Genomic DNA, 55,152 nt, shown 5'->3' with positions numbered 1-55,152 from the left:
CTCCGCATCGCCGCTTAAATTCTGAAATGGCAACACCGCTACCGACGGTCGATCGTGATGTTTCGTCGGGACCGGCAAGACTTGCGGCTGCGGTACCACATCAGATCTAGGTGCGGTCCGCTGATATTCGGCTCCCTTCCGTGATTGCAGCGAAGCCGCCAAGGAGACCGTCTGTGCCTCAGGTTCCGCGCCCAGATGCTTCTTCAAGAGAGCCCGACAGGACTCGAACTGTCGCAAAGCCGCGTTTTCGTGGCCCGTGAGGGTATGGATCCGCATCAACGCCCGATGGGCCGCCTCCACGGTCGGATCCGAAGCGAGCAGCCTCTCCGCGAGCCCTTCGCAGGCCGATTCTTCTGCGGAGCCGGGCTCGGAGAGAGCGAGGCTCAGCCGCTCCACCAGCTGCTGTGCCTTCCGTTGATACTGGCTCTGATAAGGTCCAAACCACTCGTCCAGTTCGTCAGGAATGGCTTGCCCGGCAAGCAGCTCACCGCGGTAGAGATCGGCGGCGACGGCGAGATCGGCGGTTCGGCCCTGCTCTAATTTCCGGTCGAAGATCGAGATGTCCGCCTCATCCGGACCGGCAAAAAGCGCGACGGTTTCCTGATCACCATCGATATAGACGGTTGCATCCGAGCTGGCGGGGAACGTGCGCCTGATGTCGACCAGCGCTTGCCGCAGACTATTGCGGGCCTGCCCGTTGCTTCGCCCCGGCCAAAAAGTTTCGGAAAGCTGCTCGCGACGATGGCCGCGGCGGCCTGCGAGAACCAGAGCAGCAAAAAGAAGCGAAGTCTTGCGTGTGGCGAACCGGACAGGCCGGTGCTCCGGGGAAGTAACCTCCAGGCCACCAAGCAACCGGATGCGCACAAATCCTCTCCAGACTTCGACCGCAGCGACAGAATAGCATCTCGGTGGATCGATTTAACACCGATTTAACGGCCGATCGCCGGACTTCTCCCAGTTGTTCACGCCCAGCCGAACAGCCCGAAAACGCCTGCGTGGCACGCTCCCATCCGCAAACTCGAAATGGGAGACCAAAACAATGGCTCACACGGAACCTCGCGCCGCCCGCAGCATGGCCAAACGCTTGCTTGGGTCTAGCCTTAAAGACGCAGCAATGATGATCGCTGCCTTCAGCGGTTGGCGGCGGACCGTCGCAAGACGCAGGGCACTGGCAGATTTGACGACCGATCAGCTGAAGGACATCGGTCATTCGGAGGTCCATCAGCCCGCACTCGACGCCGTCACAGCTGTTCTGATCACGAACTTGATGTCGATGAGGTAAGATCGGCGTTCAGTTTGGTCTGGGCCCTAAAGGTTCTTGAGCTCCAGGCGGGATGCCAGCAGGTCCAGAAAAGCGCGGACTTTGGCCGAGGATGATCTGCCTTCCGGCCACACGGCGTGTATCGGCACCGGCACTGGCTCGAATTCGGTCAGAACCAGTTCCAAACGGCCATCGTCCACCAAGTGCCTTACCTGCCAAAGCGGCGAGTAGCCCAGACCCAATCCGTGAACCGCGGCTGCATAGATCGATATCATCAAATTCGACCGGAAGGTGCCCGCGACCTTCACCGGCCGGGGCTTGCCTTCAATCTGAAACATCCATTCCCCTGGGCGGCCGTCGACAGTTCGTACGATGCATTCTTGCTCACGCAATTCAAGCGGATGGGCCGGTCGGCCGTGTTGCTGGAAGTAGGCAGGTGCGCCGAACACCACGCGCCGCAGCGCCCCCAGGCGCTTCGCACGTAAATTGGAATCCGGCAAATTGCCGATCCTTACCGCCAGATCGAGACCCTCGGCATCAAGATCGACAAATTCATCGGAAAGCTGGAGGTCAACCCCGACCCGGGGATATGTCCGCATATAGTCGGCGATAACCGGCACGAGGAAGTCCGGGCCGAACAGAACCGGGGCACTCATGCGCAGGATGCCGGACGGCTCGGATCGTCGATTGGCCGCTTGAAGCCTGGCTTCGTTAATTTCCTCGACGGCGGGTTTGATGCGCTGGAAAAAGGCCGCTCCGGCTTCGCTCGGCGTCGAGCGGCGCGTCGTCCTGTGCAGAAGCTCGACCCCGATTGATTCCTCCAATGTCGCCAGAGACCGACTGACCGACTGCAGCGAGCGGTTCAGCCGGCGTGCGGCAGCCGTCAGGCTGCCATGCTCGACAATGGCAATGAAGGCTTCGAAATCCTCTATCCGGCTCATTGCCTATTTCTCCCGAAAACCGGGAGAAACTATCGCAAAATCGGTGAATTGTAACGCAGTTCGCTAGATTTTATCTTCCCTGCACAGGCCGAAAGGCAGACTCGAGGGAAGGAGATCGTCATGCGAACACCCAGTCCAACCGTCCTGGTCGTAGGCGCCGCAGGCCGCGTTGCCGGTTTGGTGGTGCCTGAACTCGTCCGCCGCAACGCCAGGGTTCGGGCGCTTGTTCGTGACGCCGCGAGTGCCGAAAAAGCCCGGAAAGCCGGCGCATCAGAGATCGCGATCGGAGATCTGCGCAACCATCAGAGCCTTGAGCAGGCCGTGAAAGGTGTCGACGGTGTCTTTCACATCGGACCGGCCTTTGCTCCCGATGAAGCCGCCATGGGGGTTGCCATGGTTGAGGCGGCGGCGCGAGCGGGCGTTCGGAAATTCGTCTTTTCGTCGGTGATCCAGCCCACAAATACGAGGCTGGAAAACCATGCAAGCAAGATACCCGTCGAAGCTGCCCTCTATTCGACGAACATGGAATACACCATTCTGCACCCGGCCAATTTCATGCAAAATATCGCGGCCGCCTGGCCGTCCGTCGTCGAGCATGGCGTTTTCTCGGAGCCGTTTCCAAAGACGGCGAAGCTTGCCCGCGTCGACTACCGCGATGTGGCTGAAGTGGCGGCGATCGCACTGACCGAAGCGCGTTTGTCCTATGCGACCCTCGAACTGTGCGCCGACGGTATGCACAGCCGCGAAGAGGTCGTTGCCATGATGAGCCAAGCGCTTGGCCGGCCGGTTTCGGCGGGCGAGCCGACATTTCAGGACTGGGCGGCGAAAGCCCGCCTTCCCTATACCGACCGCCAGTTGCAGATGCTGGCCAAAGTACACAGCCACTACGCCAAATACGGCCTCGGCGGGAACAGCCTGGCGTTGCGCGCCGCGCTTGGCCGCGAGCCGCGTTCGCTGCGAAGCTTCATTCGGGAATTGGCGCTGCAGGCGGCATATGCCGCCTGATCGTCCTCACAATAATACTTACGCACATTTTCTGATGGGGAGATTTCGATGCAAGCATCACCGGACCGAGCCTTCAAGTTGAGAAAGCTGCCGCCCTCCTACGGCGCGGTGGTGATGCCGTTGGTTCTTTCGATTCTGATGTCCTCGATTGTCTCGGCGGTTTCGACGGCAATCGGCGCAGGCTGGACGAACGGGTTTATTGCGGCCTGGAGCTATGCATGGGGTGCTTCATGGCTTGTCGCGTTTCCCAGTCTGCTGATTGTGCTTCCGATCGTACGCCGGATCGTTGCCGCGATTGTCGATCAGCCGGCCCGGTCCTGACATCACGAACAAAGGGCGCCGGCGGCCGGCGGTCCGGCATAACCATTAGAGCGGCCCCGTGGGGGGCCGCGCCCCGTTGATTGGCTTGCCTCAGGTGAGCGGCGACAGCTGGATCTCGACGCGGCGGTTCTGTGCCCGGCCGGCAGCGGTCGCATTGGAGACGATCGGACGCGTCTTGCCGAAGCCGGTGACGGCGAAGCGGCGGGAATCGACGCCCTGTCCGGACAGGTAGTTGGCGACCGCCAAAGCGCGGCGCTGCGACAGGTCGAAATTGTGCTCGTCGCTGCCGGTCGAGTCGGTGTGGCCGAACACGTCGACCGTGGTCTGGCGGAATTTTTTCAGCACAAGGGCCACTGAATTCAGCACCGGATAGAAACCGGCCTTCACCGCATCCTGGTCGACGTTGAAGGTTATGTCGGACGGCATGTTGAGGATGATCTGGTCGCCGGTGCGCGTAACGCTGACGCCGGTGCCCTGAAGCTGCCGGCGCAGTTCGGCCTCGTTCTGGTCCATGGTGGCGCCGATGGCACCACCGGCAAGCGCACCGATGCCCGCGCCGATCAGCGCGTTGCGGCGGTCGTTGCCGCCGGCAAGCATACCGAGCCCGGCACCCGCCAAAGCACCGAGACCGGCGCCGGCAGCGGTGTTGGAAACCTTCTGCTCCCCGGTGTAGGGATCGGTGGTGCATGCGCTCACGAGCACAGCCGTCGCCACGACGGCGAGCACAATCTTTTTCATTTGGTGGTCCCTCTCCATTCCACGGCCGCGCAACGGCGCACCGCATCAGCCCTTCCAGCGACTTGTAACATGAAATGCGGCGAAAAGCGGACCAGCAAAAGCCGCCGCCGCGGCTTTCCCCGGCTCAATTCCACACGCCTGCAGCGGCTCGCGCGACCACCGCAATTCGACCCGGCTACCAGAGATTCTTGCCGTCGATGACCACCACTTCGACCTTGTCGAGATCGAAATCGTCGAACAGCCGCGAGTTCACGCTGATTTTCGGATTGTCGAAATTCGGCTCGCCCGTCGACCAGTCCGGCGTCTCGGTGAAGGTGCCGCAGCCGCAGGTGGCGCAAAAACCATGTTTTATGGTTTTCGATCCCCACTGGTAGAACGAAACATTCTCCGGCGGGCTGGTGAGTCTGAATTGCGATGGGGTGTAATAGGCCCACAACGACCCGCGTTTCGAACAGAAGGAACAGGTGCACCGGGTCACTGTCTGCGGCGCTTGCGAAACCTCGAACGTCGTCGCCTTGCAGTGGCAGCTTGCCTTGATGGTCATGAACCAGTCCCTCATAATGCCCGCCGCCCCTACGGCAAGGCACCATAAAGTAACGCTCCTGACAACTCCCCGTCAGCAGACCTGTGGGCCTGCGATGGAGCGCGTCAATCCAAAACCGCTGCACTCCCTGGGGTCAAGCCGTGGGCAAAACTTTGGGTGACATGCACTAATAGGACGAAGGTGGCACGAACAGGCAGATGGTCTTTCCGTCATTGGCGCCGGCGACGGAGCACCAATGATATTCGCCGTCGGGCGAATTCTTGATCCGCTTGTCGCTATAGGCCACGACTTCCCCGGTTCCTTTGATGACATAGCCCTCGGGACGTTCGCTGATCGACGTCTGAGAGACCTCGCGGCAATCATAGCCCGAGCAGCAGGAGAACGGGTAGCTCCAGCCTTGAGGCATGGCCGCGGTCGGCGTGGCATCATGCGCCAGAGCAGGCGCCGCGAATGGAATGGCGGCAGCTATCAAAACCACTGCCGCGACAAGTGAATTCAGGAGTCGGCGCGCCGTGCGGGCGATTGGGGCCGGTCTGGGTGCGAGAGCAGGCATGAGCGCAGTTCCTATCAACGGTTGTCAAGCATTTCGCTTGCCCGTTCCCGGAACGTGTCTTCCCAGTGGCCGGATCGTCAGGTCGCAGATACGCCGCGTCCGGCCATAAATGCTTTTTCCTCCCCAGCGCATGAATGCTGAGCTGATTCGTTGGTTGGCGCAAGGAATTGCTGTTGCAACCGAACGCCGACCTCTGCAGTCGGAACCAACCTGCCGCCCTGATTGACGAAATTTGGTCAACCCCGGCAGCGGGATCGCCAATAACGGGATTTGGCTCGCGCTGGTTCCAGGCTTGGCACCGGCAGGCCCCAGGCATCCACGTCAAAAGCGGAATTCGATTTTGAAAAACTCTACGAAAAACAAAGTTGTAGAACGACAGGTAAGTGCAAATTGAGAGCTCGTCACTCTCGCGCGATGGCCGTAACTCTCGCGTGATGAACTCACATTCCCGGCAGCCTCAGTCGATATCGGCCACCGTTTCACCGGCGCCACCCTCGATCCGCTGCGACAGCGAGGCTTCCATGAAATCGTCGAGGTCGCCGTCGAGCACGCTCGACGGGCTGGTGCTCTCGACACCGGTGCGCAGATCTTTCACCAGCTGATAGGGCTGCAGCACGTAGGACCGTATCTGGTGGCCCCAGCCGATATCGCTCTTCGACGCTTCCGTGGCGTTCGCCACCGCTTCGCGCTTCTTCAGCTCTTCCTCGTAAAGCCGCGAGCGCAGCATTTCCCAAGCCTTGGCCTTGTTCTTGTGCTGGGAGCGCTCCGCCTGGCAGGCGACCGCGATGCCGGTGGCGAGATGGGTTATGCGCACCGCCGAATCGGTGGTGTTGACGTGCTGGCCGCCCGATCCCGAAGAACGGTAAGTGTCGATACGGACGTCGGATTCGGAAACGTCGATGTCGATCGTATCGTCGATGACGGGATAGACCCAGACGCTGGCGAAGGAGGTGTGGCGGCGCGCATTGCTGTCATAGGGCGAAATCCGCACGAGACGATGCACACCGGATTCCGTCTTCAGCCAGCCATAGGCGTTGTGGCCCTTGATCAGCAGCGTGGCGGACTTGATGCCGGCTTCTTCGCCGTCATGCACTTCCAGCACCTCGACCTTGAAGCGGCGGCGCTCGGCCCAGCGCGTATACATGCGCAGAAGCATCGAGGCCCAGTCCTGGCTTTCGGTGCCGCCGGCGCCGGCATGGACTTCCAGATAGCTATCGTTGGCGTCAGCCTCGCCCGACAGCAGCGTTTCGATCTGGCGCGCCTTGGCCTCGCCGCGCATCGAGCGGATCGCCGCTTCGGCCTCCGCGATGACGCCCTCGTCGCCCTCTTCCTCGCCAAGCTCGATCAGGCCGATATTGTCTTCCAGGGCCTGGGTGAGGCCTTTGACCGCGGCAATGCCTTCCTCGAGGCCCTGACGCTCGCGCATCAGCTTTTGCGCTTCCAACGGCTCGTTCCAGAGGCTTGAATCCTCGGCACGCACATTCAGGTACTCAAGCCGCTTTATGGCTTGGTCCCAGTCAAAGATGCCTCCTCAGCAGGGTGATCGCCTGCCTGATCTCGTCGACAATATTTTGCGTTTCCGCGCGCATGGCTGGCTGTTCTGTCCTGTTGTTGGATGGCGGTTTGGTCGCGCGATACATAGGGACGGCACGGTCTCCTGTAAAGCGCCGGCCCCTGTAAAGCGGAGTGGGCCGGGTCGACCATGATCGTCAAGCCGGCCCGACCCGATGTAGTGATTGTCAGTAGAGCCCGCCGCCGCCCGACTGGATGGCCTGGTTGGCCTGCGGCGATAGCGCCCCGCCGGTGGCGTTCGAGCCGTCCGCACCCATGCCGATCACCCAATAGCTGTCGGCGGGACCGGTACCCGGCTTGAAGGCTTCGATGATGGTTCCGGCGTCGCCCGCGTTAGCCCGCATGCCGGTCTTGCGATTGATCGCAATCAGCTTCATGCCTTCCGGAACCTTGAAGTCGACATTGGGCGTGCCGTCCAGCGCCACGCGCATGAAATCCTTGAAGATCGGCGCGGCAAGGCCGCCGCCGGTCGCGCCCTTGCCGAGACCTTTCGGCTGATCGTAGCCCATGTAGAGGCCGACAACGAGGTTCGGCGTATAGCCGATGAACCAGGCATCCTTTTCGTCGTTGGTCGTTCCGGTCTTGCCGGCGATGTGACGACCGAGTTCGTTGATGGTGGCGCCGGTACCGCGTTGCACGACGCCCTCCATCATCGATGTGATCTGGTAGGCCGTCATCGGATCGAGCACCTGCTCGGAATTGTCGACCAGCTCCGGCTCTGGCTGGTTCTGCCATTCTGCGGCGTTGCAGTTCGAGCAGCCGCGTTCGTCCTGCCTAAAGACGGTCTTGCCGTAGCGGTCCTGGATGCGGTCGATCAGCGACGGCTTGATCGACTTGCCGCCATTGGCCATGATCGAATAGGCCGACACCATGCGCATCACCGTCGTCTCGCCTGATCCCAGCGCCATCGGCAGATACGGCGCCAGGTGGTCGTAGACGCCGAAACGCTCGGCATATTCCACGACCAGCTTCATGCCCATGTCGTTGGCAAGCCGCACCGTCATCAGGTTGCGCGATTTCTCGATGCCGGAGCGCAACGTCGCCGGGCCGGCCACCGTTCCGTCGTAGTTCTTGGGCGTCCAGGTCGTGTTGCCGCTCTGGATGGTGATCGGCCCGTCCATGATCACGGAGGCGGGCGTATAGCCATTGTCGAGGGCGGCCGAATAGACGATCGGCTTGAACGACGATCCCGGCTGGCGCATGGCCTGCGTCGCCCGGTTGAACTCCGACTGCGCGTAGGAGAAACCGCCGACCATGGCCAGGACGCGTCCGGTATGCGGGTCCATGGCGATCAGGCCGCCCTCCACTTCGGGAACCTGGCGCAAGCTGTAGCTGTTGTCCGAGCCGTCGTTCTTCTGCACGAAAATCACGTCGCCCGGCTTCAGCACGTCGGCCGGCGACTTCGCCTTGACGGTTCTACCGTCGACGACGTGGCGCATGGCGAAGCTCATGTCCTCCCGGCTGACGGTGCCTTCGACACGGTCCTTGACGATTTCGCCGGAGATCTGGCGCGTCGGCTGCAGGCCGATCGACAGGCCGGTGGCCGAGCTGTCGAGCACGACGGCGAGCGACCATTCCGGCACGTCTTCCAACCGCTTGACGTTGCCCAGCGGCACGCCCCAATCGCCGGAAATGTCGATGCTCGTGACCGGCCCGCGATAGCCGCGCAGTGTGTCGAACTTCATGAGACCATTCTGCATGGCCTTGCGGGCAATCAGCTGCATCTTCGGATCGAGCGTCGTGCGGACGGAAAGGCCGCCCTCGTAGAGCGCATTCTCACCATAGCGCGCGATGATCTGGCGACGCACTTCCTCGGTGAAATACTCCCCGGCGAAGAGATAGTTGCCGGTGCGGCGCGGCGAGACGCCGAGCGGCTCGGCCTTGGCCTTCTCGCCTTCTTCATGCGTGACGTAAGCGTTCTCGACCATCTGGTCGATGACCCAGTTGCGGCGCTCCAAGGCGCGATCGGCATGCTTGAAGGGATGATAGTTGTTCGGCCCCTTCGGCAGAGAGGCAAGATAGGCAGCCTCGGCCACGGTGAGCTCGTTCACCGATTTGTCGAAATAGGTGAGCGCAGCACCGGCGACGCCATAGGCACCGAAACCGAAGAAAATCTCGTTGAGATAGAGCTCGAGAATGCGATCCTTCGAATAGGCCTGCTCGATGCGGAAGGCGAGGATCATCTCCTTGATCTTGCGCTCGTAGGTCTGGTCTGAAGACAACAGGAAGTTCTTCGCCACCTGCTGGGTAATCGTCGAGGCGCCGACCTGGCGCTTTCCCGAGCCAACATTCTGCAGGTTGACGACAATGGCGCGACCAAGGCCGGTCACGTCGATACCGGGGTGGTTGTAAAAGTTCTTGTCCTCGGCCGACAGGAAGGCCGCCTTGACACGATCCGGGATCGCCTGAATCGGCAGATAAAGCCGCCGCTCACGCGCATATTCGGCCATCAGCGCGCCATCCGACGCGTGGATGCGGGTCGTCACCGGCGGCTCATATTTGGCCAGCACCTCGTAATCGGGCAGGTCCTTCGACAAATGGCCGATATAGATCGCCACGCCCGCCGCGACCAAAAGGGCCAGCGTCGTGCCGATGCCGAAGAAATAGCCAATGAGACGAATCATACCCGCTCCAGTCCTTGGTTCGGGAATTTCCTAAACGAAGCCGCCCTTCACGCAAGCTTTCGGGACGATCCCAAACCGTAATCGCAAACCCATGTCGCGACCATGTGGGCAAAATACGGCAGCGTGGAATTTCGGTTTCGAATGCCGGAAATAAAAGCACAGGGTGTTGTCGCCGTGCAACGCTGCTTCGGGTTGTGGGCGCCGGCGGGCATTTCAGCCTCCGGCCCCCGTTCCGCTCTTGGCCGAAGCAAACAGTGCAACGGCGTTGGTTATGCTCTGGGTCGCCTTGTTGCGCCAATCGGCGCTGAGCAACTGCGCTTCGTCCTTGGCGTTCGACAGATAGCCGAGTTCGACCAGCACGGATGGAACGTCCGGCGCCTTCAGCACCTTGAAGCCGGCAGAGCGCTGCGGGTTGTTTATCAGACCGACGCTGGTGGAAAGCTGGCCGACGAGTGTATGGGCAAAGCTCATCGAAAAATTATGCGTCTCGCGGCGGATCAGGTCGATCAGGATATCGGTCACTTCCTTGCTGTCGTCCTTGATCTCCATGCCGGCGAACTGGTCGGAAAGATTTTCACGGTCGGCAAGCGCCTGCGCCTCGGGATCGGAAGCCTTGTCGGACACGGTGTAGACGGTTGCGCCGCGAATGCCCTTGAGGCTGATCGTGTCGGCATGGATCGAGATGAGCAGGTCGGCCTCATGCTGGCGGGCAATGCGGACGCGGTCGTCGAGCCGCAGGAACACGTCGGTCTCACGCGTCAGGAACACGTCGTATTTGCCGCTGGCGGCGAGCTTGTCGCGCAGTTCCATGGCAAAGGCGAGCGTCACGTTCTTTTCGACCGTACCGTTCAGGCCCCCGGCACCGCCGTCGATGCCGCCATGGCCGGGATCGATGACGACGGTGAATCGATGGCCCGGATTAGAGACCGGCCCGGTACCGACCCTGCCGGCCTTGTCGGCGGAGACCGTCGAACCGGTGGTCAGCGCCTGATTGGCGAGCGCCGCATCGAATTCCCGCTGCGACGCCGCCGACATGTCGATGGCGATGCGGTAGCCGTTGCCGTCATCGTTCTTGAGCACGTCGAGATTGTTGACGGCGAACGGTCCCTTGCCGGTGAGAATCAGCCGCGATTTCCCCTCGCCGAGTCCACCGTAACGCACGGCGCGGACAAGCCCGCGCGGCTTCACATCCTTGGCATTGAGGGCGAATCTCGTGGCCGGCAGATCGACGACCAGACGATTTGGGCCGCGCAGCAGGAACCATTTGATGTCGGGCTCGCGGTCGAAATTGATGACGATACGCATCTTGGTGGCATCGCCGGCCATCTTGTAGCTTGTGGCACCGAGCGGTGCGTCGGCAGCACGCGAAAGCGGCGAAAGGAGCAGGCAAGCCAGGATCAGCGGCAGCAGGCAGGCGGTGCGGAAGAACCGGCCTCCATTATGACGGCCCTTGTCTGCGAAGCCTGCCAGTCCCATCTTTCTACCAGTCGCTCCCGTTTGGCGTCATGCGATCGCTTGTCGAAGCGCCTTATTGCTTGTCAAAGTTCTGGCAGGCCGCGAACTCGATTAACGATTGGTATCCAGAGAAGGTTAACCAAGCCTTCATGGAAGGCTTGGGACCTGTGCTTCCGCTGCGGAACGGCTTTTTGCCGGCATCGGGAATCGGGGTTGCCTTCCAACCCGCCAAATCATAAAAGCGATGGTGGATCACTGCAATCCTGGAACCGTCCTCCTCCGCAGCTTACTGCTACAGGTCAGACGCAAGACGGCTCCTTTCGCTTCAGGCGAAGAAGGCATCGGTGATCGCGACGATTTTCGCAGGCGTGCTCCCGTGGCGGGGGAATCGCCTGCGTGAGCAAAACGGCCGGGATTGTCCCGTGCCGGCTCTGTATGAGCAAACAAGCTGGTCCGGTTTTTCCCGGGCTTTGGTTCAAAAGGTTCTGCTGGTGACGATGGCTTCAAGCGCAATCATGGAAAGGTCCGCAACAAACCGCGCCACTACGGCTGCGGGCGGCACCGCCATGGCGCTCAGGCAGCGGCCGGCGGACGTTCAATTGTCCGGCACCCATGTCCCGGGTCCACGGCAGCGGGCATTGCCCCGCAAGCCGCGGCCGACGGCTGCCGGGAGGAAACGAAATAATGCCCAACAAAATGCTGATAGACGCCTCCCACCCGGAGGAAACACGCGTTGTCGTCGTTCGCGGTAACCGTATTGAAGAATTCGACTTTGAATCCCAGGACAAGAAGCAGCTCAAAGGAAATATCTATCTCGCCCGCGTAACGCGCGTCGAACCTTCCCTTCAGGCAGCCTTCGTCGAATATGGCGGCAACCGTCACGGTTTCCTCGCCTTCAGTGAAATACACCCCGACTACTACCAGATTCCGGTCGCCGACCGTCAGGCGCTGCTGCGTGCGGAAGCACAGGAGGCCCAGGACGAAGAGGACGAGGAAGCCGCCGAAGGCGAGGACCGCCAGAGCCGCGACCGTGGCAAGCGCGGACGCCGGCGTGGCGGCAAGAGCCGCGACCGCGGCGAGCACAGGCGCGAGGCAGGCGCGGCCGACGGTGAGAATGGCGAGAACGGCGAAGATGCCGTCGCAGAAAACCTGGATGCCGCTGCCGACGACACCATGTCCGACATTGCCGGACAGAGCGAGGATGCCGCCGGACAGAGCGATGAGGTCGCCGATCGCGGCGAGACCGAGCCATCCGAAGGCGGATCCAGTTCCATCGCTGCCAGCGTCGATGCCGACGTAATCTCGGAAGCCGTCCCGCAAGTCGAGACAAGCGGGGCCGAGACAAGCGGGGCCGAGACAAGCGGCGAAGCAACCTCCGAAGACAATGATCGCGGCATGCTGGAAGAGGTGCAATCCTCGCATCCGGACGATCACGAGGTCGAATCGGTCGGCGCCGAAGACGCGCTGGAAGAAGTGCGCAACCGGCGCAAGCCGGTGCGCCGCCAGTACAAGATCCAGGAAGTGATCAAGCGCCGGCAGATCCTGCTGGTGCAGGTCGTCAAGGAAGAGCGCGGCAACAAGGGTGCAGCGCTGACCACTTATCTGTCGCTGGCCGGCCGCTATTCGGTGCTGATGCCGAATACGGCACGCGGCGGCGGTATTTCGCGCAAGATCACCAATGCGCAGGACCGCAAGCGGCTGAAGGAAGTGGTCGCCGATCTCGAAGTGCCGCAGGGCATGGGTGTCATCCTGCGTACGGCCGGCGAAAGCCGCACCAAGGCAGAGATCAAGCGCGATTACGAATATTTGATGCGGCTTTGGGAAAACGTCCGCAATCTGACGCTGCAATCCACGGCCCCTGCCCTGGTTTACGAGGAAGGCAGCCTGATCAAGCGCTCGGTGCGCGACCTTTACAACAAGGATATCGACGAGATCCTGGTTTCCGGCGAAGAAGGCTACCGCGAGGCCAAGGACTTCATGCGCATGCTGATGCCGAGCCACGCCAAGGTGGTTCAGCCGTTCCGCGACACGACGCCGATCTTTGTGCGCAACGGCATCGAAGCGCAGCTCGACCGCATGCTGCAGCCGCAGGTGACGCTGAAGAGCGGCGGCTACATCATCATCAACCAGACGGAAGCGCTGGTCGCCATCGACGTCAATTCGGGCCGTTCCACCAAGGAGCACTCGATCGAGGACACCGCACTTCACACCAATCTGGAAGCCGCCGAGGAAGTCGCCCGGCAATTAAGGCTGCGCGATCTCGCCGGCCTCATCGTCATCGACTTCATCGACATGGAGGAGAACCGCAACAACCGCTCCGTCGAGAAGCGGCTGAAGGATCACCTCAAGAACGACCGCGCCCGCATTCAGGTCGGCCGCATCTCGCATTTCGGCCTGATGGAGATGTCGCGCCAGCGCATCCGTGCCAGCGTGCTGGAATCGACGATGAAGCCTTGCCCGCATTGCGGCGGCACCGGCCATGTGCGCTCCGATTCGTCGGTTGCGCTGATGGTGGTGCGGGCAATCGAGGAATTCCTGCTCAAGGATTCGCGCAGCCACATCACGGTGCGGACGCCGGCAGCGACCGCGCTCTATGTGCTCAATCACAAGCGCGGCACGCTGGTGGAATTCGAGCACCGCTTCGGCGTGACCATCACCATCGAAGCCGATGACGCGGTCGGTGCACAACACTATGCCATCTTCCGCGGTGCGTTGGCCGAAAAGCCTGAAGGCTTTGTCGAGGCGCGCACGTTCCCGGCCTATGTCGAGCCGGAAGAACCCGAGGACGAGATCGTCATCGAGCAGGAAGACGAGGCACCGGTGCAGGCCGAGCAGCCACGTCCTGTCCAGCAGCCGCAGCAGCCAAAGTCCGGCGAGGACGGCGAAGGCCGCGATCGCAAGCGCCGCAAGCGCCGCAGACGGCGCGGCGGCAAGGATCGTGAACACGGGGAACGCGAGCACGGGGACCGCGAACATGGGGACCGCGAGCATGGCGCTGCTGTGGAAGGTGCTTCCGTTTCGGCGCCGGCAGACGACGCCTTCGTAGCCGCGGGCGACCAAGCCGCCGAAGCGGACCGTGAAGCGCCGGCCGGTGTTGCCGAAACGGCGGAAGCGGCGGACGACGGTCACGGCAAGAAGCGCCGGCGCGGCAAGCGCGGCGGCAAACGCAATCGCCGTGAAGACGGCGAGGACGGCGTCGAAGCCGGCGCCGGCGAGCCAGCCGCCATGACGGAAGATGCCGTGTCGGAAGCAGAGCCCGTGACCGGCGAGCCGGAAGGTGCGCCGCCGGCCGAAGAGCTTGCGGTGCTTGCTCCGGCGAACGACGACATGCCGAGCGCCGAAAAGCCGAAGAAGCCGCGCCGCGCCGCCAAGCCGAAGAAGGTTGCGGCGGAAGCAGTTGCCGAGATTGCGGGCGCCGAGACATCGGCTGCCGAGGCCGCCTCCGTGGCTTCCGGCGAGACCCCCGCGCCGGTGTCGCAGGAGACCGAAGTGGCGGCTGCCGAGGAAACGCCGAAGGTCCGGCCGTCGCGGCGCAAGCCCGTACCGGTGGATGCTCCGGTCGTGCCGGTCGTCTCCTCGATCGTCCCCGACGAGGCAAAGACCGAGGAAGCAAAGGCCGAGGACAAGCCGAAGCGTGCCGGCTGGTGGCAGCGGAAGGGCTTTTTCTAAGCCTTTCCGTGCATTAGCCAGACTTTCTGATTAAAAAAGTCCCGCGTGGCCGATCGGCTGCGCGGGATTTTTTTGCCCCAATTCCAGGCGACAACACTATGGTGCGAAGATCGACCAGTTCATTATCTTCGCCAGTTTTTCCAGCGCGATCGAGCCCAGCCTGGAATTGCCGTTGGCATTGAGGCCAGGCGACCAGACGGCAAGCGAGGCGATGCCCGGCACGATCCCCAATATGCCGCCGCCAACGCCGCTCTTGCCGGGAATGCCGACGCGGAAAGCGAAGTCGCCGGAGCCGTCATAGTGGCCGCAGGTCAGCATCATCGCGCCGATGCGGCGGGCGCGCTCGGCCGAGACGACGGAATGCCCGGTCGCCGGGTTGTTGCCGCCATTGGCGAGGAAGCGGCCGGCCAGGGCCAGTTGCCGGCAGCTCATGGCGATAGCGCAATGGTGGAAGTAAACGCCCAGCGCCAGTTCCGGCGCATGGTGGAGATTGCCGAACGATTTCATGTAATTGGCAAGCGCGAAATTGCGAAAGCCGGTGGCGCGTTCGGACGCCGCGACCTCGCGGTCGATGATGATCGTGTCGTCATCGGCCAGGAACTGGACGAAGCGCAGGATCTCGCCGATCGCCTCGCGCGGCTGATGGCCGGCGAGCAGGATGTCGGAGACGACGATGGCGCCGGCATTGATGAACGGATTGCGCGGAATGCCGTTCTCGTGCTCGAGCTGGACGATCGAGTTGAACGGATTGCCCGACGGCTCGCGCCCAACCCGCTGCCATAGCGCATCGCCGACATTGCCAAGCGCCAGCGTCAGCGTGAACACCTTTGAGATACTCTGGATCGAAAACGCCTCGTCGGCATCGCCCGCGGTCAGCACGCGGCCGTCATTGGTCACCGCGGAAATGCCGAATTTTTTCGGGTCGATCTTGCCGAGCTGGGGAATATAGCTGGCGACGTCGCCGCGATCGGTACGCTCCGCCATTTCGGCGGCGACCTCGCGCAACGCATGTTCGAGTTGGGGCGCCTGATCAAACTCCGGCATGGTCGCCCCCGCTACTTCAGCCAGCGTTCGATGCGCGCCATCGCCTCGACCATATCGTCGTGGCTGCCGGCATAGGAAAAGCGCATCGTGCGATGGCCTTGCAGCGGATCGAAATCGCGGCCCGGCGTCGCCGCCACATGCGCCTCGGCCAACATCCTGCGCGCAAACGCCATGCTGTCATTGGTATGCCTGGTGACGTCGCAGAAAGCGTAGAAGGCGCCGTCCATGGGCGCGGCCAAAGCAAAGCCGAGCTCCGGCAGGCGTTGCATCAGGATCTCGCGGTTCCAGGCATAGCGCGCCTTCACCGCTTCCAGTTCTGGCGTCGCCTTGAATGCCTCGATCGCGGCAATCTGGGACAGCTCGGGCGGCGAGATGTAGAGGCTCTGGGCGATGCGCTCGACCGGCCGCACCAATTCCTGCGGCAGCACCATCCAGCCGATGCGCCAGCCGGTCATGCAATAATATTTCGAGAAGGAATTGATCACCGTCACATCCGCGCCGAAAGAAAGCGCGGTCGTGTCGGGCGCCGCATAGGCCAGCCGGTGGTAGATTTCGTCCGAGATGACGGCGATGCCGAGCTCTTGCGCCGTCTTGACCAGCGCCTCGAGATCGCCGGCGGGAATGACCGCGCCGGTCGGGTTGGCCGGGCTGGCGAACAGCACGCCCTTCAGCGGTTTTTCGCGATGCGCGGCTTGCAGGTGCTCGGCATGGAGATAGGCGGCGCCGTCCAACTCGATCTCGGCGATGTCGATGCCGAGCGCGGCCATGATGTTGCGATAGGCAGGATAGCCGGGCGCCGCGATGGCGACGCGGTCGCCTGGATCGAACATTGCCAGGAAAGCGAGGTTGAAGGCAGCCGACGATCCGGTGGTGACGGCTATCCGCTCGGGCGAAACGTCAAGCCCGTAATGCTCGCCATAATGGGCCGCGATCGCCTTGCGGAGGCCGGTGAGGCCCAGCGCGTCGGTATAGCCGATGCGGCCTGCTTTCAAGGCGATCGTCGCCGCTTCGCGAACGCCGGCCGGCGCCGGATCGGAAGGCTGGCCGACGGCCATGGAAACGACCGGCAGGCCCTTGGCCTTCAGCCGATTCGCCTCGGCCAGGATGTCCATGGCATGGAACGGTTCGACCGCGCCGCGGCGCGAAAGCGAAACAACCATTTTTCAATCCACCACACTTGTCCGCACGTGCCGCCATGCTGGCTGCGCCGCACAAATGCCCGATTGGTGTGGGGATCACAAGTTCGGTAAGTTTAAGCTGCCGACTTTTCATCCTTCGCCCACTCGTCTACCAGTGGACCTGCCATGTTGAGCCGACCCAAATCGACGATCGCCAGGACAGCGCGCGCCTTCGCGACGCTTTCGCTTGCCGCGGTGGTCGCCATGGCCGGCTCGGTCAATGCGTTTGCGCAGAATGTGCCGGTGGTGCGCGATGCCGAGATCGAGGCGCTGGTACGCGATTACGCGCGGCCGATCTTCAAGGCGGCGGGCTTGTCGGGCGACGCCATCAACATCGTGCTGGTCAATGACCAGAGCTTCAACGCCTTTGTTGCCGGCCGCCGCATGTTCATCAATACCGGCGCGCTGATGACGGCCGAAACGCCCAACGAGATCATCGGCGTCATCGCCCACGAGGCCGGCCATATCGCCGGCGGGCACCAGCAGAAATTGCGCGAACAGCTCGAGCGCGCCAAGACGATGGCGATCCTGGCGACGCTGTTGGGCGCCGGCGCCATGGTGGCCGGCGCCACCAGCAACAGCCGCGGCCTCGCCGGCGCCGGCATGGGCGTGATGGCCGGCGGCGGCGAGATGGCGCAACGCAGTATCCTCGCCTATCAGCGCACCGAAGAGATGACCGCCGACCGCTCGGCAATCGCTTATCTCAATGCTACCGGCCAGTCCGGCATGGGCATGCTGAAGACGTTCAGCCGTTTCCAGAACGCATTGTCGCTCTCGGGCGCCCAAGTCGATCCCTACAGGATCAGCCATCCGATGCCGCAGGAGCGTATCGCCAATCTCGAAGTGTTGGTGAAGCAGAGCCCTTACGTCGACAAGGTCGACCCCCCTGCACTGCAGCAGCGCCACGATATGATGCGCATCAAGATCGCCGCCTATATGCAAGGCCAGGCCGCGGCGTCGCGATTGATGCGCAAGAACCCCGGCAGCCTCGCCTCACGCTATGGCGACGCGCAGATGACCTATCTTTTCGGCAATCTGGCCTCGGCGCTCACCAAAACCAACGCGCTGATCAAGGAACAGCCGAAAAATCCCTATTTCCAGGAATTACGCGGCGACATCCTGATGAAGGCGAACCGGCCGAAGGATGCGGCGGACGCCTATGCCAAGTCGGTCAGTCTCGATCCGGCGCGATCCGGGCTGCTGCCGGTCTCTTACGGCCAGGCGCTGATGGCCATCGGCACGGCGGATTCGCTGAAGAAGGCGGTGGCGCAGATCAACACCGGCCTCGGGCGGGACCGCGAAAACGCCGCCGGATACCGTTATCTGGCACAGGCCTACGGGGAACTCGGCAACATCCCGGCCGCCGAGCTTGCAACCGCCGAAGGGCATTTCTATTCCGGCGACTACAAGAATGCGAAAATCTTCGCCATGCGGGCGCAGCAGAGCATGAAGCGGGGCGAGCCGGGCTGGCTTCGCGCGCAGGACATTATAAACTACGCACCATCAGGTAAGAAGAAGTGAACCTTTTCGGACGCACGCTGCGACGCAGCCAAACCGAGCGGACCCGAACACAGGCAAGAGGATCGAGGATCATGACCAAGGCAATTCTGCTGGGCACTACCGGAGTGGCAGCGGCTCTCGCCATGCTGGCTTTCGGCTTCGTCGCCGGAAATCCGCAGACGGCGAAGGCCGGCACGGCACAGCTTGCCCAGACGGCGTCCTCGGGTACCAAGCTCGACCGTGCCGAAGTCGAAGGCATCGTCCGCGACTATCTGCTGAAGAACCCGGAAGTGCTTCTGGAGGCCCAGCAGGCACTCGAGGCCAAGCAGAAGGAAGAACAGCGCGTCGCCAGTCTCGGCGTCATCAAAGACGCCAAGGACCAGATCTTCAATTCCTCATTCGACGGCGTTGTCGGCAATCCGAACGGCAAGGTCACCATCGTCGAGTTCTACGATTACAATTGCGGCTACTGCAAACGCGCCATCGACGACATGCGCGCGCTGACCAAGGCCGATCCGGACCTGCGTTTCGTGCTCAAGGAGTTCCCGATCCTCGGCCCGGATTCGCAGAAGGCGAGCGTCGTCTCGATGGCCTTCCATTTGATGAAGCCGGAGAAATACGGCGAATTCCACAATGCGCTGCTCGGCGGCCAGGGGCGCGCCACCGAGGCGGCGGCAATCAAGGTGGCGCTGTCGCTCGGCGCCGACGAGGCGGCGCTGCGCGAAAAGATGAAAGACCCGAGCATCACCGAGGCCTTCTCCAAGACCTATGACCTCGCCACCAAGCTCGCCATCACCGGAACGCCGTCCTATGTCGTCGGCAACGAGGTGGTGTTCGGCGCGCTTGGCCAGGAAGTGCTGGCCGAAAAGATCGAGGCGGCGAAGGCCGCGCTCTGATTAGCGTTCGGGTTTCGATTAGGCTGCGGGTTTCCGGCACGGGCCGTTTTCCGGCTGTTGTGGACGGCGAAAGAACGCACTTGCGCTCTTTTCGCCAGCGTCTATGCCCATTATAGAGGGTCCGGCGCGCCGGCTTAGCCGCGCCGGGAAAGGTCGGCATTTTTTGAAAACGGTTTTCGTCCTGAACGGCCCCAATCTCAACGCGCTCGGCAAGCGCGAGCCGGGCATCTATGGCGGCAAGACGCTTGCCGCGATCGCCGACGACTGCAAGCAGGCGGGTGCCGCACTTGGGCTGGAGATCGATTTCCGCCAATCGAACCATGAGGGCGACCTCGTCGACTGGATCCAGGAGGCCGCCGACAAGGCCGCCGCAATCGTCATCAATCCGGGCGCCTACGGCCATACCTCGATCGCCATTCACGATGCCATCCGCGCTGTCGCGCCGCTGCCGGTCGCTGAGGTGCATCTCTCCAACATCCACGCGCGGGAACCATTCCGCCACGTTTCCATGGTCGCGCCGGTCGCCGTCGGCATGATCTGTGGGTTCGGGCCGCTCGGCTACACGCTGGCGCTGCAGGCGCTGGCTGCACGCCTATGACCGGCCAACAAACAGAAGGCTCGAAAATGTCGATAAAGAAGAACGGTGTTGACCAGCAGCTGATCCGCGATCTGGCGGGCATACTGAACGACACCAACCTGACCGAGATCGAGGTCGAGCTGGGCGATCTGAAGGTGCGCGTCTCGCGGCAGGCGCCGGCCGTCCATGCGGTCGCCGCAGCTCAGCCGGCCTATGCGCCGGCAGCCGCGCAGCCTGCGGCAGCGGCCGCGCCGGCGACGCCCGACGTGTCGAAGAACGCCGTCGCCTCGCCAATGGTCGGCACCGCCTATCTGGCAGCGTCGCCCGACGCCAGGCCGTTCATCGAAATCGGCCAGAAGGTCAAGGAAGGCCAGACGTTGCTGATCATCGAAGCAATGAAAACGATGAACCAGATCCCCTCGCCGCGCGCCGGCACGGTGACGGCGATCCTGTTCGAAGATGCACAGCCGGTCGAATATGGCATGCCGCTCGTCGTGATCGAGTAGAGCCGGGAACAGGCGAAAGATGTTCCAGAAAATCCTCATCGCCAATCGCGGCGAAATCGCCCTCAGGGTGCTGCGCGCCTGTAAGGAGCTGGGCATCCAGACGGTGGTGGTGCATTCGACCGCCGACGCCGACGCCATGCATGTGCGTCTCGCCGACGAGAGCGTCTGCATCGGCCCGCCGCCGTCGCGCGACAGCTATCTCAACATCCACCAGATCGTCGCCGCCTGCGAGATCACCGGCGCCGACGCGGTGCATCCCGGCTACGGTTTTCTGTCGGAGAACGCCAAGTTCGCCGACATCCTCGCCGCGCACAACATCACCTTCATCGGCCCGACGGGCGACCATATCCGCATCATGGGTGACAAGATCGAGGCCAAGCGCACCGCAAAACGCCTCGGCATTCCCGTGGTGCCCGGCTCCGACGGCGCGGTCACCGAGGACAAGGAAGCCAAGCGCATTGCCGCCGCGATCGGCTACCCCGTGATCATCAAGGCGTCGGCCGGCGGCGGCGGGCGCGGCATGAAAGTGGCGCGTAGCGAGGCCGACCTCGAGGTGGCGCTGCAGACGGCACGCTCGGAGGCGGGTGCGGCCTTCGGCGACGACGCCGTCTATATCGAGAAATATCTGCAGAAGCCGCGCCATATCGAAGTGCAGGTGTTCGGCGACGGCGCCGGGCGCGGCGTGCATTTCGGCGAGCGCGACTGCTCGCTGCAGCGCCGTCACCAGAAGGTCTGGGAAGAAGCGCCCTCGCCGGCGCTCAATGCGGAGGAGCGCGCGCATATTGGCGGCGTCTGCGCCAGGGCGATCGCCGATCTCGGCTATTCCGGCGCCGGCACCATCGAATTCCTCTATGAGGACGGCGAGTTCTATTTCATCGAAATGAACACGCGCCTGCAGGTCGAACATCCGGTGACCGAGGCGATTACCGGCATCGACCTCGTGCACGAGCAGATCCGCGTCGCCTCGGGCGGCGGGCTTTCGGTGCGCCAGGAAGATATCCGCTTCCATGGCCATGCCATCGAATGCCGCATCAATGCAGAGGATCCGCGCACCTTCACCCCGTCGCCGGGCACCATTACCCATTTCCACACGCCGGGCGGCCTCGGCATCCGCGTCGATTCCGGCGTCTATTCCGGCTACAAGATCCCGCCCTACTACGACAGCCTGATCGGCAAGCTGATCGTGCATGGCCGCAACCGCGTCGAATGCATGATGCGACTGCGGCGCGCGCTCGACGAGTTCGTCGTCGACGGCATCAAGACGACGCTGCCGCTGTTTCGCGACCTCGTCGGCAACGCCGACATCGCCAATGGCGACTACGACATCCACTGGCTGGAAAAATACCTGGCCGAAGGCGAGTGATACAGGGCGAAGCGATGACCCGTCCCTACGCACCCGGTTATCGCATCCCGACCGACCTTTTGCTCAAAGCCTATGCCTCCGGCGTCTTCCCGATGGCCGAAAGCGCCAATGACCCCGAAGTGTTCTGGGTGCGGCCGGAGACGCGCGGCATCATTCCGCTCGACGGGTTCCACATACCGAAAAGCCTGAGAAAGACGATCCGCAAGAACCTGTTCGAGTTCCGCATCGATTTCGACTTCGAGGCGACGATCGAGGCCTGCGCCGAAAGGCGCGAGGAACGGCGGTCGACCTGGATCAACGCACCGATCCGCGAAGCCTATATCGAGCTGCATCGGATGGGCCATTGCCATTCGGTCGAGGCCTGGCACGACGACCGGATGGTCGGCGGCCTCTACGGCGTATCGCTCGGCCGCGTGTTCTTCGGCGAGAGCATGTTCGCCAGGGAGACCGACGCGTCAAAGGCCTGCCTGGTTCACCTCGTCGAACGCCTGAAGGCGCGCGGCTTTGCGCTGCTCGATACGCAGTTCACCACCGAGCATCTCAAACGCTTCGGCGCAATCGACGTGCCGCGCGGCAAGTACGAGAAGATGCTGGCCGGGGCGCTGAAGGGCGAGGCCGTGTTTTTTCCATAACCTGGAATGGTTCATCGTTTCACAGAAACGCAATTCCGGACGGAAACCGTTCACACTTTTCCTGGAATTGCTCCAGCGGCCGGTCAGCCTTTTGATGCCGTCACCAGCGGCGTCTGTGCGTGGAACATCATTTTCCAGCCATTGACGCGGTGGACATAGCCGGTGCTGACCAGCGCCGCATAGGCTTCGCCATCTTGCCGCGTCGCACGCGCCTCGTAGGTCAGCATGACGATGTCGCTGCCAGGCTCGATGATGCCTTTGAGGTCGATGTCGAGATCGCGCCAGCGGTTCGGGTCCGTCGCAGTTGCGGCCAGATCGGTATTGCTCATCACCCGCGCCATCTGCGGGAAGGCCACCAGGCATTCGGTATCGGCGTTGGCCTTGAAATAGTCGGCACCGCCGCTCCAGAATCCCCTTTCGATATCGAGAAGTTCGTTCTTGTTGGCCATCATCATGGCAACCTCCACCGTAGAGAGGCACCAACGCTCGGGCAACACGGCGGTTCCGCAAGGCGCGGTATCCGCCGCCGCGCTGACAGATTCTAGTTGGTTTTGGGGGCAGTGGGTGCCGGCACGTCGGACTTCTGCTTGCAGCCCTTCAGCCAGATATCATAGACGGCATGCTCGACGGCGTTGATCCCGGGGCTTTCGGCGAACATCCAGCCGGTGAAGATACGGCGTATTTTCCGGTCGAGCGTGATCTCGTCGACCTCGACGAACGAATCCGTCTTCGGCTCTTCGTTCTCCGGCCGCGAATAGCAGATGCGCGGCGTCACCTGCAAAGCGCCGAACTGCACCGTCTCGTCGATATAGACATCGAAGGTGATGATACGGCCGGTGATCTTGTCGATGCCGGCGAATTCAGCGACGGGATTGGTGATGCGCTCGGATACTGCGGGTGCTGCAGGCGCCACGGACGCGTCCGGTGCAGGCGGCGCCAATTCCTGCGCAGCAGCAAGCGCCACCATAGAAGCGAGAACGACCGCGGTTAATCCGCCCGTCAAAATTCGGCTTAACATGCTCATGCAAGGTCCGGTGGTTTGCGCCCGGGTGATTCTCTTAACGCCAAGGCTAGTTGCTGCTGTCGGATCAGCAAACAGCTAAACAGCAATTGTGGCGACAAAGGACCGCCCCGTGGGGACCGCGCCCGTGGAGACGGCGCGCGTGTCGCGGCGATCGATCACGAACCAGGCGTCCAGGCGTCGTAGTCGCCCGTCACCTGCGGACGATGCTGGTTGGTCAGCACCGAGCCTTTCGGCCGATAGGCTGCGGGGCTGCCGGTGAGGTTCGGCACATGCGGCTTTTGCCAGTCGCGTGGCTTGTAGTCTTCGCTTGGCGGCGCAACGTCGACACGGTGATGGATCCAGCCATGCCAGCCGGGCGGAATCGCCGAGGCTTCCGAATAGTCGCGGTAGATGACCCAGCGGCGCGTGCGGCCTTCCGAATCGACGCCGCCCTCATAGTAGACGTTGCCGACCTCGTCCTGCCCGACCTTCTTGCCATGCCGCCAGGTGTGGAAGCGCGTTCCCAATGTCTGGCTGTTCCACCAGGTGAAAAACTGCAGAAGGAAAGTTTTCATCCAAATCCTCGTGGCAAGTCCTTGTAGCAAGTCCTCGCGGCGGCTGCGGCGGCGCCTGTTCCTGCTTATGGCGTCACGGCATTGCGAAGGCAAGGGTCTTGCCGCAACCGGCGAGCAAATGGCTGGCGGGAAAGCGAAACGTTCATGCGATTTTCGCGTCCGCCCGAAGCAGATGAAATGGGTTGTTGGCGACCTTACGCAGCGTTATTCTAGGAGTTGATGCTTCGTTGCCTCAAGGACGGCAAATGAGAGGGGCTCATGTCATCGCTGGCGGGCACGGCCGGTCGCGCATTGCCGCAGGTCGTTGAGGCGATCTACGATTCGATTGCCGACGTCGACCGCTGGCAGGCGACACTCGAGGCCATCTGCAGCCTGGCGGAAGGCCAGCTTGCCATGCTCGCCGTCATCGACACGATCAGCAGTTCCGCGCGGTTTTCGGTGTCCTGCGGCGATCCCGCAGTTCTTGAGCCGTTGAAGCATGACTACGGCTCGCAAGTGCCGTTCTATGCGGCGGTTCCCAAGATGGAGATCGACGTGCCGTTCACCGTCGATTCGATCTACGCCCTGCAAGGCCCGGATACGCGACAGAGATGGCTCGAAAGCCGCATCGTGCGCGAATGGGTGCAACCCAACCGCCTGGACGATTTCTTCTGGGTGGCGTTGATGAAGCGGCCGACCCGGATCGGCACGCTAATGGTGGTGACCGACAAGGACAGGCGCCAGATTTCCCGCGAGGATCTCGAGCTTGTCTGCCTGCTGGCGCCGCATGTGCGGCGCGCGGTGACCATCGGCGACCTGTTCGAGGCCGAGCGGCGGAAGGCCGAAATCTTCCGCTCCATCATCGAAAGCCTCGACCATCCGGTGCTGATCGTCGCCGAAGACATGACCATCATCTTCGCCAACCCGTCAGCCGAAGCGCTGCTCGCCGAAAACATTTCGGTTGCTTGCGTGCGCGGCCAGCTTTCCTTCACCTATGCCAACGCCAATGCCGCGATCGGCCGCGCCGTCCAGCTCGGCACGCGCGACGAATTCGCGCTCGGACCTTGCGGCATCAACATTCCCCTGGCCAAGACGGCCGTTCCGGCGGTGGCCCATGTGATGCCGCTGGCGCGGCGTGAAATCTCGGCGCGCATCTCGCAGCGCGCCGCCGCAGCAATCTTCATCGCTGCGGCCGGTTCGGCACCAATCCCGGCGCTGGACGCCATTGCGGCGCTGTTCGGACTGACCGCGGCAGAAAGGCGCGTTGCCGGTCACGTTGCCGCCGGCCTGACCCGAAAGGAAATCGCCGCGGCCGGCGGCGTCTCGGACGGCACCGTCAAGTCGCAGCTGGCGACGATCTTCGACAAGACCGGTACCGGCGATCAGCGCGAGCTCGAACTCTTGATGCGGGAATTGTCGCCGCCGTTGCGCTCCAGTTAATTTGCGCAGATTCCCCGGACCGGCGGCGGTCCAAAAGGCTCGGCCGGTCAGTTTTCCAAGCCTTTAAGACCATCGTCCGCAAAATCTGCGAAACGAAACCGGCAACGTTGCAATTCGGCCAAAATCATGGTGCGGTCGTTCGCGGTCCAGAAACGCGGCACTATGCTCGGCTGGAAAGAAAATGGTTTCTGGCGCGGATCTCGACCTTTGACACCGACATCTACCGAGCGGCTGCTCCCCTACCTCTTTTTGCTTGGGCTGATCGTAATCGCGGTCGCTTTCCGGCCACTGCTGCCCGTCGACGAAACGCGATATCTCAGCGTCACCTGGGAAATGTATCTGAGCGGACAGATCTTCGTCCCGACGATGAATTTCGCGCCCTATCTGCAGAAGCCGCCACTGCTGTTTTGGCTTATCGACCTTGTCTGGACCGTTTTCGGCGCCAGCCGGCCGGCGGCGATGTTGGTCATCTTCGCCGCCTCCTCGCTCGTCATCTGGCTGACCACGGCGTTGGCAAAGACCCTGTTTCCGGGCCGCGACGACATCGCGCGGCGCATCCCCTGGCTGGTCGCCGGAAGCAGCGTGTTCGTCATCTATTCGACGCTGATCCTGTTCGACCTGTTGCTGACGGTCTTTGTGCTCGCCGCGCTGTTGTCGCTGATTGCCTTTGCCCGGAGCGGCAACCGCTGGCAGGCCGTTCTGGCCGGGCTGTTCATCGGCATGGGCGTGCTGACGAAAGGCCCGGTGGTGCTGATCCATATCGGCGCGCCCATCCTGTTCTACCCGTTCTGGCGCGACCGGCGGGCGGGACTGGCGACACCGAACTTCCTCGCTGGAGTGGGCCTGGCATTGCTCGCCGCGCTGATTCCGGTTGCGATCTGGCTGGTGCCGGCGACGATCCTGACAAAAGGCAATTTCGTCTATGATCTCGTCTGGAACCAGTCGGCGGGGCGCGTCACCGGCAATTTGCGCAATTCGCACGGCCGGCCGTTCTATTTCTATCTGCTGCTGCTGCCGGTCATGTTCATACCGTGGATCTTCATACCCGAGGTCTGGCGGTTGAAGCTGCGCACGCGGATACGCAGCCTGATCGACGCGAAGTCGCCGGATCTGCGCGCCTTGCGCCTGCTGTCGTTCTCGTTCGTTGCCGTGTTCTTGGTGTTCAGCGCGATATCTGGCAAGCAGCCCCACTATGTCGTGCCGATGTTGCCGTTCGTGGTCATCCTGTTCGGCTATTTCATGGCGGAGATCCCGCTCGCCAGGCTGAAGAGCTCGGCCGTCGTCATGCTTGTCATTTTCGGCATCGGCCACGCGGTGGCATCGGCAACCGCGTTCAAACGCTATGACCTGACGCCGCTCGCCAACTTCATCGACGAGCGAAAGGATGCGGACTGGGCCGTGGCTTTCGACTATCAAGGCGAAGTCGGCTTCCTGGCCCGGTTGCAAAGGCCGTTCGAAAGCACCGACAAACCGGAAGAATGGCTTGGTTCGCATCCCAGCGGCTATGTCATCGACAAAGTTTCCAAGGATCCCGGCACTGCAGGGCAAATCGCGTTCCGGCTTCGCGTCGAACGCGGTTATCTCGTCGTGCTGAAGGGACAGCATTGACGATCGTCACCGGTATGCGAGTTCGTCCCCCACGCGGGAGATGAAGGCGTTGCTGCTTCGTGGTTCCATCGCTCGATAGAACCGGGAGGTATTCATGTGCAAACTTATCTCGACGATGCTTTTTGTCCTATCGCTCGCCGTGGCCGGCCTTGCCGCCGATCCGGCATGGAGCTTCAAATGTCAGTCCGGAACGATTGGGCAAGGCAGTTGCTCCTGCTCCGGGACCGCCGACTGCACCGACATGCGGCATTCCAAAATGTGCAAGGGCGACCTGAACTGCGGTTCGGGCAAATGCTCCTGCACGGCCGCACTGGTAGTCGACCCAGGCCCGAAAACCCCCAAGCCGAAGGTCGTCGCGCCGAAGGCGACAACCGAAGGCGCCGTGAAGCAGTAGCCATCCGATCCGAAAGGACGGCGGCGGCTCAACGGCGCTGGGCCCGCCCGACGTTTCGCGGTTCATCCCCCGTGCGGGCGATGAACCGCCATCGAAGAAATGCTGCTGTCTAGGCGGAGGGTGGTTTCCAACGACAGAGCGAGGATACCATGTTGAAAACCTGCACGATGCTGTTCTTCTGCCTGATGGCGGCCACCGCGGCCGCCCAGCCGCCGCCTTCGGGGCCGCCGGTTCCCAGTGCGGCACTTGCCCCATGCAACCCCACACAATCGAACAGGCCCTGCAAAGCTGAACTCGGCGTGTTCCTGATCACCAACACCGTCCGCAACCTGGCGCAAGCCAAGGTCGACGCCACCAACGCACAGCTGGCCGCCCAGGGACGATCGTCGCGCGCATCGATCGAATCGCTGAAGCAATGGCGGCCGTCGCGCTTTGCGACGCAGATGCTGAACCAGCCGAACAGCTGGTTTGTCAAAGTTCCTTACATCCTGACCATCAAAGTCTCGATCCCGGTGACCTCCGACCGCCACATCGGCATTCCCATAGACGTCAACGTCTTCTGCAGCGGCTGGCAGACCGATTCCAGCCAGGTCATCATCCGCTCGCAACCCGGCCCGGCGAGCTTCGAAGGTGGCAACATCCTCGAAGACGTTTTCAACGTCGGCAATTACATCGACGCCCAGGTACGCAGCTCGTTTTCGGCACCCCTGCCGGTGACGACGCCGGTTCCGAATTCGAAATGCTCGGCCATAGACGGCTCCGATGCCGGCACGCAGGCCACCGACGATGATCTCATCTTCTGGACGGTGCCGCGACGCAACCTGGTGGTGACGGACGCCATAGCCAAGCCGACGATAGAAGTGACCTTCGACAGCCTCACACGCCTGGCAGCCCGCGACTTCCACAACAATGTCGTCTATGCGGAATCCGAGGCCATAAACCTCAACGTCTATGCCAATGAGGATGGCCTTCAGAAGGCGCTGACGATGCGCGAAGGCGACGTGGCTGCGCTGAACCTTCCCGCAGTACAGCTCGACGCGGGAAAATACGATTCGCTGGTCGTCATCGGCAATGTCGATCAGCCGCCGAACGATCCCAGAGACAGCGCCTTCGCAGTAGCGGCCAAGACTGCGGGATTCGGTGCCGGTTCCAAGATCATGCAGATCCCGAAGTGGTATTCGAGGCCTCCGGACCAGTTCAATCACAAGCCTACATGGATCAGAGTTCCGGGCTATGAGCTGCACTATACGGTACGCTATCTCAACAGCGGCGGGCTGGCCGTCGACGGTGGGGCCAGTACGGTCCGGCCACCAAAAGTCGCTGTTCCGATAAAGACGCTCATCAAGCCGAAAACGCCCTGACGCGGCCGCTCGCGGATGACGGCGGCGGTTCCCGCCATCTCCCGCGCGGCCGATGCGGCAGCGCCGGCTTCATGGCCTGATCTTGCGGGAACAAACGCGCCGCTGCGCCACGAGCGAGCGGCGCCATCGATGGAGACAAACGATGCTGCACTTTCCCCACACCATGCCCGCCGTCCGGATCATTGCGGCAATCTCGCTGCTTGCCTTCCCGAACTTCCTGCCGCCGGTCACGAGCCCGGCGAACGCGCTGCCGGTCAGCCAATCCTGCAGGATCACCACGTATTTCAAGACTGCGGCAAAGGCGACGGAGGTTGGCCTGCGCTCGACGTGCCAGGGCGTCAAAAAATGGGGCGTCACCTCGAAATATTACGAGGTGGAAAAAATCGAAGCCGCCACGCCCCCGCACACGTCGGGTGGCGGCGGCAGCCTGCCGTGCGAGTTTCTCGCTGCCGGCTGCTCCAACCTGCCCGTGAAACGCAACTGAGCGCCAGGCGAACGAGCTAGCCGATCGCCTTCTCCAAAACCAGCGCCGGCAATCCTGAGGCGCCGCCGCAATCGGCCGTGTTGCCGGCGGGCAAGAACCCTCTCGAGCGGTAAAAGGCGATGGCCGGAGCATTTGCTTCCTCGACCTCGACGCGCAGCGTCCGGGCCTCCGGAAAGCTGGCCTCGATCTCGTCCAGCAGCGCCTGGCCGATGCCTTGCCTCTGCCAGGCCGGATGCACGTAAAGCTGGTTCAGCATGACGATCCCGGGATCCGTGGTGGCGGCGGCGAAGGCCATGCCGCCGATGCTCTTGCCGTCGTCGGCGAGCAGGAACTCCGAGTTCGGCCGCGTCAGCCGTGCTTTGAGTGCGGCAATCGAATGCCATTCATCGGTGATTTCGGTGACCCGCGCCGCGCCGTAGATGGCGTCATAGGTGGCATGCCAGGTCTCGATCAGCAATGCGCGTACCGCCGCAAGATCGCGCTCGCCGGCGGTACGGACGAACATCCTACTCGATCCCGAGCCTGGCCTTGACCAGCTCGTTGACCGCCTGCGGATTGGCCTTGCCGCCGGTCGCCTTCATCACCTGGCCGACGAACCAGCCGGCCATGGTCGGCTTGGCGCGCGCCTGTTCGACCTTGTCTGGGTTGGCTGCGATCACCTCGTCCACCGCCTTTTCGATGGCGCCGGTATCGGTGACCTGCTTCATGCCGCGGCTTTCGACCAGCTGACGCGGATCGCCGCCCTCGTTCCAGACGATCTCGAACAGATCCTTGGCGATTTTGCCGGAGATGGTGCCTTCCTTGATCAGGTCGATGACGGCACCAAGCTGGTTGGGCGAAACAGGAGCGTTTTCAATATCCTTGCCGGCTTTGTTCAAGGCCCCCAGGAGGTCGTTGATGACCCAGTTGGCGGCGAGCTTGCCGTCGCGCCCGGCCGCCACCTTCTCGAAATAATCGGCAATCGCCTTTTCAGAAACCAGGATCGAGGCATCGTAGGTCGACAGGCCGAGCGAGGTGATCAGCCGCGCCTTCTTGGCGTCCGGAAGTTCCGGCAGGTCCTTTGCCAGCGCGTCGACATAGGCCTGGTCGAATTCCAGCGGCAGAAGGTCGGGATCGGGGAAATAGCGATAGTCGTGCGCTTCTTCCTTGGAGCGCATCGAGCGCGTCTCGCCCTTGTTGGGGTCGAACAGCCGCGTTTCCTGTTCGATCCTGCCGCCGTCCTCGAGGATGGCAATCTGGCGGCGCGCCTCATAGTCGATGGCCTGGCCGATGAAACGGATCGAGTTGACGTTCTTGATCTCGCAGCGCGTGCCGAATTCACCGCCGAGCCGGCGTACCGAGACGTTGACGTCGGCGCGCAACGAGCCTTCGTCCATATTGCCGTCGCACGTGCCGAGATAGCGCACGATCGTGCGCAGCTTGGTGACATAGGCCTTGGCTTCATCGGCGGAGCGCATATCCGGCTTGGAGACGATCTCCATCAGCGCCACGCCGGAGCGGTTGAGATCGACATAGGACATCGTCGCATGCTGGTCGTGCATCGACTTGCCGGCATCCTGCTCAAGGTGCAGGCGCTCGATGCCGACCTCGATGTCCTCGAACTCGCCCTGCCGGTCCGGGCCGACCGAGACGATCACCTTGCCCTCGCCGACGATCGGCTGCTTGAACTGCGAGATCTGGTAGCCCTGCGGCAGATCAGGATAGAAATAGTTTTTCCTGTCGAAGACCGATTTGAAATTGATCTCAGCCTTCAGGCCCAGCCCGGTACGGATCGCCTGCTTGACGCATTCTTCGTTGATGACCGGCAGCATGCCGGGCATCGCCGCGTCGACCAGGCTGACATTGGCATTGGGCGCGGCGCCGAAAATGGTCGAGGCGCCGGAAAACAGCTTTGCCTGTGAGGTCACCTGCGCATGGACCTCGAGGCCGATGATGATCTCCCAGTCGCCGGTGGCGCCGGGAACCAGGCGCTTGGCGTCGGGCGTGCGGGTATCGATGATGCTCATAAGGGCCTGCATATTGAAATTGCGGATATGCGAGAACGCATATTTTGATGTGCAACTTCGCTAGTGCAAACCGCCAAAAGAGACAAGCGCAAAGCCGCAGGCGCCGACGCGGCACAGGCCCGCACCTGCCGCGATGGACTGCTATAGCGGCTTGAAAAGATTCAATGGCCGGCAACCCGGCCGCCGTCGCCTCATGCCGTGGCGATGTAGGCCCTGATCTCCTCGGCCTCGCGCTCGACATCCTCGATGCGCCGCTTGACCACGTCGCCGATCGACACGATGCCGTCGAGCAGCCCGTTCTTTTCCACCGGCAGATGGCGGAAGCGGCCCTTGGTCATGATCTCCATGACCTCGTTGACGGTGTGGTTCTCATTGCAGATCTTCACCTTGGGCGTCATCGCCGAGCGGATGGCGAGGTCGAGCGCCGCGGCCCCCTCTTTGGCGAGAACCCGCACCACATCGCGCTCGGAAAGAATGCCGACGATCTTGTGATCGCCGTTGGTGATGACCAGCGCGCCGATCCTGTGTTCGGAAAGCATGCGGATGGCTTCGCTGAGCTTTTCGTTCGGCCCGAGCGTCACCACGTCGTGGCCTTTTGCCTCGAGAATTGCCTTAACAGTCATGGCGTCCTCCTCTGCATTTCCTTGCCGGCTCCTGCCCTGGCCGGCTTTTCCCTGGGATGAACATGGTGCGCCGCGATCGGTTGCTTTTCAAGTGCGGAGGTCTCAGGTCTCCGGCTCGTCCGCCTGCCGGGGCACCTGCTCTCGCCGATCAAAAAACCGCAGGCCGAAGAAGCCGGCAAGAAAGCCGCCAATATGGGCTTCCCAGGCGATCTGGCCGTCAATGCCGGGCGCCAGGCCGAAGAGGCCGGTCGCGAGGTTGATCACCATCCACATGGCGAGAAAGGTGACGACGCCGCGCGAGCGCAGCACCGCCGCCATCGGCAAAGGCTGGCCGGCGAAGGCGGCCTTGCCCGACGAGCGATCGATACGGAAGCCGTAGCGTGCCGCCGCGCCCATCATGCCGGAAATCGCGCCGGAGGCACCGACCAGCGGCGCCTCGCCAAGCGGATGCATGGCCCAGAACAGCGCCACCGCCGCCAATCCGGTCGCGGCGAAGAACAGGCTGAAGCGCAGCGCGCCGAAGCGGTTGGCCAGCGGTGAGCCGAAGGCCGCAAGCCACACCATGTTGATGGCAAGATGGGCAAAGCCGCCATGCAGGAAGGCATACGTAAAGGGCCGAGAAAACAGGAACCAGTCGAAGCCGTATTGGCCAGTATAGAGAACAGGAATGAAGGCCCCGTCGTACAATAGTGTCAGCTGCTGGTCTTGGCTAAGCACATACTGCTGCATCAGAAAGACGAGGACGCAGATGCCGATCACCGCCAGCACGACGGGCGGCAGGTTGAACACCGGTTCGCGGCGCTGCTCCGGTTCGCGGGCGACAGGCTCACCCTGGCCCTGCTCGATCTCCGGTGGGCTTTCTGGGTCGCTCATATGGCTTGCACTCAGTCGCTGGATTGGACTTCGCGAGCATGTAGATCACGGCCAACCGAATCACAAACGACGAATCAGCAGCCCCGAATCAAAAAAGAAGCCGTCCAAGGTTTCCCTTGAACGGCTGGTCGAGCCCCCTTGCTCCCCCGAACTCTTGACTGAAGTGCTGCCGATCGTCGCAAAACGACTGCTTCTGGAGTGGTTTTGGTGTGCCACAGGCCTGGCAGGCACGCAACGTAAACCAGTTGTTAACCTTAACCGCCCCGACCCGTGAACAAGTATTAACGATGCTGGCACGCATCCTGCTCCGCAACGCATGTAGGTCTTCGGAGGGCGCCCTTCTGTTCACCGATGGGACATCAGAAGACAGAATGCGCGGAGCAGCATTAGCATGAACCAGACCGGATCGATCACGCTGTTCCATTATTGGAACCGGTTGCGTGACGGACGCCCTGCCCCGAAGCGCTCGGAAGTCGAACCGGCCGATATCAAGTCGCTGCTGGCCGACACGTTCATCCTGGAAAAGGACACGCGCGGCGAAGCGGTGTTCCGGCTCGCCGGCACCAGGCTCTGCGCGGTCTATGGCCGCGAACTCAAGGGGTTTTCATTCCCTTCGCTGTGGCGCGAGAAGGACCAGCGGCTGATTTCGAAGCTGACCGACGGCGTCTTCGACCTGAAATCGGTGGCCCTCATCACCTATGAGGGTTTCAGCCGCACTGGTCGCTCCAACAGGTTCGAGCTGCTCGCGCTGCCGCTCGACGGCGGGGTCGAGAGCCCGCGCTGCCTCGGCGTGATAAGCGCCGTCGAAAAGCCTTTCTGGCTGGGTGCCGACCCGGTCCTCGACGCCTTGATCGATTCGATCCGTGTCGTCGATCCCGACAAGGAGCCGATGTTCCTGAAGAACCGGCCGGCGATAGAGGTTCCCTCGCTCGCCCCATCGGAATTCGACCCGCCCGAGACGATTTCGGCGCTCGGCCAGGCCCGCCGCATCCGTCACCTGGTCGTCTTCGACGGCGGACGCGAGGAATGATGCCCAAAGATTAAAGCAACAGCGCCGGGCTTTCCCCTTTGTTAACCTGCTTTGTTGTAGTTTTCCGCTGAAATTCCCCGCATCCATGCGCGGAATGCCGAACGGGGTATGGCAGTGATGAGGTCAGCGGCGGTCGACCATGCGCCGTCCCAAGCTGAAAGGCGTAACTTTCAGCGCGTCCGCGTGAAGATTTACGGACGCTTCATGCTGGAAGACCGCACCGAACATCCCTGCCAGGTGGTCGACATGTCGCCTGGCAACGTTGCGCTGCGCACCGAGCGCGCCGGCCTGGCTGGCGAAAAGGTCATTGCCTATATCGATCACATCGGCCGCATCGAAGGCGTCATCACCCGCACCCTGCAGGATGGCTTTGCGATGACCGTCATCGCGTCGGAGCGCAAGAGGGACAAGCTCGCCGCGCAACTGACCTGGCTTGCCAACAAGCACGAGCTCGACCTGCCGGAAGACCGCCGCCATGAACGCGTCGCACCGCGCAACCCGACGAGCGTGCTGCAGCTTGCCGACGGACGGCAGTACCAGTGCCGCATCATCGACCTGTCGCTGTCGGGCGCGGCGATCGAGATCGACGTCAAGCCGGCCATCGGCGTCCAGGTGACGCTGGGCACCATGCGCGGCCAGGTGGTGCGTCATTTCGAAGATGGCGTCGCCATCGAGTTCGCCGTCATCCAGCGGCCGGAAACGCTCGATACCGAATTCAGCTCGCCGCGCGGCTGACGCGGAAGCGTTCGCGCCATCGGGAAGAGAGGCTGGCGATCCTTCGCGCCCCCCGTCTGTCCTGCCATCCTAGCTGTTCGAACGATGCGACGAAGCATGGGAACGCACCGGCTGGAATCCTTAAACAATTCTATACTCAATTGCATCAAATTTTATGTTTATTCTATTGGCGTTTTACTTAATGTCTACTTCGCGCTTTTGCGTCAAATAAATCCAGCCCTGTCATTGTCTCCTCAAACGGGGAGACTGAATAATGAACAGGATGAGGGGCAAGCTGTTGCTGGCGGCAATAGCGATGCAGCTTTTCGGCTGGGGGACTGCAAACGCGGCGGAGCCGGCCTTCATGCACACCGGCGGCCGCACCACACAGCCGGTCGGTCACTACGAATTGTGCCAGCAGCTTCCGCAGGAATGCAATCAGAGGACGCCTGGCCGGGCACCCGTCGAGCTCACCCGCAAGCTGTGGGCGATGATCGTCAAGGTCAATAATTCGGTCAACAGCAAGGTCGCGCCGCGCACCGACATGGAAATGTGGGGCAAGGAGGAAGTCTGGTCCTTTCCCAATAACGGCTTCGGCGACTGCGAGGACTATGCGCTGGAAAAGCGCCGCGAGCTGATGAGCATCGGCGTGCCGGCCGGCGATCTGCTGATGACGGTGGTGCGCCAGCGCAATGGCGACGGCCATGCGGTGCTGACCGTGCGCACTAGCCTTGGAGAGTTCATCCTCGACAATCTCCAGCCCAAGGTGCTGTCCTGGACCAATACCAGCTACACCTACCTGAAGCGCCAGTCCGAGCGGAATTCCGGCGCCTGGGTGACGATCAACGACGGCCGCTCCGACGCGGTCGCCAGCGTCCGCTGAGGACGCGACGCAAAACCCGGTCGAGTCCCCACCCTCCCCGTCCCCAACGACCGGGTTTAAGGAGCCGGCCCCGTCCCCGGGCCGGCTCCACCATTTCCGGCGGAACACATCTCGATACAGTTATCTCGGCTTTGCCTCCAACCGCGCTTCGTCATCCAAGCTGTCGCACGACCGTTTGTGCGATACCTAGCTGTCGTTCGCCGTCGAAACGCTGTTACTTGCCCCTGATACGGAACGCGTCGACAAAGGCGGAAAACGCCGGAGAGGGATGGCGTCGGCTTGGATAGTACAGGTGGTAACCCTGGAACGTCGGGCACCATTTGGTCAGGACTTCCTGGAGAAGGCCACTCTCAATGTGTAGAAGGACGAGTTCGCGCGGTAGATAGGCCAAGCCCACACCGTCAAGCGCGGCCTGGATCGCCGGCCCCATATTGTTAAGCGTCAGTTGCCCCTCGACCCGAGCGCTGAACTCGCGCGCGCCTTCCCGCAATTCCCACGCATAGACCGATCCTGACGTCGGCAGCCTGTAGTTGATGCAGTTATGGTCGGTCAGCTGCTGCGGCGTCTCCGGCGGTGTCCGGTGGGCGAAGTAATGGGGTGAGCCGACCACAGTGTAGGTCACGTCCGCTCCGATGCGCACGGCTACCATATCCCGGGCAATGGACTCGCCCAGCCGCACGCCGGCATCGAACTGGCGCTCGACGATGTTGGTGAAGGCGTTATCGACCACCAGCTCGACATTGATATCGGGGAAGTCGCTCAGGAACTTTGGCAGCCGGGCGCGGAAGACAATGTCGACCGAATCGTCGGTGCACACCAGGCGAATGTTGCCGGACGGCCTGTCGCGCAGGACGCCGAGAGCGCTGACCTCAGCCGCGATCCCTTCGAAATGCGGTTCGATGCCTTCCTTGAGGCGTTGACCGGCCGCCGTCGGGGCCACGTCGCGCGTGGTGCGAGACAGAAGACGAACGCCAAGCCGCGACTCCAGCGACTTGATGGTGTGGCTAAGAGCCGAAGGAGTGACGCCGAGCTTGGCGGCTGCTCGGGTGAAGCTCCGCGTCCGGGTGATCTCCAGGAACGCGCGCATTTCGGCGAACTCGTCGCGTGGCATTGATGAGCCTCATTCACAACCACATCAAAATTATACCCGCTAGTCGCATTTGACCAGCCCGACTACTTAGTTCGCGAACGGACAGGAGACTGCCTTATGACTTTTGAACTCGCGCTGGACGAGGCCGCCGCTGCTGACGGCGGGACGACCCCATGGTCTGCGGTGGTCTGCCTGTCGCTGCTGACCTTCCTTCTGGTCGGACTGGAGTTCCTGCCGGTCAGCCTGCTCACCCCGATCGCTCAGGATCTGGCCGTCTCAGAGGGTCAGGCAGGCCAGGCAATCGCGGTGTCCGGATTCTTCGCCGTGGTTACCAGCCTCTTCGGCAACTCGCTCTTGCGAAACGTCGATCGACGGACGGTGGTTCTGCTCTATACGGCAGTGCTGGCGGTATCGAGCCTGGCGGTGGCGCTTGCTCCCAACTTCCTGGTCTTCCTGGCCGGGCGGGCGTTGGTCGGCATCGCGATCGGCGGTTTCTGGTCACTGTCGACGGCCATTCTGGCCCGCCTGGCCGCGGGACCCGACCTGCCCAAGGCCATTGCCTTGCTCCAGGGTGGCACTGCCTTCGCATTGGTGATCGCCGCGCCTGTCGGCAGCTTCCTCGGATCGCTGATCGGATGGCGGGGGACCTTTTTCGTCACTGTCCCCATCGGCTTTGCGGCGCTCGTGTGGCAGTTGGCCGTTCTCCCGAAGATGCCACCGATGGAGGCCGCCTCGGTGTCGAGCATGTTCGGCCTGCTGCGGAATCGCAGATTCGCCATCGGCATGGGCGCGACCGGGCTCGCTTTCATCGGGCAGAACGCGCTCTCGATCTATCTGCGGCCGTTTCTGGAAAACGTGACGGGCCTTGAGGTGAACACCCTCTCAATGGCTCTATTGGGCGTCGGCCTCGGTGGCCTGGCGGGACTGTCGATCGTCGGCCTCATACTCCGGCGGCACCTCACAGCCGTGCTGATCGGGCTGCCGAGTGCACTCGCGGTCTTCGCTCTACTGCTGATTGCCTTTGGACCGTATGCACGCGCTACGGCCGGCCTGCTGGTTCTTTGGGGACTGTTCGCGACCCCGATCCCGGTGGCGTGGAACACCTGGATGACCACGCTCATCCCTGAAGACCTGGAGGCCGGGGGCGGACTCCAGGTCGCCCTGATCCAGTTCGCGATCGCGGGCGGCGCTATTGCAGGAGGCCTGCTGTTCGACGTGGCCGGCTGGTGGAGCGCCTTCCTTCTCGCCGCGGTCCTGCTCACGGGCTCGGCCTTGCTCGCCGCCTCGGCCGGCCCCCGCACCTGAACGCTTTCAATTCTTGTCTAGGAGAATCTCATGTCCGAAGGAATCGAGAACAAGGTCGTCGTCATCACCGGTGCCAGCAGTGACCTCGGTGAAGCGACGGCACGCCATCTTGCCGCACGAGGCGCTTCCGTGGTGCTGGGTGCACGCCGGTCACACCGCATCGACGCCCTTGTCCAGGAACTGACCGCCGCTGGGCTCAAGGCCAAGGCCGTTACAACGGACGTCACCGACGCCGGCCAGGTCCAGAACCTGGTGAACACGGCGGTCCGGGAATTCGGCCGCATCGACGTGATGCTGAACAATGCGGGCCTCATGCCGTTAGCCCCGCTCGAACGGCTCAAGGTCGACGAATGGGACCGGATGATCGACGTCAACATCAAGGGCGTCCTTTACGGCATCGCGGCCGCGCTTCCGTACATGAAGGAGCAGCGATCGGGGCACATTATCAATGTCTCGTCCGTCTACGGCCATGTGGTCGACCCGGGTGCGGCAGTCTATTGCGCCACCAAGTTCGCCGTGCGTGCGCTGTCCGAGGGTCTGCGGAAAGAGGTGAAGCCCTACAATATCCGGACTACGGTGATCTCGCCGGGCGCTGTCAGCACAGAGTTGCTCGAGCATATCAGCGAGCAGGATATCCAACAGGGCACCAGGGACTTCGTGAGCAAGATCGCCGTGGGGCCAGATACGTTTGCCCGCACGGTCGCCTTCGCGATCAACGAGCCCGACGACGTCGATATCAACGAGATCTTGTTCCGGCCGACCGCCCAGCCGGTTTGACTTGGAGGGGCTATGCTTTCGGTATCCTAAGGCCCGGCTCCGTTATTTCATGGGCATCGCCGATTGTTCTTCCTTCAACCCCGCCCTGAACCGCCTGCCGTTTGCCACATAGTGCGCGGCCGAGGCGCGCAGCCTGGCGATTGCGGCCTCGTCGAGCATCCTGACGACGCGCGCGGGCGAGCCGACGATCAGCGAATTGTCGGGAAATTTCTTGCCTTCGGTGACCAGCGCACCGGCGCCGACCATCGAGTTGTTGCCGATCTTCGCGCCGTTCAGAACGATGGCGCCCATGCCGATCAGGCTGTTGTCGCCGATCGTGCAGCCATGCAGCAGGGCACGGTGGCCGATCGTGCAGCCTTGGCCGACGGTCAGCGGAAAGCCGGCGTCGGTGTGCATGATTGTGTGCTCCTGCACGTTTGTGTCGGCGCCGATGACGATCGGCTCGTCGTCGCCGCGGACGACGACGCTGAACCAGAAGCCGGCATTGCGGCCGATCCTGATATTGCCGATCAGAGTGGCGTCGGGCGCGATCCAGTTGCTGTCGGGGTCCTCGAAGGCGGGCGCTTTTCCGTCAATCGCGTAGATCGGCATTGCTGTCTCCAGATCGTCTCACACCGACAAGCTGCCAGACCCTAGAAGCGAAGCCGCCCAGGACGCAATGGCGATCACCACCATGCCCAGCGCCAGCGCCCAGATGGTTGCGGTACAGCCGCAGGAGATCAGCCCCAGCACCGAGATGCGACGCTCGCGCCAGGCGTCCAGCGCCTCGTTGACGAACATCAGCGGCCCGGCGCAAGCCGTCGCGGCGAGCGAGCGCAGCATGTGCTTCGACGATACATAGGGCTGGACGAAGGCAAGCCTACGGCCGGCGATCAGCTCCATCGCCGATCCGGCCAGGCCGCAAGCCGTCAGCCCAGCCATAAAACTGAAGATGATTTGTTCGACCGGGCCCATCTTTACCTTCCGTTTACCATGAAATCGCACAGTCGCCTGCAAAAGCTGCGAAGCAAGAGCCGTGCCGCGCCGAGATGTGCCGCCCAGGCACACCCGGCGGGACGGCAAACGAGGATCGCGATGAAGCAGGCAGCCGCCACAGAGGGCCCGCAACTCAGCGTCGTCGATTCGACGCTGATGAAGCGGGTGTTTTATGCGTTCGCGACGCTGGCGCTGCTTTCGGTGGCGATCAGCCTCGGCGGCAAATGGTTCGGCCGCTCGATCGCCATGGCCGGGTACACCGACGACACCACGGTCTACGAGGTCGTCATCGGCAACAACATCATCGCCGTGCCGGCCAATGTCATCCGCTTTGCCCAGGCCCGGCGCGACGGCATCGCCTCGCGGCTCGACCTCTACCTGCGCTATCCCGAGATGGACGGCTACAGCGAGGCTGCCCGCAACGACTTCAATCACACCGGACCCAGCAAGGACATCGTCTTCCTGTCGTTCGAGCCGCAGATGATGTCGCGCGACATGAGCGGCCGCTTCGCGCCGATTTACAGCGCGCTGATCGCCAAGCCGGGTACGCCCGGCCCTGGCGGCACCACGCTTTACGCCTTCAGCGAAAAATCAGGCTATCTCAACGAAGTGCTGGCGGTCGCCGACCGCCCCGGCAGGGATCCGTTCGTCGCCCGCTGCCTGAGCGGCCCGAGCGCGGACGAATCGCTGGCGCCCTGCGAGCGCGACATCCTGGTCGGCGACAATCTCAGCCTCACCTACCGCTTCCCCCGGGAATTCCTCGGCGACTGGCAGGCGCTCGACGCGGCGATTTCGGGCGAGGCAGCGCGTGTGCTGAAGACTGGGCGTTAGGGCTTGGTCCTTTGACCGGCCCTGAAGGGCTTTGGGCTGGAGCCCCGCCAATCGGGCTACCAATCTCCAGGGTTTGCGATTAGCTGTAGGCCCACCACGCCTTCGTCATCCTAGGGCGGAGCAGGAGCGAAGCGACGTCGCGGAGACCCTAGGATCCATGCCGTTACGCCAGTCGAAGAATGCAGCGGCTCAGAACGGTGCTTGCGTACGCAACAATGCCTACTACCCTTCAGCCATGACCGGCTATGCCTACATGACTGCAAGCCAGAAGCGCGGCACGATCTACATCGGTGTCACCAACGACCTCGGCCGCCGCATGCCGGAGCACAAATCTGGCGAAGGCTCGCGCTTCACCAGCCGCTACGGCGTACAGCGTCTGGTCTGGTACGAGGAACATTTCGACATTCGCAACGCCTTCCAGCGCGAGAAGTCGCTGAAGCGCTGGCCACGCCGGTGGAAGATCGAGCTGATCGAGAAGACCAATCCAGAGTGGTTCGAACTTTTTCGCGGGACTGGTTGGTAGAGGACGCTCAGCCGGTGCCAAGAAGCATTCGATTCTGGTCAGAACGGAGCACTGCCGCGAGGTAACGGCATGGATCCCAGGGTCTGCGCCGCGTCGCTTCGCTCGTTGCTCCGCCCTGGGATGACGAAGGGAGGGATGCTCCAGCCAGTCTCCGAGGTTTGCGCTCCGTCAGGCGGTCCCGCCTGCAACAAGCAGGTCCGGCCAGCTAAATTCCCGGCTCAGGCCAGATCGATGTCGAGGATCGCCATCGAGAAATTATAGTCGCCGTCGTCCTCGTCCTTGAAGACGATGCCGAGGAACTCGTCGCCGACATAGACCTCGGCCGAATCTTCCTTGCGCGGCCGCGCCTTCACTTCGAGTTTGGGGTTCTGGAAGGTGCGCTTGAAATAGGCGTCCAGCTTTCTGATTTCGTCCGGCTTCAACAGTCTTCTCCGATCGTCGCTTGCTCGTTTGAGCGCGCTTCTGACACGTCGACAATGACCATGTAAAGGCAAAGCCGACGAGAGAAGACGGGCAATCGCCTCAAGTCGGCGCCGCCCCTCATCGCCCTGCCGGGCACTTCTCCCCGTATAGTGACGGGGAGAAGGAACGCCTTCACAAAGGATTTCGCCAATCTCCAGCGTTGCTGAAAGGGCGCCGACGCTACGGTCAGCCCCTTCTCCCCGTCACTATACGGGGAGAAGATGCCGGCAGGCAGATGAGGGGCGGCGCCGACATCGATAGTTGGTCCGACGCGACAAGCCCTTGCCCAAGCCCCTGCCCGAGCGCTCAGATGTCGAAGCTGACGACGTGGTCCATCGTCTGCGATGGCAACAGCTGGTCCATCTGCCGCGAAGGCTGGTCGCAGCCGGTCTCGCCGACGACGCGGGCCGGCACGCCGGCAACCGTCTTGTTGTGCGGCACCGGCGACAGCACCACCGAGCCGGCCGCGATCTTCGAGCAATGGCCGATCTCGATGTTGCCGAGGATCTTGGCGCCGGCGCCGATCAGCACGCCGTAGCGGATCTTGGGATGGCGGTCGCCGCCGGCCTTGCCGGTGCCGCCCAGCGTCACGCCGTGCAGGATCGACACGTCGTCCTCGATCACCGCCGTCTGGCCGACGACGAGGCCGGTGGCGTGGTCGAGGAAGATGCCCTTGCCGATGCGGGCGGCCGGGTTGATGTCGGTCTGGAACACCGAGGACGACCGGCTCTGCAGATACAGTGCGAAATCCTGGCGGCCCTGGTTCCACAGCCAATGCGCCAGCCGGTGCGTCTGGATGGCATGAAAACCCTTGAAGTAGAGCACCGGCATGATGAAGCGGTCGCAGGCCGGATCGCGGTCGTAATAGGCCTGGATGTCGACGCGCACCGTCGTCGACCAGTCCTTGTCGTCGGCCGCCATCGCCTTGAACGTCTGGCGAATGAGGTCGGAGCCGATGTCCTGGTGGGCGAGGCGCTCGGCCAGCCGGTGAATGACCGCTTCTTCCAGATTTTCCTGATTGAGGATGGTCGAATAGAGGAACGCCGCCAGCAGCGGATCGCGGTTGACCGCTTCCATCGCTTCGTCGCGGATCGAACGCCAGATCGGATCTACCGGCTGCACCCTGGTGGGACGGGAAATCGTAACGCTGTTCATCTGATGTCTCCGGCCATCCAATGTCTCGGCCATCCAATGTCTCGGTTGGCGGCTTGCCTATTCTCCGGCCGCACCTATAAGCCAGATCATAGCACGGGTGAACTCAATTTTCCTTAGTGCTTCGTCAAATGGATTTGGTTGGCGGAATTTCAAGCAGCCATGGAAAACGCAACCTTGATCGACGAGACGCTGAAGCGCGAGCTTTCCGCGCTCTATGAGGCCGAAGATCGCCACTACCACGACCTTGGCCACATCGAGGCGATGCTGGCGCTGGCCAATGATTACAAGGCGTTGCTGCATGATCCTGAAGCAGTCGAAGCAGCGATCTGGTTTCACGACGCGATCTACGACAGCCGCGCCAAGGACAACGAAGCCAAGAGCGCCGCCCTTGCCGAGAAAAAGCTCGCCGGCCGCACGGATGAGCAGCGCGTCGGCCGCATCACGGCGATGATCATCGCCACCGCCACGCATGAGTTGCCGCACTTTGGCGACGGCAATGCCGTCCGCGACGCAGCGCTGTTCCTCGACATGGACCTGGCGATCCTGGGTGCGACGCCTGACGCCTTCGATGCCTATGAACAGGCGGTTCGCCGTGAATATGGCTGGGTGGAAGAGCCGATGTGGCGTGCCGGCCGCAGTGCTGTTCTGAAGAGTTTCCTCGCCCGCCCGCATATCTTTCACACCGAGGAGTTCCGGCAGCGGTTCGAAGCACAGGCCAGGCAGAACATGGCGCGGTCGATCGAAGCGCTTGAGGCATGACTCGGACAGGTTCTAGTGGCAGGGTTCGACCCTTTGCGGACCCTCAAGGCTTGCGTGTTGCGCGCCCGCTATGTTTTCGCATGTTCCGGGCCGCACTGACCATTAGTATTACAACGGCCACGAACCAGAATGCCGAAATGACATAGGCGGTAGCTGTTGCGCCAACGCACTCGCTCTCGTCGATGAGGCAGCTTTGATTAACACCCCCACGAAGAACATATCCGCCCACAGCCAGAACAATCCCGGTCATGGAGAGGGCGATCCAGAGGGGAAGCCCAAACCGCAAACCAATAGCGGAGCCGACGATTAGGACCGCTGGCGCAATGAGGGTGATCAGTAGTGGGTCGAACGTCATGCCTTAACCCTAACGAAGCGAATATCAGCTTTCCACCCTGAGCGGTAGTTGAGTTTCTGGTACCATGCGTCAGGCTTTCACCACTAGCTGCCTGTTGCGATCGCGCCCGACAGCGCGCTTTCCCAATGGTGGCAATGCACCTGTCGCCAGTTCACAGCGGATTTTCGGCATAAAACTCCAACACACGCTGCTTGAAGGTCTTGTCGCCGACGGCCAGCATATGGTCGCGGCCCTCGATGTGAAAAGCCCTGGCGTTGGGCATCAAGGCGGCAAGCTCATCCGGCGAGCCACCGATGTCGTCCTTGGTGCCGACGGCGATCAGCGTCGGCTGGGCAATGCGGGCAATGTCGGCCTCGCTCAGCAATTCGCGCGAGGTGGCGATGCAGGCGGCGAGCGCCCGGCGATCGCTGCGGGTCTGGTCGGCGAAGGCACGGAACGAGCGGCCGCGCGGGTCGCTGGTGCCTGCCGGGTCCTCGGCCAGAAGGGCGTCGGCTATGGGATCCCAGTCGCCGACGCCGTCGACCATGCCGATGCCGAGACCGCCGAAGACCAGCGTCGCCACCTTGTCCGGGTCGGAGAGCGCCAGGAACGCCGATATGCGCGCGCCCATCGAGTAACCCATGACATGGGCGCGTTCGATGCCGAGATGGTTCAAAAGCGCTGCCGCGTCGGACGCCATTTTTGCCGGCGTGTAGTCCGCTTCGTCATAGCTTTTCGACGACGAGCCATGGCCGCGATTGTCAAAGGCGATCGCGCGGTAGCCGGCGTCGTTCAGCGTCTTGAACCAGCCGGGCGACACCCAGTTGACGTAATGGCTCGAGGCAAAGCCGTGGATCATCAGCACCGGATCGCCCTGCCCCGATGCCGGCTGGCGGTCAAGGAAAGCAAGGTCGAAACCGTCATGGGAGAAGAACTGCATCGGCCGAAGATCCTGCCCGTTCAGTCGGAATCGACATTCGGCGCATCGCCCTTGTGGAGCGGCGGCACGGCCGGCCCGGGCGCCGTGCCGATGGCAGGATGGCGCAGCAGGTCGCCGTCCTTAAGGCCCTTTTTGGCGGCGGTGCCTGCCTTGAGCTCGAGTACGAAGCGCACTGGCTCGTCCGGCGAGATGATCGCCTCCGACTGCGGCTCGCCTTGCCTGATCGCCCGGATCCGGCCGTCCTGGCCGACGAAGATCAGGTCGAGCGGCAACGGCGTGTTCTTCATCCAGAAGCTCACATCCTGCGGCATACCAAACACGAACAGCATGCCGTGATTGTCCGCCATGTGGCGGCGGAACATCAGGCCGGCCTCGCGCTCGGCGGGCGTGTCGGCAATTTCGACGGAAAAAGAACGCTCGCCGGCCTTCGTCACCGCGACAAGCGGCGCCGGGTCGATGGGAAGGATCATCGCCTTGCCGTCGGCCGAACTCGGTTGCTGAAAATAGAAGAACGCACTTGTGGCGACGATGAGGAAAATCCCGGCGCAGAGCGCGCCCGCCGTCAGCCGGTTCCTGTGAGCCATATGAAATCCTCGGCCGGAACTAATGCGAGACCGGCAAGGTACCCATATCGGGATGAATTTCGGCAGCCATAAGGCCTTTGTCGCCGCGTCCGAAGCGGACCAGCACCACCTGGCCCGGCCGGAGTTCGGTGATGCCGTAGCGGCGCAGCGTCTCCATGTGGACGAAAATGTCCTCGGTGCCCTCGCCCCGGGTCAGAAAGCCGAACCCCTTGGTGCGGTTGAACCATTTCACCAGCGCCCGTTCGAGGCCGCTTTCCGGCGTTACCGCGACATGGGTGCGCTGCTCCTGCATCTCCGCCGGATGCACCGCCGTGGAGACATCCATCGAGAGCACGCGGAAGGCCTGCAGCCCGCGCTCGCCCTGCTTGACCAGGCAGACGACGCGGGCGCCTTCCAGGGCGGTCTGAAAACCGTCCTTTCGAAGGCACGTCACATGGAGGAGGATGTCGCCCGAAGAACCATCATCGGGAAGGATGAAACCGTAGCCCTTGGCCACGTCGAACCATTTGATGGCGCCGGCGATTTCGACGAGATCGGCCGTATCGGCGCTCTCATCCCGCTTCAACGCATCGTTACCGGCCCCGTCCCGCCCCATGAAAGAGGCCTTTTCCCCCATAAGAACGCCCCCTTTTTTCAAGAAACACTGCAACTGATTCTTGGTATCAGATTAACACCGCGGCTTCCGGTGTGTGCAAGACCTGACGTGCCTTTTTTCACGGTTCCGTACAGGAATAGCGGATTTGCCGTTTGCCGGCGCCGGCAAGCGTGGCCAATTGCCCTTTGGCCGGGCCGCCCCTATGTTGCGCCGCAACGCAACATAAGGAGGAAATCATGCGCTATCTGCACACCATGGTCCGCGTCGCCGACATCGATGCCTCGCTCGATTTCTACTGCAACAAGCTTGGCCTCAAGGAAGTGCGCCGCCATGAAAACGAGCAAGGCCGCTACACGCTGATCTTCCTCGCCGCGCCTGAAGACGAGCGAAGCGGCATCTCCGAGAAGGCGCCGCTGGTCGAGCTGACCTACAATTGGGATCCGGAAGACTACAAGGGCGGCCGCAATTTCGGCCATCTCGCCTATGAGGTCGACGACATCTACGCCACCTGCCAGCGGCTGATGGACAATGGCGTTACCATTAACCGGCCGCCGCGCGACGGCAACATGGCGTTCGTCAAATCGCCGGACGGCATCTCGATCGAGCTGTTGCAGAAAGGTCCGGCAAAGCCGAAGGCCGAGCCGTGGGCGTCGATGCCGAACACGGGCAGCTGGTAGCCGATCACGCCATTTTGAACGGACGTAGGAGGGCCCTGGTTCGGTTTTCGCGTCCGCATTCCCAGGGAGAATTCATTCATGCCGAGCAGCCATGTCGACGTCGCCACCGAACATGCCAGCCGCTATCTGCAGCAGCTGTGCAAACATTGGGCGCACAAGTTTCCCGTCGAATTCGACCCGAACCACGGCACCATCGATCTGACACTCGGCCGCACGGTTCTCGATGCCGACCCGGCAGCGCTGCACATTGCAGTGACGACCGATGAAGCCGGCTCGCTCGAGCGCCTGGAAACGGTCGTCGCCGAGCACATCAAGCGCTTCGCCTTCCGTGAAGAGCTGGCATTCGACTGGAAACGCGCTCCGGCCGCGTAGAAGACCTATCAACGGCCGGCGTTGGCCATCTCCAGCAGCATCAGCACGGTGCGCCAGTTTCGCGCCGTGCCGGGCACCTTCAGAACGCGCGGAATGAGATTGGCAAAGACCGATTTGCCGAGCCCGTCGGGCGCATGCAGGTAGAGCACGTCGCCCCTGATCTCGAAGCGTTCAGGCCCGGTGCATTTTTCCGCCAGCCGGGCGATCTCTTCGGCGGTCGGCTGGTGCTCCAGCGCATAGGCGTGCAGCTTGGTCGGCTCGCCGGCCACTTCCGGATAGGGATTGTCCGCCGCCAGCCGCTCGAGCCAGCCGAGATCGCGCACCATGATGCGCGAATGGAACCCCCATTTCTTCTCGAATTCCGCTTCGAGCTGCCTGGTCAGCGTGACTGCATCGCCTTCTGGCGACCGGAAGACGGCGTTGCCGCTCTGCACATAGGTGGCGACATCGGAGAAGCCGAGCTGCTCGAAGAATGACCTGAGTTCCGCCATTTTGACGATGCGGTTGCCGCCGACATTGATGCCGGAGAACAGCGCGATAAAAACCTTCGCCGGAGTGTTCGGAAGATCGTTGCTGCTCATATGATGAACCCGGCGAGCGTCTCGTTGTCGGTGATGTCCTGGTAATGGACGCTCTCGGCATCGAAATTCGCCTTGAGCAGGTCGAAGTTGCGGCGGTCCTTGGTTTCGATGCCGATCAGCACCGAACCGAAATTGCGCGCCGATTTCTTCAGATATTCGAAGCGGGCGATGTCGTCGTCAGGGCCAAGCAATTCGAGGAAATCGCGCAACGCGCCGGGCCGCTGCGGAAAGCGGATGATGAAGTATTTCTTCAAGCCCTCGAAGCGCAGCGCCCGTTCCTTCACATCCGGCAGCCGCTCGAAATCGAAATTGCCGCCGGACACCACAGCAACGATGGTCTTGCCCCTGATTTCCTTCCTGGAAAAATCCTTGAGTGCATCGATCGCCAGCGCGCCCGCCGGCTCGAGCACGACGCCTTCGACATTGAGCATTTCGATCATGGTTGCGCAGAGCCGGTTTTCCGGGATCAGCCGCACGGTGTCGGCGGCAAATTCCCTGAGGTGGCGCAGCGGCTCGCGGCCGATCTCGGCCACCGCTGCGCCGTCGACGAAATTGTCGACCTTGGCGAGCTTGATCCGCTTTCCGGCGGCAAGGCTCTCGCTCAGGCTCGGGGCGCCGGCCGGCTCGCAAAAGACGAAACGTGTCTCGCGGTGCTGGTCGGCGAAATAATGGGTGACGCCAGCGGCCAGGCCACCGCCGCCGACCGGCAGCATGACGATATCAGCCATGCGCGCGCCGGGCATCTGGCCTGATATCTCGTAGGCGACGGTCGCCTGCCCTTCGATGATGTCCTTGTGGTCGAAAGGCGGCACCATGTGTGCGCCGGCAGTTTCGGTGAATTCGAGTGCCGCGTGGTAGCAGTCGTCGAAGAAATCGCCGACCAGCCTGATCTCGACGAATTCGCCGCCGAACAGCCGCGTCTTGTCGATCTTCTGCTGCGGCGTCGTCACCGGCATGAAGACAACGCCCTTTTTGCCGAAATGGCGGCAGACGAAGGCAAAGCCCTGCGCGTGATTGCCGGCCGAAGCGCAGACGAACAGCTCGGCAGCGTTGCCGGCGGCGAGCGTCTTGCGGAAGAAGTTGAAGGCGCCGCGGATCTTGTAGGAGCGCACCGGCGTCAGGTCCTCGCGCTTCAGAAGCACCCGCGCGCCGGTCTTCTTCGACAGATAGTCGTTTTCCTGCAGCGGCGTTTCCGGAAAGATCTCGCGGATCGCGGCAGCGGCGGCAGCGACGCGAGAGGAGAAACTGGTCATGGCAAGAGCACCCACAGGCTAGCCGAATTCGGTCCCGCTATTGCATATCCGGCCTCGCGAAGCCATTGTCCGGCCACCCCGAAAGGGTGTTCCCAAAACTTCGTTGGCCGCTAGGAGCGCCTGTTCATGCCTGTCGCATCGGTGGCCCAGAAAACCGTGTCGCTGCCGGAGTTCGGCGAGCCGACGGTGATGCCGCTGGTTACGCGCGCCACCTATGAGGCCCGCATCGCGGCACTGGTCGCGCGCGGCGGATTCGATGCCTTCGTCGTCTATGGCGACCGCGAACATGCGGCCAATGTCGCCTATCTCTGCGGCTACGATCCGCGCTTCGAGGAGACGCTGCTGGTCATCGTTCCCGGCAAGTCGCCGAAACTGCTGGTCGGCAATGAGGGCTGGGGCTATGCCGAGATCTGCGACGGGCCGTATGAGCGCGTGCTCTACCAGACGTTTTCGCTGCCGGCGCAGCCGCGCGACCGCTCGCAAGCGCTGGCCGACATCCTCGTCGATTGCGGCCTGAAGGCCGGCCAGCGCATCGGCGCCATCGGCTGGAAGCCGTTCGGCTCCGGCGATGCCGGTTTTGGCGAAACGACGCTCGACCTGCCGTCCTTCATCGCCGACACTTTGCGCAGCCTTGCCGGCGATAGGGGCGTGATCGTCAACGCGGCGAACCTTTTGATGAACCCTGCCGACGGCCTGCGCGCCATCAACGAGGCCGACCAGCTGGCCGCGTTCGAATTCGCCGCGACCTATTCCTCGCAAGGCCTGCGCAATGTGCTGCAAAGCATCGAACCCGGAATGACCGAATTGCAGGCGGCGCGGCTGATGGGCATCAACGGCCTGCCGCAATGCTGCCACCCGATGCTGTCGGCCGGCAGGCGCGCGGCCTATGGCTTGCCAAGCCCGCGCCTCGAAATCATCAAGCGCGGCGACCCGATCACCATGGCCTACGGCATCCGGGGCTCGCTCAACGCCCGCGCCGGTTTTCTGGTCGAGGACGCGGCCGAGCTTCCAAGGGGCATCCAGGACTATGTCGAGAGACTGGTCGCGCCCTATTTCTGCGCCGTCGTCGACTGGTACGAGACGGTCGGCATCGGTGTTCCCGGCGGCGCGTTGTGGCAAGCGGTGCACGACCGCATCGGCGATCCGTTCTTCGGCGTATCGCTCAATCCCGGCCATCTCATCCATATCGACGAATGGATGCATTCGCCGGTATTTTCCGGCTCCGACATCAGATTGAAGTCGGGCATGGCCTTGCAGGTCGACATCATTCCGGCGACCGGCACCGATTACTTCACCACCAACATCGAGGACGGCATCGCGCTGGCCGACGAGGCGCTGCGCGAAGAGATCGCCGCGCGCTATCCCGAAGCCTGGCGCCGCATCGAGGCGCGCCGCGCCTTCATGACCGACGTGCTCGGCATAAGGCTGAAGCCGGAAGTGCTGCCGTTTTCCAACATCCCGGCCTTCCTGCCGCCGTTCTGGCTTTCGCGCAACACTGCGATGGCCGTCGCTAGGCGCTGAGCGCATTTCGGCGCCTGCGACTTACTTCTGCCGCACTTCGCCTGTCCGGGAGGTGCGGCGGAGGTGGATGGGCCTTTGGTTAGGCCGGAGTGGAATTGCTTAAGTGCCCTTGAAGACGATTTGCATCATTGTTCTTGCCGCGCTGCTCGCCGGCTGCGGCGGCCGCCAAACCGAGGAACTGCTCGGCAGCGCCATGATGGCGGTGCCGGTGACGGAAATCGCCGGCAATCACTCGATCTTCATCGCCACCACGCGCAAGCGCTCCGACGACCCCAACAAGGTCTTCGACGGCGAGCGCTCGGCGACGCTGAACTATGCCCGCGTCAACGTCACCGTCCCCGGCATCCACAAGACAGGCCAGATCGAGCGCCGCTCGCGCGGCAAGTCGGACGATCCGGCCAAATACTTCATGGCTTCCGAGGTCGTCGGCTACGACACCCAGCCGAAATTCTCCAGTGCGCTCAGTGCCGACATCGCGGCGCGCGGCGGCCGCGTCATGGTCTTCGTCCACGGCTACAACACCGGCTTCGACGACGCGGTCTACCGCGTCACCCAGATCACCCATGATTCCGGCTATCCGGGCACACCGGTGCTGTTTTCCTGGGCGTCGGGCGCCAAGACCACTGACTACGTCTACGACAAGGAAAGCGCCAGCGTTGCCCGCGACCAGCTCGAAGTGACGCTGAGAATGCTGGCGCAGACCGGCGCGCGGCGCATCGACATCGTCGCCCATTCGCTGGGGACCTGGGTCACCATGGAGGCGCTGCGCCAACTCGCCATCACCGGCGACCGCGATCTCGGCGGCAAGCTCGGCGACGTCGTGCTGGCCTCGCCCGACATCGACGTCGACGTGTTCAAGAGCCAGATGCGCCGCTACGGCAAGCCGGACAAGCCGTTCATCCTGCTGCTCTCCGACGACGACCGGGCGCTGCGGCTCTCCGGCCTGATCGCCGGCGCACGGCCGCGCGTCGGCGACTACAAGAACGCCGCGGACCTCGCCAGCTATGGCGTGTCGGTCGTCGATCTCTCCAGCGTCAAGGGAACCGACCGCTTCAACCACACCAAATTCGCCGACAATCCGGAATTGGTGCAGTTGATCGGCCAGAAGCTGCGCGAGGATGACGGGTTTGCCAGCGACCGCGAGGTGACAGACCGCATCGCCTCGGTCGGACAATAGCTGCATTGCGCAGCAGTCATTGTTGACCCTTGCCGCACCATCGGAACAGTTTGAACTGGACCGTACCGGCCTCTGCCTCTATCGAATAGGCCAAGACGTCTCCGGCTCGACGTCGCCTTTGCGGGAGCCCGCGTGATCGTGCCTTCGAAGATCTTTCTCGTCGTTGCGTTCGCGCTCGCGCTGGCAGGCTGCGCCGGCCAGAACACGCACGACTTGCTCAACAAGACGACGATCACCGTGCCTGCTTCGGATATCGCGGCGACGCACAAGATCTTCGTCGCTACAACCCGGCAAAGGGCAACGAAGGAGCCCCGGCAGGTGTTCGACGGCGACCGTTCGCCGACCACCAGCTTTGCCAGCGTCGAGGTGACGGTGCCCAAAATCCACCAGCTCGGCGCCATCGAGCGGGTCAAGGGCTCGGCCAACAGCAATCCGGCGAAGGATTTCACGGCGACCGGCGTCACCTTCTACGAAGGCGCGCCGCAATTCGCCAAGGCGGTCGGCGCCGACATCGCGATGCGCGGCGACCGCGCGCTGGTTTTCGTGCACGGCTTCAACAACGGCTTCGACGACGGCATCTACCGGCTGACGCAGATCGCGCACGACACCAAATACCCGGGAACGCCGGTGCTGTTTTCTTGGGCGTCGAGCGGCAAGACCACCGGCTACATCTACGACAAGGAAAGCGCCAATGCGGCGCGCGACGATCTCGAAGCGACGCTGCGCATGCTCGCCAAGAGCCGCGCCAAGAGCATCGATATCATCGCCCACTCGATGGGAACCTGGGTGACCATGGAAGCATTGCGCCAGCTTGCCATCACCGGCGAGCGCGACCTCGGCGGCAAGCTCGGCTATGTCATCCTTGCCTCGCCCGACATCGACGTCGACGTGTTCAAGAAGCAGATGATCCGCTACGGCAAGCCAGACAAGCCGTTCGCCGTGCTGCTTTCGGGCGACGACCGGGCGCTCAGGCTGTCGACCCTGATCTCCGGCGACAAGCCGCGCGTCGGCGACTATGGCGACGCGGCCGACCTCGCCAGCTATGGCGTCTCGGTGGTCGACCTGACCAAGACCAAGGGCGGCGACCGGCTGAACCACGCCAAATTCGCCGACAACCCGTTCCTGGTGCAGCTGCTCGGCGACCGCCTGCGCGCCCCGGCGGGCCTCGCCTCCGAAGAGACCGCGCCGGCCCAGCTCGACAATCTCGGCCAGGGCCTTGGCAAGGCCGTCGGCTCGGTCGCCGAAATCGTCATCACCACGCCGTTCAAGGTGCTGACCATCGCCACCGGCGGGTGAAGCGGCCGCCGACGCTGGCGATTAAGCATAAGCCTTCGTCATCCCAGGGCGGAGCGAACGCGAAGCGGAGCGCAGACCCTGGGATCCATGCCATTACACCTGCCGAAGATTGCTGCGGTCGGAATAGCTTGTATCAGCAACAGCGCGTTGCCCTTCGCACGTCATCATCGCTGGAATGTCTGCCGGTGCCACAAGGCGCTCGAATTCTGGTCCGCTTTCGTGTGCCACAGATGTAACGGCATGGATCCCAGGGTCTCCGCGACGTCGCTTCGCTCCTGCTCCGCCCTGGGATGACGAAGCGAGGGATGTTTCGGCTAATCTTCAGAGTACGCGATTTGCCCCTGAAAGGGATCGCGGGAAGCTGAGAAATTGCGACTTGTCGAGCCAGCATTTCGACGGCGCTAAACGAACAGATCGACCTTCTGAAAAGTCGTCACGTCGATCAGGCCGACATCGGAAATCCGCAGCTCCGGGATGACGACCAGCGCCAGCAGCGAGTGCTGCATATAGGCGTTGTTGAGCGAGCAGCCCATCTGGCGCATGGCGTCGCTGAGTTGGTCCGCCTTTGCGGCGACGATTTCCGCCCGCTCGTCCGACATCAGCCCGGCGATCGGCATTTCGACCAGCGCCAGCTCCTTGCCCTTGGAGAACAGCACGACGCCGCCGCCGACCTCGCCCAGCCGGTTCACGGCCAGAGCCATGTCCTGCTTGTTGGTGCCGACGACGATGATGTGATGGGCATCGTGCGCCACGCTGGAGGCCATGGCGCAGTCGCCGATATAGCCGAAGCCGGAGACGAAGGCGTTGGTGACGCCGCCGGTGCCCTTGTGACGCTCGACCAGTGCGATCTGACAAACGTCGTTGCGGCGGTCCATGGCGACCAGCCCGTCCTCGACCGCAAGATCGGCCTCGAGCGCCCGCGTCGGCGCCTGGTTCTCGATGACGCCGATGACGCGCACCCGGACCTCGTTGGCGCCCATGGGTGCCGCGATGTCGAAATCGCCTGCCTTGAGTTTCTTGCCGAGCTTGACGGTGTTCTTCGCCGTCTTTGGATAATCATAGGCCGGAATGTCGATTTCGAGCTTGCCGCCCTTGGCCAGCCTGACCCCGCGGCCATAGACCTCGTCGATGGTCATTTCGGCCAGGTCGGAGACGATCAGCAGATCGGCGAGCCGACCCGGCGCGATCGAGCCGATCTCGCGCTCCAGCCGGAAATGCTGGGCGGTGTTGAGCGTCGCCATCTGGATCGCGGTCACCGGCTTCAAGCCCTGGCTGATGGCGTGGCGCACGACCCGGTCCATGTGGCCTTCATGCACCAGCGTGCCGGAATGGCTGTCGTCGGTGCACAGGATGAAGTTGCGCGGGTCGAGCCCGCTCTCGGTCACCGCCTTGATCTGCGAGGCCACGTCGTACCAGGCCGAGCCCAGCCGCAGCATCGCCTTCATGCCTTGGCGGACGCGGGCGATGGCGTCCTCGGCGCGCGTGCCTTCGTGGTCGTCCTCCGGGCCGCCGGCGACGTAGCCGTGGAACGGCAGGCCGAGATCGCGCGAGGCATAGTGCCCGCCGACGGTCTTGCCGGCCCTCACCGTCGCGGCGATCTCGCCCGACATCACCGGATCATTGGCGGCGACGCCGGGAAAATTCATCACCTCGCCGAGCCCGATAATGTTCTCCCAGGTCATCGCCTCGGCAACATCGGCGACGGTCAGCTCGGCGCCGGCATGCTCCAGCCCCGGGGCGGAGGGCACGCAGGACGGCATCTGCACGAGCACGTTGACCGGCATGGCGACCGCCTCGTCATGCATCAGCCGGACACCCGGCAGGCCGAGCACGTTGGCGATCTCATGCGGGTCGATGAACATCGATGTGGTGCCATGGGGAATCACCGCGCGGCAGAATTCCGTCACTGTCACCATGCCGCTCTCGACATGCATATGCGCGTCGCAAAGCCCCGGCACCAGATAGCGGCCGCCGGCATCGACCACCTTGGTGCCCTGGCCGATGGCGTGGCCGGCATTCGGCCCGCAATAGGCAAAGCGGCCGCCGGCGATGGCGACGTCGGTGCCGGCGATGATCTCGCCCGAATGAACGTTGACCCAGCGCCCGTTGCGGATGACGAGATCGGCGGGCTTGCGGCCCATGGCGACATCGACCAGATGCGTCGCCATTTCGGCCCAGGGTTTTGGTTTCGTCGCATTGGCGGTCTTCGGCATGGACAAGCTCCTCTTTGCCCGACTGTGCCAAGCCGCGAGGATTTTGACCAGCGAGGAAGCGAGGGTCGACGGCGAAACTGCCGATCTCCCCCCCAAAGGGGACCCAAGTGGAGGAGATGTCGCCGAAGGCGACAGAGGGGGTCGCGCGCCGACCTCTCAAGACCTGGGTTCCTCGCCCACCGCGAAGCGGGGGGGGGGTGGGCCCGCCCCGGGCCCCGGGGGGGGGGGTGGGGGGGGGGGCGGGCCCCCCCCCGGCCACCCCGGGGGCCCCCCCCCCCCCGCCCCGGGGGGGCGGGGGGGCCGCCCCGCGCCCGGAGAGGGGGCCTTTCGTAGGGCGCAGTCCCCCTCTCCGTCTCGGCTTCGCCGAGCCACCTCTCCCC

Annotated in this window: 56 protein-coding genes (1 of these 56 only partly in view); 28 read left to right on the top strand and 28 right to left on the bottom strand. The window is 62.8% G+C overall.

The features are described 5' to 3' along the window. A protein-coding gene (locus tag NKI95_RS27860) for a BTAD domain-containing putative transcriptional regulator (protein WP_352720780.1) crosses the window boundary here: on the bottom strand, positions 1-864 show its 5' end (the start). The gene continues 1,149 nt to the left of window position 1, outside the view; the window shows 864 of its 2,013 coding nt (coding positions 1-864); its start codon is at positions 862-864; its stop codon lies off the left edge, out of view. Between the two features lie 175 nt (positions 865-1,039). On the opposite strand from NKI95_RS27860, the gene NKI95_RS27855 reads away from it, so the two are divergent. After that, positions 1,040-1,282 (top strand): YjiS-like domain-containing protein, encoded by a 243-nt coding sequence (locus NKI95_RS27855; RefSeq protein ID WP_352720778.1) that lies wholly within the window; start codon positions 1,040-1,042, stop codon positions 1,280-1,282. A gap of 26 nt (positions 1,283-1,308) precedes the next feature. Here NKI95_RS27855 and NKI95_RS27850 read toward each other — a convergent pair whose 3' ends face one another. Next, positions 1,309-2,202 carry a LysR family transcriptional regulator gene (locus tag NKI95_RS27850; RefSeq protein WP_352720777.1) on the bottom strand — a complete coding sequence of 298 codons (894 nt, stop codon included), beginning with the start codon at positions 2,200-2,202 and terminating at the stop codon, positions 1,309-1,311. Positions 2,203-2,322: 120 nt separating this feature from the next. Between NKI95_RS27850 and NKI95_RS27845 the strand changes: the two genes are divergently transcribed. After that, a complete protein-coding gene (locus tag NKI95_RS27845) occupies positions 2,323-3,207 on the top strand; it encodes an NmrA/HSCARG family protein (RefSeq protein WP_352720775.1) in 885 nt (294 codons plus the stop codon). A 48-nt stretch (positions 3,208-3,255) separates the two neighbouring features. Next, positions 3,256-3,528, top strand: coding sequence for a DUF2798 domain-containing protein (locus NKI95_RS27840; protein ID WP_023679921.1), 273 nt, complete (start codon positions 3,256-3,258; stop codon positions 3,526-3,528). Positions 3,529-3,618: 90 nt separating this feature from the next. On the opposite strand, the gene NKI95_RS27835 is transcribed toward NKI95_RS27840, so the two are convergent. From NKI95_RS27835 to NKI95_RS27810, 6 genes are all read right to left on the bottom strand, one after another. Next, positions 3,619-4,266, bottom strand: a complete 648-nt coding sequence (locus NKI95_RS27835; protein ID WP_352720774.1) for a YiaD family glycine zipper/OmpA-like lipoprotein — start codon at positions 4,264-4,266, stop codon at positions 3,619-3,621. Between the two features lie 175 nt (positions 4,267-4,441). Continuing rightward, positions 4,442-4,810, bottom strand: coding sequence for a GFA family protein (locus tag NKI95_RS27830; protein ID WP_023679923.1), 369 nt, complete (start codon positions 4,808-4,810; stop codon positions 4,442-4,444). A gap of 166 nt (positions 4,811-4,976) precedes the next feature. Beyond that, positions 4,977-5,363 (bottom strand): hypothetical protein, encoded by a 387-nt coding sequence (locus tag NKI95_RS27825; protein WP_352468780.1) that lies wholly within the window; start codon positions 5,361-5,363, stop codon positions 4,977-4,979. Positions 5,364-5,820: 457 nt separating this feature from the next. Then, positions 5,821-6,952 (bottom strand): peptide chain release factor 2 gene (gene prfB, locus NKI95_RS27820; RefSeq protein ID WP_352451084.1). Its coding sequence is split into 2 segments (ribosomal slippage): positions 5,821-6,885 and positions 6,887-6,952, totalling 1,131 coding nucleotides; the frame shifts between segments, so codons are not numbered across the junction. A gap of 150 nt (positions 6,953-7,102) precedes the next feature. Then, on the bottom strand, positions 7,103-9,559 hold the full coding sequence (locus NKI95_RS27815; protein ID WP_352720772.1) for a penicillin-binding protein 1A: 2,457 nt from the start codon (positions 9,557-9,559) through the stop codon (positions 7,103-7,105). Positions 9,560-9,772: 213 nt separating this feature from the next. After that, entirely contained in the window at positions 9,773-11,035 is a 1,263-nt protein-coding gene (locus tag NKI95_RS27810; protein WP_352720770.1) for an N-acetylmuramoyl-L-alanine amidase, read from the bottom strand. A 663-nt stretch (positions 11,036-11,698) separates the two neighbouring features. Here NKI95_RS27810 and NKI95_RS27805 point away from each other — a divergent pair. Continuing rightward, positions 11,699-14,683 (top strand): Rne/Rng family ribonuclease, encoded by a 2,985-nt coding sequence (locus tag NKI95_RS27805; protein WP_352720769.1) that lies wholly within the window; start codon positions 11,699-11,701, stop codon positions 14,681-14,683. Positions 14,684-14,779: 96 nt separating this feature from the next. Here NKI95_RS27805 and NKI95_RS27800 read toward each other — a convergent pair whose 3' ends face one another. Together NKI95_RS27800 and NKI95_RS27795 are read right to left on the bottom strand one after the other, a co-directional pair. Continuing rightward, complete coding sequence (locus tag NKI95_RS27800) at positions 14,780-15,727, bottom strand: glutaminase (protein ID WP_352720767.1); 948 nt, start codon at positions 15,725-15,727, stop codon at positions 14,780-14,782. An 11-nt stretch (positions 15,728-15,738) separates the two neighbouring features. Beyond that, positions 15,739-16,887, bottom strand: a complete 1,149-nt coding sequence (locus tag NKI95_RS27795) for a pyridoxal phosphate-dependent aminotransferase (protein WP_352720766.1) — start codon at positions 16,885-16,887, stop codon at positions 15,739-15,741. Positions 16,888-17,031: 144 nt separating this feature from the next. Here NKI95_RS27795 and NKI95_RS27790 point away from each other — a divergent pair, with 144 nt between their 5' ends. The 6 genes from NKI95_RS27790 (at position 17,032) to aat (ending at position 22,379) form a co-directional block, all read left to right on the top strand. Then, the gene (locus tag NKI95_RS27790) at positions 17,032-18,426 is read left to right on the top strand and encodes a M48 family metalloprotease (protein ID WP_352720765.1); all 1,395 of its coding nucleotides are present in this window, start codon (positions 17,032-17,034) and stop codon (positions 18,424-18,426) included. Positions 18,427-18,497: 71 nt separating this feature from the next. Beyond that, a complete protein-coding gene (locus tag NKI95_RS27785; RefSeq protein WP_352636991.1) occupies positions 18,498-19,301 on the top strand; it encodes a DsbA family protein in 804 nt (267 codons plus the stop codon). Positions 19,302-19,464: 163 nt separating this feature from the next. Continuing rightward, entirely contained in the window at positions 19,465-19,899 is a 435-nt protein-coding gene (gene aroQ, locus NKI95_RS27780; protein WP_031211260.1) for a type II 3-dehydroquinate dehydratase, read from the top strand. A gap of 26 nt (positions 19,900-19,925) precedes the next feature. After that, the gene (gene accB / locus NKI95_RS27775) at positions 19,926-20,384 is read left to right on the top strand and encodes an acetyl-CoA carboxylase biotin carboxyl carrier protein (protein WP_352492532.1); all 459 of its coding nucleotides are present in this window, start codon (positions 19,926-19,928) and stop codon (positions 20,382-20,384) included. A gap of 19 nt (positions 20,385-20,403) precedes the next feature. Next, entirely contained in the window at positions 20,404-21,747 is a 1,344-nt protein-coding gene (gene accC / locus NKI95_RS27770; protein WP_023674822.1) for an acetyl-CoA carboxylase biotin carboxylase subunit, read from the top strand. Between the two features lie 14 nt (positions 21,748-21,761). Further along, complete coding sequence (aat, locus tag NKI95_RS27765) at positions 21,762-22,379, top strand: leucyl/phenylalanyl-tRNA--protein transferase (protein ID WP_352720763.1); 618 nt, start codon at positions 21,762-21,764, stop codon at positions 22,377-22,379. Positions 22,380-22,462: 83 nt separating this feature from the next. Here aat and NKI95_RS27760 read toward each other — a convergent pair whose 3' ends face one another. The 3 genes from NKI95_RS27760 to NKI95_RS27750 form a co-directional block, all read right to left on the bottom strand. After that, the gene (locus tag NKI95_RS27760) at positions 22,463-22,831 is read right to left on the bottom strand and encodes a hypothetical protein (RefSeq protein ID WP_352467351.1); all 369 of its coding nucleotides are present in this window, start codon (positions 22,829-22,831) and stop codon (positions 22,463-22,465) included. A gap of 89 nt (positions 22,832-22,920) precedes the next feature. Next, the gene (locus NKI95_RS27755) at positions 22,921-23,403 is read right to left on the bottom strand and encodes a DUF2155 domain-containing protein (protein ID WP_352720761.1); all 483 of its coding nucleotides are present in this window, start codon (positions 23,401-23,403) and stop codon (positions 22,921-22,923) included. 155 nt (positions 23,404-23,558) lie between these two features. Beyond that, positions 23,559-23,957 (bottom strand): NADH:ubiquinone oxidoreductase subunit NDUFA12, encoded by a 399-nt coding sequence (locus tag NKI95_RS27750; RefSeq protein WP_023674818.1) that lies wholly within the window; start codon positions 23,955-23,957, stop codon positions 23,559-23,561. A 258-nt stretch (positions 23,958-24,215) separates the two neighbouring features. Between NKI95_RS27750 and NKI95_RS27745 the strand changes: the two genes are divergently transcribed. The 5 genes from NKI95_RS27745 to NKI95_RS27725 all read left to right on the top strand — a co-directional run bounded on the left by NKI95_RS27745 (position 24,216) and on the right by NKI95_RS27725 (position 29,223). Continuing rightward, on the top strand, positions 24,216-25,376 hold the full coding sequence (locus NKI95_RS27745; RefSeq protein ID WP_352720759.1) for a helix-turn-helix transcriptional regulator: 1,161 nt from the start codon (positions 24,216-24,218) through the stop codon (positions 25,374-25,376). A 207-nt stretch (positions 25,377-25,583) separates the two neighbouring features. Next, positions 25,584-26,984 carry an ArnT family glycosyltransferase gene (locus tag NKI95_RS27740; RefSeq protein WP_352720757.1) on the top strand — a complete coding sequence of 467 codons (1,401 nt, stop codon included), beginning with the start codon at positions 25,584-25,586 and terminating at the stop codon, positions 26,982-26,984. A 94-nt stretch (positions 26,985-27,078) separates the two neighbouring features. Continuing rightward, complete coding sequence (locus NKI95_RS27735; protein WP_352720755.1) at positions 27,079-27,378, top strand: hypothetical protein; 300 nt, start codon at positions 27,079-27,081, stop codon at positions 27,376-27,378. 149 nt (positions 27,379-27,527) lie between these two features. After that, complete coding sequence (locus NKI95_RS27730) at positions 27,528-28,739, top strand: hypothetical protein (protein WP_352720753.1); 1,212 nt, start codon at positions 27,528-27,530, stop codon at positions 28,737-28,739. A gap of 142 nt (positions 28,740-28,881) precedes the next feature. Further along, complete coding sequence (locus NKI95_RS27725; RefSeq protein ID WP_352720751.1) at positions 28,882-29,223, top strand: hypothetical protein; 342 nt, start codon at positions 28,882-28,884, stop codon at positions 29,221-29,223. A 16-nt stretch (positions 29,224-29,239) separates the two neighbouring features. On the opposite strand, the gene NKI95_RS27720 is transcribed toward NKI95_RS27725, so the two are convergent. The 4 genes from NKI95_RS27720 to NKI95_RS27705 all read right to left on the bottom strand — a co-directional run bounded on the left by NKI95_RS27720 (position 29,240) and on the right by NKI95_RS27705 (position 32,725). Next, positions 29,240-29,728, bottom strand: coding sequence for a GNAT family N-acetyltransferase (locus NKI95_RS27720; protein ID WP_352720749.1), 489 nt, complete (start codon positions 29,726-29,728; stop codon positions 29,240-29,242). A gap of 1 nt (position 29,729) precedes the next feature. Further along, positions 29,730-31,229 (bottom strand): Asp-tRNA(Asn)/Glu-tRNA(Gln) amidotransferase subunit GatB, encoded by a 1,500-nt coding sequence (gene gatB, locus NKI95_RS27715; protein ID WP_352720746.1) that lies wholly within the window; start codon positions 31,227-31,229, stop codon positions 29,730-29,732. A 191-nt stretch (positions 31,230-31,420) separates the two neighbouring features. Beyond that, entirely contained in the window at positions 31,421-31,852 is a 432-nt protein-coding gene (locus NKI95_RS27710; RefSeq protein WP_023717464.1) for a CBS domain-containing protein, read from the bottom strand. Between the two features lie 102 nt (positions 31,853-31,954). After that, on the bottom strand, positions 31,955-32,725 hold the full coding sequence (locus NKI95_RS27705) for a rhomboid family intramembrane serine protease (protein ID WP_352720744.1): 771 nt from the start codon (positions 32,723-32,725) through the stop codon (positions 31,955-31,957). 391 nt (positions 32,726-33,116) lie between these two features. Between NKI95_RS27705 and NKI95_RS27700 the strand changes: the two genes are divergently transcribed. From NKI95_RS27700 to NKI95_RS27690, 3 genes are all read left to right on the top strand, one after another. Next, the gene (locus NKI95_RS27700) at positions 33,117-33,755 is read left to right on the top strand and encodes a PAS domain-containing protein (protein ID WP_352720741.1); all 639 of its coding nucleotides are present in this window, start codon (positions 33,117-33,119) and stop codon (positions 33,753-33,755) included. 117 nt (positions 33,756-33,872) lie between these two features. After that, positions 33,873-34,490: a PilZ domain-containing protein gene (locus NKI95_RS27695; protein ID WP_352720739.1), complete on the top strand. Its 618-nt coding sequence runs from the start codon at positions 33,873-33,875 to the stop codon at positions 34,488-34,490. A gap of 262 nt (positions 34,491-34,752) precedes the next feature. Beyond that, positions 34,753-35,352 (top strand): transglutaminase-like cysteine peptidase, encoded by a 600-nt coding sequence (locus NKI95_RS27690; protein WP_352720823.1) that lies wholly within the window; start codon positions 34,753-34,755, stop codon positions 35,350-35,352. 214 nt (positions 35,353-35,566) lie between these two features. Here NKI95_RS27690 and NKI95_RS27685 read toward each other — a convergent pair whose 3' ends face one another. Then, positions 35,567-36,463, bottom strand: coding sequence for a LysR family transcriptional regulator (locus NKI95_RS27685; RefSeq protein WP_352720737.1), 897 nt, complete (start codon positions 36,461-36,463; stop codon positions 35,567-35,569). A gap of 96 nt (positions 36,464-36,559) precedes the next feature. Between NKI95_RS27685 and NKI95_RS27680 the strand changes: the two genes are divergently transcribed. Together NKI95_RS27680 and NKI95_RS27675 are read left to right on the top strand one after the other, a co-directional pair. Further along, entirely contained in the window at positions 36,560-37,747 is a 1,188-nt protein-coding gene (locus tag NKI95_RS27680) for an MFS transporter (RefSeq protein ID WP_352720735.1), read from the top strand. Positions 37,748-37,777: 30 nt separating this feature from the next. Further along, positions 37,778-38,524, top strand: a complete 747-nt coding sequence (locus NKI95_RS27675) for an SDR family oxidoreductase (protein WP_352720733.1) — start codon at positions 37,778-37,780, stop codon at positions 38,522-38,524. A 42-nt stretch (positions 38,525-38,566) separates the two neighbouring features. On the opposite strand, the gene NKI95_RS27670 is transcribed toward NKI95_RS27675, so the two are convergent. Beyond that, positions 38,567-39,115 carry a gamma carbonic anhydrase family protein gene (locus tag NKI95_RS27670; protein ID WP_352720730.1) on the bottom strand — a complete coding sequence of 183 codons (549 nt, stop codon included), beginning with the start codon at positions 39,113-39,115 and terminating at the stop codon, positions 38,567-38,569. An 18-nt stretch (positions 39,116-39,133) separates the two neighbouring features. Beyond that, the gene (locus NKI95_RS27665; protein WP_352720728.1) at positions 39,134-39,478 is read right to left on the bottom strand and encodes a DUF6949 family protein; all 345 of its coding nucleotides are present in this window, start codon (positions 39,476-39,478) and stop codon (positions 39,134-39,136) included. A gap of 120 nt (positions 39,479-39,598) precedes the next feature. On the opposite strand from NKI95_RS27665, the gene NKI95_RS27660 reads away from it, so the two are divergent. Beyond that, a complete protein-coding gene (locus NKI95_RS27660; RefSeq protein WP_352720726.1) occupies positions 39,599-40,330 on the top strand; it encodes a hypothetical protein in 732 nt (243 codons plus the stop codon). A gap of 235 nt (positions 40,331-40,565) precedes the next feature. Beyond that, entirely contained in the window at positions 40,566-40,853 is a 288-nt protein-coding gene (locus NKI95_RS27655; RefSeq protein WP_352720821.1) for a GIY-YIG nuclease family protein, read from the top strand. Positions 40,854-41,071: 218 nt separating this feature from the next. Here NKI95_RS27655 and NKI95_RS27650 read toward each other — a convergent pair whose 3' ends face one another. Both NKI95_RS27650 and cysE read right to left on the bottom strand, forming a co-directional pair. Further along, a complete protein-coding gene (locus tag NKI95_RS27650; RefSeq protein WP_023674799.1) occupies positions 41,072-41,275 on the bottom strand; it encodes a DUF3126 family protein in 204 nt (67 codons plus the stop codon). A gap of 346 nt (positions 41,276-41,621) precedes the next feature. Further along, positions 41,622-42,470, bottom strand: a complete 849-nt coding sequence (gene cysE, locus NKI95_RS27645) for a serine O-acetyltransferase (protein WP_023717455.1) — start codon at positions 42,468-42,470, stop codon at positions 41,622-41,624. Positions 42,471-42,629: 159 nt separating this feature from the next. Between cysE and NKI95_RS27640 the strand changes: the two genes are divergently transcribed. Continuing rightward, the gene (locus NKI95_RS27640; RefSeq protein ID WP_352720724.1) at positions 42,630-43,229 is read left to right on the top strand and encodes an HD domain-containing protein; all 600 of its coding nucleotides are present in this window, start codon (positions 42,630-42,632) and stop codon (positions 43,227-43,229) included. A gap of 506 nt (positions 43,230-43,735) precedes the next feature. Here NKI95_RS27640 and NKI95_RS27635 read toward each other — a convergent pair. The 3 genes from NKI95_RS27635 to NKI95_RS27625 are packed head-to-tail and all read right to left on the bottom strand — an operon-like array spanning position 43,736 to position 45,703. Then, the gene (locus tag NKI95_RS27635) at positions 43,736-44,503 is read right to left on the bottom strand and encodes an alpha/beta fold hydrolase (protein WP_352720722.1); all 768 of its coding nucleotides are present in this window, start codon (positions 44,501-44,503) and stop codon (positions 43,736-43,738) included. Positions 44,504-44,523: 20 nt separating this feature from the next. After that, on the bottom strand, positions 44,524-45,087 hold the full coding sequence (locus tag NKI95_RS27630; RefSeq protein WP_352720720.1) for a DUF192 domain-containing protein: 564 nt from the start codon (positions 45,085-45,087) through the stop codon (positions 44,524-44,526). A gap of 19 nt (positions 45,088-45,106) precedes the next feature. After that, positions 45,107-45,703, bottom strand: coding sequence for a cold-shock protein (locus tag NKI95_RS27625; RefSeq protein ID WP_502903730.1), 597 nt, complete (start codon positions 45,701-45,703; stop codon positions 45,107-45,109). Between the two features lie 215 nt (positions 45,704-45,918). On the opposite strand from NKI95_RS27625, the gene gloA reads away from it, so the two are divergent. Then, positions 45,919-46,359 (top strand): lactoylglutathione lyase, encoded by a 441-nt coding sequence (gloA, locus tag NKI95_RS27620; protein WP_352720717.1) that lies wholly within the window; start codon positions 45,919-45,921, stop codon positions 46,357-46,359. 78 nt (positions 46,360-46,437) lie between these two features. Next, positions 46,438-46,731, top strand: a complete 294-nt coding sequence (locus NKI95_RS27615) for a DUF2218 domain-containing protein (RefSeq protein WP_292664826.1) — start codon at positions 46,438-46,440, stop codon at positions 46,729-46,731. Positions 46,732-46,739: 8 nt separating this feature from the next. Here the strand turns inward: NKI95_RS27615 and NKI95_RS27610 are convergent, their stop codons facing one another. Continuing rightward, positions 46,740-47,312, bottom strand: a complete 573-nt coding sequence (locus tag NKI95_RS27610; RefSeq protein ID WP_352720714.1) for a DUF1697 domain-containing protein — start codon at positions 47,310-47,312, stop codon at positions 46,740-46,742. Beyond that, positions 47,309-48,565: a threonine ammonia-lyase IlvA gene (gene ilvA, locus NKI95_RS27605; RefSeq protein ID WP_352720712.1), complete on the bottom strand. Its 1,257-nt coding sequence runs from the start codon at positions 48,563-48,565 to the stop codon at positions 47,309-47,311. Before ilvA ends, NKI95_RS27610 begins: the two co-directional genes overlap by 4 nt. Positions 48,566-48,691: 126 nt before the next feature. Between ilvA and NKI95_RS27600 the strand changes: the two genes are divergently transcribed. The 3 genes from NKI95_RS27600 (at position 48,692) to NKI95_RS27590 (ending at position 52,559) form a co-directional block, all read left to right on the top strand. After that, positions 48,692-50,086 carry a hypothetical protein gene (locus tag NKI95_RS27600; protein WP_352720710.1) on the top strand — a complete coding sequence of 465 codons (1,395 nt, stop codon included), beginning with the start codon at positions 48,692-48,694 and terminating at the stop codon, positions 50,084-50,086. A 103-nt stretch (positions 50,087-50,189) separates the two neighbouring features. Next, positions 50,190-51,263, top strand: a complete 1,074-nt coding sequence (locus tag NKI95_RS27595; protein ID WP_352451120.1) for an alpha/beta hydrolase — start codon at positions 50,190-50,192, stop codon at positions 51,261-51,263. 132 nt (positions 51,264-51,395) lie between these two features. Further along, complete coding sequence (locus NKI95_RS27590) at positions 51,396-52,559, top strand: alpha/beta hydrolase (protein WP_352720709.1); 1,164 nt, start codon at positions 51,396-51,398, stop codon at positions 52,557-52,559. Between the two features lie 401 nt (positions 52,560-52,960). On the opposite strand, the gene ade is transcribed toward NKI95_RS27590, so the two are convergent. Then, positions 52,961-54,772 (bottom strand): adenine deaminase, encoded by a 1,812-nt coding sequence (gene ade, locus NKI95_RS27585; protein ID WP_352720707.1) that lies wholly within the window; start codon positions 54,770-54,772, stop codon positions 52,961-52,963. Between the last annotated feature and the right edge of the window lie 380 nt (positions 54,773-55,152).

It is taken from the genome of Mesorhizobium sp. M0306, from assembly GCF_040321655.1.
Lineage (GTDB): Bacteria > Pseudomonadota > Alphaproteobacteria > Rhizobiales > Rhizobiaceae > Mesorhizobium.
Note: the sequence above shows the minus strand (reverse complement) of the source record. Positions and strands in the feature narration are given on the sequence as shown.

What these genes read in the sequence shown, in the direction of transcription:
- NKI95_RS27855 (WP_352720778.1), top strand. Translation starts at nt 1,040, where the DNA reads ATGGCTCACACGGAACCTCGCGCCGCCCGCAGCATGGCCAAACGCTTG.
- NKI95_RS27850 (WP_352720777.1), bottom strand. Translation starts at nt 2,202, where the DNA reads ATGAGCCGGATAGAGGATTTCGAAGCCTTCATTGCCATTGTCGAGCAT.
- NKI95_RS27845 (WP_352720775.1), top strand. Translation starts at nt 2,323, where the DNA reads ATGCGAACACCCAGTCCAACCGTCCTGGTCGTAGGCGCCGCAGGCCGC.
- NKI95_RS27840 (WP_023679921.1), top strand. Translation starts at nt 3,256, where the DNA reads ATGCAAGCATCACCGGACCGAGCCTTCAAGTTGAGAAAGCTGCCGCCC.
- NKI95_RS27835 (WP_352720774.1), bottom strand. Translation starts at nt 4,266, where the DNA reads ATGAAAAAGATTGTGCTCGCCGTCGTGGCGACGGCTGTGCTCGTGAGC.
- NKI95_RS27830 (WP_023679923.1), bottom strand. Translation starts at nt 4,810, where the DNA reads ATGACCATCAAGGCAAGCTGCCACTGCAAGGCGACGACGTTCGAGGTT.
- NKI95_RS27825 (WP_352468780.1), bottom strand. Translation starts at nt 5,363, where the DNA reads ATGCCTGCTCTCGCACCCAGACCGGCCCCAATCGCCCGCACGGCGCGC.
- NKI95_RS27815 (WP_352720772.1), bottom strand. Translation starts at nt 9,559, where the DNA reads ATGATTCGTCTCATTGGCTATTTCTTCGGCATCGGCACGACGCTGGCC.
- NKI95_RS27810 (WP_352720770.1), bottom strand. Translation starts at nt 11,035, where the DNA reads ATGGGACTGGCAGGCTTCGCAGACAAGGGCCGTCATAATGGAGGCCGG.
- NKI95_RS27805 (WP_352720769.1), top strand. Translation starts at nt 11,699, where the DNA reads ATGCCCAACAAAATGCTGATAGACGCCTCCCACCCGGAGGAAACACGC.
- NKI95_RS27800 (WP_352720767.1), bottom strand. Translation starts at nt 15,727, where the DNA reads ATGCCGGAGTTTGATCAGGCGCCCCAACTCGAACATGCGTTGCGCGAG.
- NKI95_RS27795 (WP_352720766.1), bottom strand. Translation starts at nt 16,887, where the DNA reads ATGGTTGTTTCGCTTTCGCGCCGCGGCGCGGTCGAACCGTTCCATGCC.
- NKI95_RS27790 (WP_352720765.1), top strand. Translation starts at nt 17,032, where the DNA reads ATGTTGAGCCGACCCAAATCGACGATCGCCAGGACAGCGCGCGCCTTC.
- NKI95_RS27785 (WP_352636991.1), top strand. Translation starts at nt 18,498, where the DNA reads ATGACCAAGGCAATTCTGCTGGGCACTACCGGAGTGGCAGCGGCTCTC.
- accB (WP_352492532.1), top strand. Translation starts at nt 19,926, where the DNA reads ATGTCGATAAAGAAGAACGGTGTTGACCAGCAGCTGATCCGCGATCTG.
- accC (WP_023674822.1), top strand. Translation starts at nt 20,404, where the DNA reads ATGTTCCAGAAAATCCTCATCGCCAATCGCGGCGAAATCGCCCTCAGG.
- aat (WP_352720763.1), top strand. Translation starts at nt 21,762, where the DNA reads ATGACCCGTCCCTACGCACCCGGTTATCGCATCCCGACCGACCTTTTG.
- NKI95_RS27760 (WP_352467351.1), bottom strand. Translation starts at nt 22,831, where the DNA reads ATGATGGCCAACAAGAACGAACTTCTCGATATCGAAAGGGGATTCTGG.
- NKI95_RS27755 (WP_352720761.1), bottom strand. Translation starts at nt 23,403, where the DNA reads ATGAGCATGTTAAGCCGAATTTTGACGGGCGGATTAACCGCGGTCGTT.
- NKI95_RS27750 (WP_023674818.1), bottom strand. Translation starts at nt 23,957, where the DNA reads ATGAAAACTTTCCTTCTGCAGTTTTTCACCTGGTGGAACAGCCAGACA.
- NKI95_RS27745 (WP_352720759.1), top strand. Translation starts at nt 24,216, where the DNA reads ATGTCATCGCTGGCGGGCACGGCCGGTCGCGCATTGCCGCAGGTCGTT.
- NKI95_RS27735 (WP_352720755.1), top strand. Translation starts at nt 27,079, where the DNA reads ATGTGCAAACTTATCTCGACGATGCTTTTTGTCCTATCGCTCGCCGTG.
- NKI95_RS27730 (WP_352720753.1), top strand. Translation starts at nt 27,528, where the DNA reads ATGTTGAAAACCTGCACGATGCTGTTCTTCTGCCTGATGGCGGCCACC.
- NKI95_RS27725 (WP_352720751.1), top strand. Translation starts at nt 28,882, where the DNA reads ATGCTGCACTTTCCCCACACCATGCCCGCCGTCCGGATCATTGCGGCA.
- NKI95_RS27720 (WP_352720749.1), bottom strand. Translation starts at nt 29,728, where the DNA reads ATGTTCGTCCGTACCGCCGGCGAGCGCGATCTTGCGGCGGTACGCGCA.
- gatB (WP_352720746.1), bottom strand. Translation starts at nt 31,229, where the DNA reads ATGAGCATCATCGATACCCGCACGCCCGACGCCAAGCGCCTGGTTCCC.
- NKI95_RS27710 (WP_023717464.1), bottom strand. Translation starts at nt 31,852, where the DNA reads ATGACTGTTAAGGCAATTCTCGAGGCAAAAGGCCACGACGTGGTGACG.
- NKI95_RS27705 (WP_352720744.1), bottom strand. Translation starts at nt 32,725, where the DNA reads ATGAGCGACCCAGAAAGCCCACCGGAGATCGAGCAGGGCCAGGGTGAG.
- NKI95_RS27700 (WP_352720741.1), top strand. Translation starts at nt 33,117, where the DNA reads ATGAACCAGACCGGATCGATCACGCTGTTCCATTATTGGAACCGGTTG.
- NKI95_RS27695 (WP_352720739.1), top strand. Translation starts at nt 33,873, where the DNA reads ATGAGGTCAGCGGCGGTCGACCATGCGCCGTCCCAAGCTGAAAGGCGT.
- NKI95_RS27690 (WP_352720823.1), top strand. Translation starts at nt 34,753, where the DNA reads ATGAGGGGCAAGCTGTTGCTGGCGGCAATAGCGATGCAGCTTTTCGGC.
- NKI95_RS27685 (WP_352720737.1), bottom strand. Translation starts at nt 36,463, where the DNA reads ATGCCACGCGACGAGTTCGCCGAAATGCGCGCGTTCCTGGAGATCACC.
- NKI95_RS27680 (WP_352720735.1), top strand. Translation starts at nt 36,560, where the DNA reads ATGACTTTTGAACTCGCGCTGGACGAGGCCGCCGCTGCTGACGGCGGG.
- NKI95_RS27675 (WP_352720733.1), top strand. Translation starts at nt 37,778, where the DNA reads ATGTCCGAAGGAATCGAGAACAAGGTCGTCGTCATCACCGGTGCCAGC.
- NKI95_RS27670 (WP_352720730.1), bottom strand. Translation starts at nt 39,115, where the DNA reads ATGCCGATCTACGCGATTGACGGAAAAGCGCCCGCCTTCGAGGACCCC.
- NKI95_RS27665 (WP_352720728.1), bottom strand. Translation starts at nt 39,478, where the DNA reads ATGGGCCCGGTCGAACAAATCATCTTCAGTTTTATGGCTGGGCTGACG.
- NKI95_RS27660 (WP_352720726.1), top strand. Translation starts at nt 39,599, where the DNA reads ATGAAGCAGGCAGCCGCCACAGAGGGCCCGCAACTCAGCGTCGTCGAT.
- NKI95_RS27655 (WP_352720821.1), top strand. Translation starts at nt 40,566, where the DNA reads ATGACCGGCTATGCCTACATGACTGCAAGCCAGAAGCGCGGCACGATC.
- cysE (WP_023717455.1), bottom strand. Translation starts at nt 42,470, where the DNA reads ATGAACAGCGTTACGATTTCCCGTCCCACCAGGGTGCAGCCGGTAGAT.
- NKI95_RS27640 (WP_352720724.1), top strand. Translation starts at nt 42,630, where the DNA reads ATGGAAAACGCAACCTTGATCGACGAGACGCTGAAGCGCGAGCTTTCC.
- NKI95_RS27635 (WP_352720722.1), bottom strand. Translation starts at nt 44,503, where the DNA reads ATGCAGTTCTTCTCCCATGACGGTTTCGACCTTGCTTTCCTTGACCGC.
- NKI95_RS27630 (WP_352720720.1), bottom strand. Translation starts at nt 45,087, where the DNA reads ATGGCTCACAGGAACCGGCTGACGGCGGGCGCGCTCTGCGCCGGGATT.
- NKI95_RS27625 (WP_502903730.1), bottom strand. Translation starts at nt 45,703, where the DNA reads ATGGGGGAAAAGGCCTCTTTCATGGGGCGGGACGGGGCCGGTAACGAT.
- gloA (WP_352720717.1), top strand. Translation starts at nt 45,919, where the DNA reads ATGCGCTATCTGCACACCATGGTCCGCGTCGCCGACATCGATGCCTCG.
- NKI95_RS27615 (WP_292664826.1), top strand. Translation starts at nt 46,438, where the DNA reads ATGCCGAGCAGCCATGTCGACGTCGCCACCGAACATGCCAGCCGCTAT.
- NKI95_RS27610 (WP_352720714.1), bottom strand. Translation starts at nt 47,312, where the DNA reads ATGAGCAGCAACGATCTTCCGAACACTCCGGCGAAGGTTTTTATCGCG.
- ilvA (WP_352720712.1), bottom strand. Translation starts at nt 48,565, where the DNA reads ATGACCAGTTTCTCCTCTCGCGTCGCTGCCGCCGCTGCCGCGATCCGC.
- NKI95_RS27600 (WP_352720710.1), top strand. Translation starts at nt 48,692, where the DNA reads ATGCCTGTCGCATCGGTGGCCCAGAAAACCGTGTCGCTGCCGGAGTTC.
- ade (WP_352720707.1), bottom strand. Translation starts at nt 54,772, where the DNA reads ATGCCGAAGACCGCCAATGCGACGAAACCAAAACCCTGGGCCGAAATG.